The 57671-nt window shown below is 32.0% G+C and carries 36 protein-coding genes and 1 riboswitch (1 of these 37 running past the window's edge); of the genes, 28 read left to right on the forward strand and 8 right to left on the reverse strand.

Annotated elements, in window-relative coordinates; translation table 11 throughout:
* The first annotated feature begins 287 nt into the window (after positions 1-287).
* The 4 genes from EM932_RS16925 to EM932_RS16940 all read left to right on the forward strand — a co-directional run bounded on the left by EM932_RS16925 (position 288) and on the right by EM932_RS16940 (position 6165).
* The gene (locus EM932_RS16925) at positions 288-590 is read left to right on the forward strand and encodes a hypothetical protein (RefSeq protein ID WP_135878393.1); all 303 of its coding nucleotides are present in this window, start codon (positions 288-290) and stop codon (positions 588-590) included.
* A gap of 70 nt (positions 591-660) precedes the next feature.
* Positions 661-1938: a 6-bladed beta-propeller gene (locus EM932_RS16930; protein WP_135878394.1), complete on the forward strand. Its 1278-nt coding sequence runs from the start codon at positions 661-663 to the stop codon at positions 1936-1938.
* Between the two features lie 6 nt (positions 1939-1944).
* Positions 1945-2553, forward strand: a complete 609-nt coding sequence (locus tag EM932_RS16935) for a hypothetical protein (RefSeq protein WP_135878395.1) — start codon at positions 1945-1947, stop codon at positions 2551-2553.
* Between the two features lie 456 nt (positions 2554-3009).
* The gene (locus EM932_RS16940) at positions 3010-6165 is read left to right on the forward strand and encodes an efflux RND transporter permease subunit (protein ID WP_135878396.1); all 3156 of its coding nucleotides are present in this window, start codon (positions 3010-3012) and stop codon (positions 6163-6165) included.
* A 106-nt stretch (positions 6166-6271) separates the two neighbouring features.
* Here EM932_RS16940 and thiH read toward each other — a convergent pair whose 3' ends face one another.
* Genes thiH through thiS form a run of 7 tightly spaced genes read right to left on the reverse strand, consistent with a single transcriptional unit; the run spans position 6272 to position 12316 of the window.
* Complete coding sequence (thiH, locus tag EM932_RS16945) at positions 6272-7390, reverse strand: 2-iminoacetate synthase ThiH (RefSeq protein WP_135878397.1); 1119 nt, start codon at positions 7388-7390, stop codon at positions 6272-6274.
* Between the two features lie 8 nt (positions 7391-7398).
* Entirely contained in the window at positions 7399-8181 is a 783-nt protein-coding gene (locus EM932_RS16950; RefSeq protein WP_135878398.1) for a thiazole synthase, read from the reverse strand.
* A gap of 1 nt (position 8182) precedes the next feature.
* Positions 8183-8833, reverse strand: a complete 651-nt coding sequence (gene thiE, locus EM932_RS16955) for a thiamine phosphate synthase (protein ID WP_211344310.1) — start codon at positions 8831-8833, stop codon at positions 8183-8185.
* A gap of 4 nt (positions 8834-8837) precedes the next feature.
* Positions 8838-9623 (reverse strand): hydroxymethylpyrimidine/phosphomethylpyrimidine kinase, encoded by a 786-nt coding sequence (locus EM932_RS16960; protein ID WP_135878400.1) that lies wholly within the window; start codon positions 9621-9623, stop codon positions 8838-8840.
* 2 nt (positions 9624-9625) lie between these two features.
* A complete protein-coding gene (locus EM932_RS16965; RefSeq protein ID WP_135878401.1) occupies positions 9626-10219 on the reverse strand; it encodes a thiamine phosphate synthase in 594 nt (197 codons plus the stop codon).
* A 3-nt stretch (positions 10220-10222) separates the two neighbouring features.
* Positions 10223-12082: a phosphomethylpyrimidine synthase ThiC gene (gene thiC, locus EM932_RS16970; protein WP_135878402.1), complete on the reverse strand. Its 1860-nt coding sequence runs from the start codon at positions 12080-12082 to the stop codon at positions 10223-10225.
* Positions 12083-12112: 30 nt separating this feature from the next.
* A complete protein-coding gene (gene thiS / locus EM932_RS16975; RefSeq protein ID WP_135878403.1) occupies positions 12113-12316 on the reverse strand; it encodes a sulfur carrier protein ThiS in 204 nt (67 codons plus the stop codon).
* Positions 12317-12434: 118 nt separating this feature from the next.
* Positions 12435-12528: riboswitch (TPP riboswitch) on the reverse strand.
* Positions 12529-12795: 267 nt separating this feature from the next.
* Between thiS and EM932_RS16980 the strand changes: the two genes are divergently transcribed.
* The 24 genes from EM932_RS16980 to EM932_RS21105 all read left to right on the forward strand — a co-directional run bounded on the left by EM932_RS16980 (position 12796) and on the right by EM932_RS21105 (position 57373).
* Positions 12796-13521 (forward strand): LytR/AlgR family response regulator transcription factor, encoded by a 726-nt coding sequence (locus tag EM932_RS16980; RefSeq protein WP_170179832.1) that lies wholly within the window; start codon positions 12796-12798, stop codon positions 13519-13521.
* A 273-nt stretch (positions 13522-13794) separates the two neighbouring features.
* Positions 13795-14472: a response regulator gene (locus EM932_RS16985; protein WP_135878405.1), complete on the forward strand. Its 678-nt coding sequence runs from the start codon at positions 13795-13797 to the stop codon at positions 14470-14472.
* Positions 14473-14692: 220 nt separating this feature from the next.
* Positions 14693-15961, forward strand: a complete 1269-nt coding sequence (locus EM932_RS16990; protein WP_135878406.1) for a hypothetical protein — start codon at positions 14693-14695, stop codon at positions 15959-15961.
* Positions 15939-16289: a hypothetical protein gene (locus tag EM932_RS16995; RefSeq protein ID WP_145988302.1), complete on the forward strand. Its 351-nt coding sequence runs from the start codon at positions 15939-15941 to the stop codon at positions 16287-16289. Before EM932_RS16990 ends, EM932_RS16995 begins: the two co-directional genes overlap by 23 nt.
* Positions 16282-16794, forward strand: a complete 513-nt coding sequence (locus EM932_RS17000) for a hypothetical protein (RefSeq protein WP_135878408.1) — start codon at positions 16282-16284, stop codon at positions 16792-16794. The genes EM932_RS16995 and EM932_RS17000 overlap by 8 nt, the downstream gene beginning before the upstream one ends.
* 17 nt (positions 16795-16811) lie before the next feature.
* Positions 16812-17936: a type II secretion system F family protein gene (locus tag EM932_RS17005; protein ID WP_135878409.1), complete on the forward strand. Its 1125-nt coding sequence runs from the start codon at positions 16812-16814 to the stop codon at positions 17934-17936.
* Positions 17937-17964: 28 nt separating this feature from the next.
* Positions 17965-18393, forward strand: coding sequence for a type IV pilin protein (locus tag EM932_RS17010; RefSeq protein WP_135878410.1), 429 nt, complete (start codon positions 17965-17967; stop codon positions 18391-18393).
* A 1-nt stretch (position 18394) separates the two neighbouring features.
* The gene (locus tag EM932_RS17015) at positions 18395-18877 is read left to right on the forward strand and encodes a hypothetical protein (RefSeq protein WP_135878411.1); all 483 of its coding nucleotides are present in this window, start codon (positions 18395-18397) and stop codon (positions 18875-18877) included.
* Positions 18877-20283 (forward strand): GspE/PulE family protein, encoded by a 1407-nt coding sequence (locus tag EM932_RS17020; RefSeq protein WP_135878412.1) that lies wholly within the window; start codon positions 18877-18879, stop codon positions 20281-20283. Before EM932_RS17015 ends, EM932_RS17020 begins: the two co-directional genes overlap by 1 nt.
* 3 nt (positions 20284-20286) lie before the next feature.
* Complete coding sequence (locus tag EM932_RS17025; RefSeq protein WP_135878413.1) at positions 20287-22212, forward strand: type II secretion system protein GspD; 1926 nt, start codon at positions 20287-20289, stop codon at positions 22210-22212.
* Between the two features lies 1 nt (position 22213).
* A complete protein-coding gene (locus tag EM932_RS17030; protein ID WP_135878414.1) occupies positions 22214-23398 on the forward strand; it encodes a hypothetical protein in 1185 nt (394 codons plus the stop codon).
* Between the two features lie 68 nt (positions 23399-23466).
* A complete protein-coding gene (locus EM932_RS17035) occupies positions 23467-23928 on the forward strand; it encodes a hypothetical protein (protein ID WP_135878415.1) in 462 nt (153 codons plus the stop codon).
* Entirely contained in the window at positions 23912-24877 is a 966-nt protein-coding gene (locus EM932_RS17040) for a fibronectin type III domain-containing protein (protein WP_135878416.1), read from the forward strand. Before EM932_RS17035 ends, EM932_RS17040 begins: the two co-directional genes overlap by 17 nt.
* A gap of 11 nt (positions 24878-24888) precedes the next feature.
* Entirely contained in the window at positions 24889-25386 is a 498-nt protein-coding gene (locus EM932_RS17045; RefSeq protein WP_135878417.1) for a hypothetical protein, read from the forward strand.
* Complete coding sequence (locus EM932_RS17050; RefSeq protein ID WP_135878418.1) at positions 25379-25888, forward strand: OmpH family outer membrane protein; 510 nt, start codon at positions 25379-25381, stop codon at positions 25886-25888. Before EM932_RS17045 ends, EM932_RS17050 begins: the two co-directional genes overlap by 8 nt.
* 87 nt (positions 25889-25975) lie before the next feature.
* Positions 25976-26578, forward strand: coding sequence for a hypothetical protein (locus EM932_RS17055; RefSeq protein ID WP_135878419.1), 603 nt, complete (start codon positions 25976-25978; stop codon positions 26576-26578).
* A 4-nt stretch (positions 26579-26582) separates the two neighbouring features.
* Complete coding sequence (locus EM932_RS17060) at positions 26583-28592, forward strand: fibronectin type III domain-containing protein (RefSeq protein WP_135878420.1); 2010 nt, start codon at positions 26583-26585, stop codon at positions 28590-28592.
* 10 nt (positions 28593-28602) lie between these two features.
* Positions 28603-30918, forward strand: a complete 2316-nt coding sequence (locus EM932_RS21265; RefSeq protein ID WP_135878421.1) for a fibronectin type III domain-containing protein — start codon at positions 28603-28605, stop codon at positions 30916-30918.
* Between the two features lie 40 nt (positions 30919-30958).
* Complete coding sequence (locus tag EM932_RS17070; RefSeq protein WP_135878422.1) at positions 30959-37189, forward strand: thrombospondin type 3 repeat-containing protein; 6231 nt, start codon at positions 30959-30961, stop codon at positions 37187-37189.
* A 12-nt stretch (positions 37190-37201) separates the two neighbouring features.
* Positions 37202-45424: a leucine-rich repeat domain-containing protein gene (locus tag EM932_RS17075; RefSeq protein WP_135878423.1), complete on the forward strand. Its 8223-nt coding sequence runs from the start codon at positions 37202-37204 to the stop codon at positions 45422-45424.
* 9 nt (positions 45425-45433) lie between these two features.
* The gene (locus tag EM932_RS17080; protein WP_135878424.1) at positions 45434-46171 is read left to right on the forward strand and encodes a hypothetical protein; all 738 of its coding nucleotides are present in this window, start codon (positions 45434-45436) and stop codon (positions 46169-46171) included.
* 32 nt (positions 46172-46203) lie between these two features.
* Positions 46204-56412 (forward strand): 3-coathanger stack domain-containing protein, encoded by a 10209-nt coding sequence (locus tag EM932_RS17085; RefSeq protein ID WP_135878425.1) that lies wholly within the window; start codon positions 46204-46206, stop codon positions 56410-56412.
* A 3-nt stretch (positions 56413-56415) separates the two neighbouring features.
* The gene (locus tag EM932_RS17090) at positions 56416-57144 is read left to right on the forward strand and encodes a hypothetical protein (protein ID WP_135878426.1); all 729 of its coding nucleotides are present in this window, start codon (positions 56416-56418) and stop codon (positions 57142-57144) included.
* Between the two features lie 61 nt (positions 57145-57205).
* On the forward strand, positions 57206-57373 hold the full coding sequence (locus EM932_RS21105) for a hypothetical protein (protein ID WP_211344311.1): 168 nt from the start codon (positions 57206-57208) through the stop codon (positions 57371-57373).
* Between the two features lie 131 nt (positions 57374-57504).
* Here EM932_RS21105 and EM932_RS17095 read toward each other — a convergent pair whose 3' ends face one another.
* Positions 57505-57671, reverse strand: the 3' portion of a protein-coding gene (locus EM932_RS17095) for a helix-turn-helix domain-containing protein (RefSeq protein ID WP_135878427.1). Its footprint extends 160 nt past the window's final position; 167 of the gene's 327 nt are visible here — the last part of the coding sequence; its start codon lies off the right edge, out of view — the gene reads right to left on this strand; it ends in the stop codon at positions 57505-57507.

Below are 57671 nucleotides of genomic sequence, written 5' to 3' on the forward strand. Positions count from 1 at the left end.
ATATTTGGAACACCATCGAAGACCTGATGATGGTAATGGAGCAAATTTCATAATTGAGAAATAGCTATTCAGGTGACTTTAAGTCACCAGCCCAAACCTATGGACTTTAAGTCCATAGTGGTTTAGTTTTTTAATAGGGTTTTATATGAAAATATCACATTATAAAAATGGATTATTTTTTTTTATTAGTGGTCTAATTATTACAATTATATCTGTTTTCTTCTTGCTATATAAAATTTTAAAAAAGAAATGATTAATAATTTAATTTAAAATAAAATTTTAAAAAAATGAAAAATAAAATTTCAATCTATTTATTGGCTATATTCTGTTTTACTCTTTTTAGTATAAATATTTCTCAAACAAATAACGAAAATTCTAAAATAAGTTTTTCTTTAACTGAATTACAATATGCTTTTGCTGCTGATAGCGAAATTAGAGGAAAGCAATGTGGTAGCGATGAGTGTTCTGTAACTTATAGCATAGGTGTAGTTACAGTAACTGAACATGGACACTATTACCATTGCAAAACAATTGAAACACCAGGACTTTGTGATTCATCAGCCTGTGATGTTAAATGTGATGCTATTTAACCAAGACTTATTTTAACAGTTTAATGTGGTTCTCGATTTAGAATCGAGAACCACTAAATTTTTAATATTTATGAAATTAAAAATACTTTTAAGCCTAATTTGCTTGACCTTTGTTTCCTCTTGTACTCATGATAATAAAAAAAAAATATATATAGATGATAGGCAAAAAACAAAAATTTCAATTAAAAAAATTGATAATTGGAAAATAAGCAAATACTCAGAACTATTTGATAGTATTAAATTTGTGCAGTTAGAAACAACTGAAAAATCAATTATAGGTAGAATTGATAAATTAATAAATTGGGATAACAAATATTTCATATTAGATCAAGTTCAAAGGAAAGCAGTATTAGTTTTTGATGATAATGGTAAATATTTAAATGCTGTAGGGAGAAAAGGAAAAGGACCAGGGGAATATATTGAACCAAATGACATTAATATAAATTATTTTTCTAATGAAATTGCTATTTGGTGTAATACAACTAAAAAAATTATTTTTTATGATTTTAAAGGAAACTATAAACACGAATTAAAATTAAAATACTATTTGAAATCTTTTGCCTTTTTTGAAAAAAACAAAATAGCTCTTTATTTGGATATAGATTTCAACAAGTTTAAAAACAAAAGAAATCTAATTGTAATAAATATAAAAGGGAAAACATTATATGAAGCTTTTGACGAAGTAAATACACCTGGACCTAGCAGAGGAGGTTTTAACTTTTTGAGCAAATTCACGAAAAATAATGCTTCTCTACTGCCAGGATACTCAAATAAAATATACTCAATATATAGTGATAAAATAAAACAAGAATATGAAATAAATTTTGGAAATCATACAATTCCTGAAAACTTCTATTCGAAACCAAATATTAAATTCACGACTGAACTAAGAAATTCAGACTACGCATATTTGAATAATCATTTTGATTTCCCAAAATTATTGATATTTAATTTTATTTATAAAAATAAAATTTATAGTTGCTTTTACCAAAAACAGCAATCAAGGCTTTCATACAACAATATATGGATAAATGATCTTAAAGGAATGCTATCTGGTTCAGCTATTATGTACCCTAGTAGTACTAAAAATGAATTAATCAGTGTTTTTGAAACTTCTAACATAGGATATATAAAAAAAATTACAAATAATACTGATTATAACGATGAAATTAAAAAATCATTCTGTGATTATTTTGAGAAAATAATCACAGAAAAAAAATTACTTGATGGGTTAAAAAATGAAATTTATTCAACAAAATTCATTTTCACTAAACAAGATTTGAATTTTATCAATTCGATTAATTCAAATGATAATCCGATATTAATAATTAAAAGAATAAAAAAATAGATTTGTATGAAGAAAGTGGGTTTGTATGTGATATTATTCTTAGGATTTATTAATATATACTTATTGTATAATAACAAAAGCACAATTAAGAGGTTGAATGATATTAACAATAATGAAGTAATGAGATATGAGAATGATAAACATCTATATGAAGAAACTATAAAAGAACAATTTTTGAATAACTCAATATTAATTAATCCAAATTTAGAATTAATTGATTCCAATAATAAGAAAATACTCATTAAGAAGGTCATTGGAAAAAATAAAAAGCTTGTTATTCGTAGTTCAGAAAAAGGATGTGGAATGTGCATTGAAGGAGAGTTAAAAAGAATAAAAAAATATTCAGATAGTATAGGAATTTCAAATATTATAATAATAACAACACATAGTAGTGCTAGAAAATTAGAGGTTTTTAAAAAGATGAATGATATCAATTTTGATACCTATTTCTGTGAGGATTTAGGTTTTCCCATCGAAAATAAAAGTGAAAAAACATTTGTTTTTATATTAGGTAATGAATTAATTTCAAATAATTTTTTTCTTACAAATTTAGAATTCCCCGAACTATCTTATAATTATTATTCTTCAATTATTCATAAACTTCATGAAAGATAATTTATCTAATGAATTTAAGGTACTAGTAATAGATAATGCCGGGTTCCACTCTACCAAAAAGAGATACCCGAAAATATATACCTAAGAATACTACTTCCATATGCTCCAAAACTCAACCCTTGTGAACAGATATAGCACAATATGTCAAAATAGATACAAAAACCACAGATTCGATTCAATTCAATGAAAGAACTCAAAGACTGGCTCCATGATACAGTAAGGACAATGAACAAGGAAACTATAAAATAATTACCATAAATCACCATTATATCAGTTAATTTAAAGCGACATTTTTTGGTTTCCTACCAGAATTAAACATTTATAGGTAAAGTACAATGTATGTTATTTTCTAATTACCAAAATAGATTTAGGTGGAATCGGATATTTAAAAGTATAGATTAATTAAATTAGTGTAATAATAGCTTAACTAAATAATAACTTTATATAAATTCTTATATGAACTTTAAGTTTTCTTCATTTTCTATATGTATTGTGTTTGTATGTCTATCAATTATTGGAGCTAGCCTTATTCCTTTATTAAGTGTTCAATTAACCCCAACCAAAACCTTACCCTCTATAGGGATTAATTTTAGTTGGAAAGATGCTTCTGCTAAAGTGATGGAACAAGAAGTGACCTCAAAACTAGAAGGTGTTTTTAATACGGTTAAAGGTATTAAGAGTATTAGTTCAACATCAGATAAAGGAAGGGGAAATATCTCTATAAAATTTAAGAATCATGTTAATATGGATGCGGTTCGCTTTGAATTAGCTAACTTAATTCGTCAATCTTATTCCGAACTTCCAGATGGTGTTAGTTACCCCAATCTGTCGTTAAGTGCTGCCAATGAAAATAAATCACCTATTCTATCCTATAGTATTAATGCTAACGAAAGCCCTTATTATATTAAAAAATATGCAGAGAAGCACATCGTACCAAAATTAGCAACTATCACTGGGGTTAATAAAGTTAACGTTTACGGAGCAGCACCTTTTGAGTGGGTTATAGAATATAATACGAATAGCCTTTTACAGTTAAAATTATCTGCAAATGACATTCAGAAAGCTATTAATGATTATTTGAGTAAAAAGGAATTAGGGAACGGTGTTTTTAGAGTAGATGAGAGTGATTATGATCATGAAATGTCATTAAACCTGTCTTATAAACCAGAAACAGAAATTGATTGGAATAAAATTCCAATAAAAAAGATTGGAAATAGAATAGTTTATTTAGAAAACATAGCAAAAGTTAAATATAAAGAAGCAGATATAACAAGTTATTATAGGATAAACGGTTTGAATACCATTAATATGACTATTTATGCGGAACAGGATATTAATACTATTGATCTAGCAAATACGGTTAAAGAAAAAGTTCTTGATTTAAGTAATGAATTGGATAGCGGTTATAGCATAAAATTAACTCAAGATACTACAGAATATGTCATTGAAGAATTACAGAAAATACAAAAAAGAACCTTGTTCTCATTTTTAATTTTATTGATACTTATATTAATTATTAATAGAAGTTTTAAGTACTTAACTATTTTATTTTTCAGCATCATTACTAATTTACTAATAGCTGTTATTTTTTATTATGTATTTAAAGTAGAATTACAATTATATTCGTTTGCAGGTATTACCATTTCTTTTGGGATCATTATCGATAATAGTATTATCATGATAGACCACATAAGAAATAAAGGTAACAAAAACGCTTTTTTAGCCATTTTAGCAGCCACGCTTACCACTATTGGAGCTTTAATGATTATTTTTTTATTAAAAGAAGGTCAACGGGCAGATCTGCTAGATTTTGCTTTAGTTATTGCTATTAATATTGGTGTTTCTTTATTAGTGTCATTGTACTACGTACCTGCCTTATTAGATAAAATAAATTTGTCTAAAAAGCATATTAATTTTTCCAGAAAACGAAAACGAAAAACCCTACGTTTTACAAAATATTATACCCGTATTATTTTTTGGATGAAAAGACCTCGTTTTAAATGGTTATTTATTTTAATTTTTTTACTAGGTTTTGGCTTACCATTTCATTTACTACCCAAAAAAATGGAAGGAGAGGACTTCTTTACTAGCATATATAACAAAAGTATAGGGACAGAATGGTTTTCAAATGATATAAGACCGACCTTAGAAAAAATAATAGGTGGAACGTTAAGATTATTTACTGAAGATGTTTTTGAAAATTCTTTCTATTCCGAGCCAGAAAGAACAACATTGAGAGTTACTGGTAAGATGCCAGATGGTTGTACCATACAACAACTTAATGATGCTATAACTAAAATGGAAGCTTATATTGGTCAATTTGACGAAATTGAGCTTTTTGAAACGCGAGTATCTAGTTACAGAAATTCTAATATTTCGATTTATTTTAAAGAGAGCCATGAATTTGGAGGGTTTCCCCATACATTAAAAAACTTATTAGAATCTAAAGCCATTAGTTTAGGAGGCTTAGACTGGACCGTTAGTGGTGTTGGAAGAGGCTTTTCAAATGCTTTAGGTTCTAGTTCTAAAGGAAACCGAATTATATTAGAAGGATACAATTATGATAAACTATATAATTACGCAGAGCAATTACAGCAGCAACTTATTGACAGTTCTGGCTCCAGGGTAAAAGATGTAGAAATTACCAGCGGCGGATGGCGAGATAATGCCTTATATGAATATTATTTAGATTTTGATGCTAATAAGTTAGTCATGGCTGATGTCTCTCAACAGCAATTATATAATCATTTAAAAAATCAGGTACATTCTGGACAATTGGCTTCTATTATTCAGGATCACGAATTACAGAAAGTAAAACTAGTGTCAGATAAATATCAAAAATTTAATGTATGGGATTTAAAAAACACACCTATTTCAATTCGAAACAAGCAACATAAGCTAGATCAGTTAGCTTCTATTGAAAAAAAGAAAACAGGGAATACTATTAAAAAGAATAATCAACAATATAGATTAACGGTTGCTTATGATTTTCTTGGAACATCATTTTTAGCTCAAAGGATAAGAGAGAAAAATATAGAAAGTTTTGAATCTAAATTACCTTTAGGATATCAAGTTTTTGAGCAAAAATATAATAGATGGAACAAAAAAGATAAAACACAATATTATTATTTATTTATAGTCATTGGAATTATATTCTTCATTTGCGCGATTCTCTTAGAATCATTAAAGCAGCCCTTTGCTATAATTAGCATGATCCCCATTTCTTTTATTGGTGTTTTTTTAACGTTTTACTTATTCGATTTCAATTTTGACCAAGGTGGCTATGCTTCGTTTATTTTATTGAGTGGCATTAGTGTGAATTCAGCGCTATATATTATTAATGATTATAACAATTTGAAAAAGCAATATCCTAATAGGAACGTTCAATCATTGTATTTTAAAGCTTTTAATTATAAGATTATTCCTGTTATTTTAACCATTATATCAACCATTGTGGGTTTAATTCCTTTTGTTTGGAGTGGGCAAAATGAAGCCTTTTGGTTTTCATTTGCTGCTGGGTCTATAGGAGGGTTATCATTTTCATTAATAGGCATATTTTTTTATTTACCTCTGTTTAGTTTAAAAGGTAAAAACTATGATGTGAAAAAGTAGATGAATATTGCTGATAAGATATCAATAGTGTTTATCTATAAATAAAATATTTAAAGAAAACATATTAGATAAGGTCATGTCTGGATTCTTTTAAAAATTCTTGTTTTTAGTCGACAGCATCATAAGACTTAGACCAATCTTTCCACACAACGTCATAGCCTTGGGATTGGATCATATTCTTAATTTCTTCAGTAGTACGACCATCCGAAATTTCAAATTGCTCGAGTGATTTAGGTTCTACACTATAGCCTCCCGGATTTGTTTTAGATTCTGCACTCATAGACGTAATTCCTAAGTGGATACAGTGATTTCTAAAGATTTCACTTTCTCGAGTAGATAATGACAATTCAACGTCTTCATCCAGTAACCTGTAAGCACAAATTAATTGTACCAAATCGGTATTAGTCATTTCCACTTTTGGATCTAATCCCCCTTGATGGGGTCTAAGTCTAGGGAAAGAGATAGAATATTTTGTTTTCCAATATGTTTTTTGTAAATATTTTAAATGCAAAGCCGTATAAAAGCTATCAACTCGCCAATCTTCAAGTCCAAAAAGTGCTCCTAGGCCAATTTTATGAATTCCAGCTTTACCTAATCGATCGGGTGTATCCAATCGGTAATCAAAATTCGACTTTTTACCTTTCGGATGATGTATTTTATAAGTGGCTTTATGATACGTTTCCTGATACACTAAAACGGCATACAACCCAGATCTGATTAAAGTTTCGTATTCATCTTGGTCTAAAGGTTGTACTTCGATACTTATATTAGAAAATTGAGACCGAATCAGGTCTATAGCATGTTTTATGTAGGGTACTCCAACAGTTTTGTTTGCTTCTCCTGTTACCAAGAGAATATGATCATATCCTAATTTTTTAATATGGTCTACTTCCTTTAATATTTCGGCATCACTTAAAGTCTTTCTTCTAATGCCATTATCCATACTGAATCCGCAATACGTACATATATTTTGACATTCGTTAGATAGATACATGGGGATATACATTTGAAGGGTATTCCCAAAACGTTTTTTGGTAATAGCATTACTTCGTTGTGCCATCTGTTCTATATAAGGTTTGGCAGCTGGAGAAATTAGAGTTTTAAAATCTTCTAAGTCAATTTTCTCTTTGAGGAGTACTTTTTCAACTTCTTTGGCTGTTACTTTGTAAATCTCTTTTTCTAAAGTATCCCAATCGTGTTTTTCAAATGTATTTTTAAAAGACATGGTCTGTACTAATTTAAATCGTTTAGAAAAGCCGTGAGTGGGCTACTAGCTTCAGCTTGATTTTTAATAGGGGCTAGTTTGGCGTTATAAGCCATTCTACCAGCTTCAACAGCCATTTTAAAAGCAATTCCCATATCTACAGGGTTTTGAGACACCGCAATAGCTGTATTTATTAAAACAGCATCAGCCCCTAATTCCATAGCAAATGCAGCGTGAGACGGAGCTCCAATACCAGCATCAACAATTACGGGTACGTTGCTTTGTTCGATAATGATTTCTAAAAACTCAAGGGTTTTAATACCTTTATTACTTCCAATAGGAGCACCTAATGGCATCACGCATTGTACACCAACATCTTCCAAACGTTTACATAAAACAGGGTCGGCATGAATATAAGGCATGACCACAAATCCAAGTTTCACCAATTCTTCAGCGGCTTTTAAGGTTTCAATAGGATCGGGGAGCAGGTATTTAGGATCTGGATGTATTTCTAGTTTTACCCAGTTGGTTTGAAGTGCTTCTCTGGCTAATTCGGCAGCGAAAACAGCTTCTTTTGCGGTTCTTACACCAGATGTGTTGGGAAGCAAATTAATTTGATTATCACTTAAATGAACAAGCATATCGTCCGATTCATTTTCTAAATCCACACGTTTTAAGGCTACAGTAACTAGCTCACTTTCTGAGGCTATGATGGCTTCACGCATGTTGTTGGCACTACTAAATTTCCCTGTTCCTGTAAATAATCGTGACTTAAAAGTCTTATCTGCAATTTTTAGTATATCTGTTGTCATGTTATATTTTGTGATTTGGATTCCAAACTTGTTCTTGCTGAGAAGGGCTATTTAAAAGTTTATTGAATAGACTAATTTTATTAAAATCTTTGGTGATTTCACTCGAAGCAGCTATCCCATGAACGCCCGTTTTTAAAATGTCTGGAACATCTTGTGTAGTAATACCTCCAATGGCAATAATGGAGATATTAGTTTGTAATGTTTCAATAATCGTTAGGTAACCGTTTGTTCCTAAAACGGGACTCAAATTATCTTTAGTGGTTGTAAAACGAAAAGGTCCTAAGCCTATATAGTCTATTTTTTTTTCAACTAATATGTTACAATCTTCAAGTGTGTTGGCTGTGCCTCCAATAATTTGCCAGTTTTCTAAATGTTTCCTTGCAATAGTAGGACAGGTGTCATTTTTTCCTAAATGTACGCCATCTGCTTTTATTTTTTTTGCAATTTTATAGTGGTCATTGATAATTAAGCGTGTTTGATAATGTGCCGTAATTTTTCTGGCTTCCTCTGCCATTTTTAAAATCTTTTTTTCGGATAAGTTCTTTAAACGCAATTGTACCAATTCTGCTCCCGAAGTACATGCTTTTTTGATGTTTTCAAGATGTTCTTTTCCTGTATTTCCTTGTGATATATAATGTAATTTCGGAATCATAATTTTAATTATTAACTATTTGAGTTTGCCCAACAGTATTGTATTTGTGCTTTCCTAATAACCCTTTATCAGAATTCAAAAATTGTTCTGTATACAGTTTAGCATTTTTAGCGGCATCTTCTAATTCAATATTCAAAGCTAAATTACTTGCTAAAGAAGCGGATAGCACACAACCACTCCCATGTTTTTGAGAAATTTTATCTATATTAGGAGGTATATTTACCATAACGATACCACTGTGATACAATTCATCCCAACCTTTTTTTTCGGTTCGGTGTCCTCCTTTTAAATAAATTTTGGTGAAGGAAGATATATGTTCAATCGTATTTTCAATATTTAATTTTGGATATAAACTTTGAATTTCATCATAGTTAGGCGTGACAATATAGCATTGCCTCCATATCTTGTCCAGTAAACTTTGGTTTTCGGTTTCATGAAAATCAAAACCTGCACTTGCTTTAATGATGGGATCTAAAACAATTTTTATGTCAGAATTTAGTCTGTGTAATTTGTTTAAAATGAGATTCAATGTATCCCAGGATTCCATAATACCAATTTTTACAGTATTGATATCAAAGCGTTCAAAGAGTATTTCAATTTGAGTGATGATTACATCAATTTCTGTCCAAATACATTGTTTAAAATCAATATCATTCTGAATCGTAATGGCTGTACAAACAGACAAACCATGTAAACCATGTGCTTCAAACGTTTTGATGTCTGATGTTAATCCAGCTCCTCCTGAAGGATCATGGCCAGCAATGGTTAATATATATTTATTATCATTCATTTTTATCTCTCAAAGCGACTTTTCATCTTTTTAAAAACCTCTACGGGTTTGTTATTGTTCCAAATACTTCCTAAAACCCCCACGCCTTTAAACCCTAGTGCATTAAATTCATTAAGATTATCTGTCGTAACGCCACCCATTCCAATTATGCGTTTGTCAATATGATTTACATCAAAACCTCTGCCTTCATAATCTTCTTTTGAAATTGAAGAGAAAACTGGGCTTAGCAAATGATAGTCAAATTCAAACTCACAGTTATCTATATCTTCAGGCTCGTGAAACGAACTACTAATGGTTTTTCCGTACATGTTTAATCCTTTGAAATACTGTCCTGGATTATCTTCTATATGATTTCTTCTTTTTTGTTCTTGAAAATGAATGCCTTTTAAGTTGTATGTATTAATTAATTCATGAAAATAATGAACGACAATTCGATTGTGGTATTTAACATTAATTTGATTTAGGTAGTCACAATGTTCTTGATAGTTTTTTTCAGGTTTTCTTAAATGATAATACTCTAAACCAGCTTCGAAAAGCTGATTTAGAGTTAAAATTTCATCGAGAAGATCTGTTTCAGGAGCAATTAATACAATCATGGTTTATAAATATACTTCGCTTCCTTTTTCTTTAAATTCTTTAGACTTCTCTTCCATACCCTTTTGCACGACTTCATCATCTATAATATCATTTTCTGCTGCAAAGTTGCGTACTTCCTGAGAGATTTTCATGGAGCAAAACTTTGGGCCACACATAGAACAGAAATGAGCAATTTTTGCACCATCAGCAGGTAACGTTTCATCGTGGTATTCTCTCGCTAACTCTGGATCAAGCCCTAAATTGAACTGATCTTCCCAGCGGAATTCAAATCGTGCTTTGCTTAAAGCATTATCTCTGTGTTGCGATCCTGGATGTCCTTTTGCTAAATTGGCAGCATGCGCCGCTAATTTATAGGTAACAACTCCAGTTCTAACATCGTCTTTGTTTGGCAACCCCAGGTGTTCTTTTGGTGTTACATAGCAAAGCATGGCGCACCCGTACCATCCAATCATTGCGGCACCAATTCCAGAAGTAATATGATCATAACCAGGAGCAATATCTGTTGTTAATGGGCCTAATGTATAAAATGGTGCTTCATCACAGACTTCAATCTGTTTCTCCATATTTTCTTTAATCATGTGCATTGGCACGTGACCAGGACCTTCAATAAAGCATTGTACGTCTTGTTTACGCGCGATTTTGGTTAATTCACCTAATGTTTCCAATTCGGCAAATTGAGCATCGTCATTCGCATCTGCAACAGAGCCTGGACGTAACCCGTCTCCTAAAGAAAAAGCGACATCGTATTGTTTTAAAATGGCACAAATATCTTCAAAATGTGTGTAAAGGAAATTCTCTTTGTGATGTGCTAAGCACCATTTTGCCATAATAGAACCGCCTCGAGAAACGATTCCTGTAACACGTTTAGCAGTCATAGGGACATATCTCAACAATACACCTGCATGGATGGTGAAATAGTCGACACCTTGTTCTGCTTGTTCAATTAAAGTATCTCTGAAAATTTCCCATGTTAAATCTTCTGCAACACCATTTACCTTTTCTAAAGCTTGATAAATAGGAACAGTTCCAACAGGTACTGGAGAATTTCTAATAATCCATTCTCGGGTTTCATGAATGTTTTCACCTGTCGATAAATCCATGATATTATCCGCACCCCATCTACAAGCCCAAACTGCTTTTTCAACCTCTTCTTCAATGGAAGATGTAACGGCTGAATTACCTATATTGGCATTGATTTTTACTAGAAAATTTCTTCCCAAAATCATGGGTTCTGCTTCTGGGTGATTAATATTTGATGGAATAACTGCACGACCTCTTGCAACCTCAGAACGAACGAATTCAGCCGTGATCTTAGAAGGAATTGAAGCCCCAAAGTGTTCACCTTTATGCTGTTTACTAATCTCTGTTATTTTATCAATTCGCTGATTTTCACGAATGGCAATATATTCCATTTCTGGTGTTATAATACCTTGTTTTGCGTAATGTAACTGGGTTACATTTTTGCCTTCTTTTGCACGTAGAGGCTTTTTGAGTAAGGAAAAACGCATATGATCCAATGTTGGGTCATTTAAGCGTTCGTTGCTATAGGTAGAAGTAAATTGATTTAATTCTTCTACATCATTGCGATCTAAGATCCATTGTTTACGAATAGGATTGATACCTTTATGAATATCAATATCCTTATTTGGGTCTGTATAAGGTCCCGAAGTATCGTATACGGTAACGGATTCGTTTGGTGTTAATTTCCCGGTCATCGCATCTTTAGTATCGCTAAGAGCAATTTCCCTCATGGCTACTTGTATGTTTGGGTGGATATCACCTTGTACATAGATTTTTTTAGAATTAGGAAACGGATTTCTTGAAATTGTTCCTTCTTTTGGAGCTGTGTCTTTTGTTTTCATGTCATAAATACTTTTATTACTGGAATAGCATTAACCACCCTGAGTTGCTTGAATAATTAAAACTTGATCATTGGAATTGAAGCCATGTGAGTTCCATTGTTCTTTTCTTATAATGCTATTATTAATAGCAAAAGCAATGCCTTCTGAGGGTGACTTGATTTTAGCAAGTAGCTTAGAAATAGTAGTAGTTTCTTCAACCTCCATTGCCGTCTCATTTACCGATATTTTAATCATAAATAATATAATTTTAATAGTTTGTATAAACTATCAAAGGGTGAGACGAAATACTTTGAAAATAGCACAGCAGCTAAAATAGTGCGTACTTATATAAGAAGTATGTAAATGCATTATTCATGCATTTTTAACTTTTTCCTTCGTTGGTACTAACCATATCAGGTTCAAAGGGACTCTCTCAGTTCCAAATAGGAACACCCCTAAAGTTTACTATACAAACTTATTTAAAAATATGTATTCTGACTACATTTTTTGAATAAAGATTTGTTAATTAACAAAAGTGTTAAGTAAAAGTATTGATAACCATTTGGTTAGATGTGCTGTGTCGATTAAATGATATGGTTTTCTAAATATTATAAGTCTACCTGTTAATTGTTTTTAAATTATTTAAGTGAAAACCTTACATTAAGTATGGTAAAACCCTAACGGTATTAGTGAGAATATGAATATAATTGTTTTCACTTTTTAATTACAAAACTTTGAATAATTATCTTATCATTGATACAGAAGAAATTAATATAAACAGAATTAAAAAAGTTCTTGATGACTTTCCTGAATTTAATTGTGTTGATTGTGATTATGATTATTTTGAACCGATTGATGTTATTCTTAAAAATACTCCCGATTTAATTTTTTTAAATCTTGATACTATATTGGACAATCCTTTTAATCTAGTTAACGAAGTAGAGCAATATTTAAAAAAAGATTATGAGTTTATTGCCATTTCTTCTTCGAAAGAAAAAACTTATGAAGCTATAAAAACTGGTTTTTTTGATTATTTGTTAAACCCAATAACTGAACTAGATATAAGAAAAGCGGCTTTGAAGTTTAAAAAAAAACACCCAAATAAAATAAGTAAAACTATTTGTCTGAAATCTTATAAAGATTATCAGTATTTAAATGCGGACGAAATTTTGTTTTTAAAAGCTGATAACAATACAACTGATTTTTATATGAACAATGGGCACACTGTAAGCGCTTTTAAAACACTTAAAACTTTTGAGCTGATATTACCAAAAAATTTCTTGAGAATACATAAAAGTTATATTATTAATAAAAATTATGTAAATAGAGTTAATTACGGTACTTTAAATTGCACGCTAAAAAAATGTTTAAAAAAAATACCCTTTAGTAAGACATATATTAACAATGTCGAATTCATGATAAATACATTATCTCAAACTTCGGTATTGGGTTTAAGTTGATTTTCCCTTTCAAAAATTACCATTTCACTAATAGAAGCATCTGTTTCACTAATTAGAATTTAAAAGTGTAGCGTTTTTCATTTGCATATTTTATGTTTGTTAAAATACTATGAATGAAAGGAGTTTGATGTTATTATTAAACCTGAAATTAAAATTTTTATTAAAATGTATAAAAGAAGTGATTTAATACTTAGTTTTTTTGGATGATTGGGCTAAATTAAGGTAAATTGATTGTGATAAAAATAACTTTTTTTTAATTTAATATTCTCTAACATGAAAAGTCCCTGCAGAGTTCTAATAATTGACGACCATCCATTAATTACAGATGTTTACAAAGGAGCTTTACAAAAAACAACAAAATTAAATAAAACCTTTAAATTTAGTGTTGATGTGGCACATAGTTGTGACACAGCTGTGTTGAAAATTAATGAAGCAGCCAAAAAGAAACCTTTTGATATTGTTTTTTTGGATATTAGAATACCAGCTTCTAAAGACAATAAAATTTTGGGAGGTGAAGATTTAGGTATATTAATTAGGAAACGATTTAAAAACATAAAAATAATAGTGTCTACCAGTTATGATGATAGTTATATGATCTCCTGTATTCTTAAAAATATTAATCCAGAAGCTTATGTGACTAAGGGAGATTTAACTATAGATATATTAAATGAAACTATAAAAACGGTGATTTTAGATCCGCCTTATTATAGTAAAACCGTAATGAAAATTTTGCGTAAGCAATCAGCAAATGACTTTGTTATTGATAATATTGATAGGAAGATCCTGTATGAACTATCAAACGGTACTAAAATGAATGAATTACCAAACGTTTTGCCTCTTTCGATTGCTGCACTAGAAAGAAGAAAACGAATATTAAAAGATGTTTTCAATGTTGAAGGTAAAGGAGATAGAGATTTACTACAATTAGCCCATGAAAAGGGGTTTATTTAATTAATATCCTCATAACTTAAGAAATTAATCTTTAAAATTTGATTAAAAATTAGGCCTATTTATTAATAAGCCCTTACTGAATATGCCCTAAAATTAAAAGTAGTTAAAGTAAGGAAACACCTTTTTATTTTAAGGGATAACCCTAATTGTTTTAATAATGTGACCACTACTTTTAACTAGGTTCAATTAAAGTAAAAAAGGAAATATAATTATTAAATAATTGAAGAATAAATTAAGAAATAATAAGGATCCAAAGCATTTGTTAAAGGCGTCTTCTTTAATGAATGCTATTTTTGTTTGTGTTATTATTTCCGTTTTTAGTGGTTGTTTTATTTTAATATCCCATTATCAAAGTGTTTTGAATAACAGGCTTTATTTACAGGAAGACTTAATTAGTAAAAATGAATCGGCTTTCAATTATTTTTTGAATAATAATGAATGGGTTTCTTATGATGAAATTAAGGAGATTACTGTTTTTGATGATGATGACATTTCATCTTTTATTGAGAAAAAAAATTGGGGCTTTTACGATATTTTAATTTGCAAAACTGTTTTTAAAAATGACACTATTCACAAAACAGCTTTAGTCGGAAGTATTAAAAAAGAGGTGGATGATTTGGCATTATATGTTACAGATTATGATAAACCTTTAAAATTATCAGGTAAAACAAAAGTTTTAGGAGATATAAAAATTCCTAACGGTCGTTCTGAACAAGCCTATATTAACGGGCAAAAAGGAAATGCTTTAACCCTAAGGGGCAGGCAATTAAAATCTAAAGACAAGCTTCCAAAAATTGATAAAACTATCAAAATGGATGTTTTAGGCTTACCTCGCATATCATTTAACAATATTAATGAAGAAACGATATTAATTAATGGGTTTAATAACGTAACTAAAGTTTTAGACCTTAATGGTATAGCTTCGCTCAAGGATATTACATGTAAAGGTAATTTTATTTTGTATTCCATTAATGATTTAGAAATTGATAGTTCTGTAATATTAAATGATGTCGTTATAATAGCTCCTGTCGTTAAAATTATTTCAGGATTTAAAGGTAATGTTCAAATCATAGCAACCAAAGAAGTTATAGTTGAAGAAAATGTATCATTAATGTACCCTTCCAGTATTTATATTAAAAATGATACGGATATCGTTTCCGTAGAAATTAAAAAGAATAGCACATTAATAGGAGGTATTGTAATAGATGGTAATACTTATAGTAATTCTTTAGATCGCAAATTATTTATAAACGAGAATACTACTATAATTGGTAATGTGTATTGCTATGGAAGTACACAACTAAACGGTAATATTATAGGAAGTATTTATACAGATAGATTTTTTTTAAAAACTGAAGCTTCTAATTATGAAAATGTCATTTTAAACGCAAGTATAAACAAAGAGAAGCTTTCCGATAATTTTGTGGAACTTCCATTATTTAATAACTCATTAGATAAAAAAACATATGCAGTTATTAAAGAATTTTAGGATTTTGAAAGCCTCATCATTGGTAGAATCTGTAATAGCAATATCTATTATTTCTATTTGCGTTTTAGTTGTTTTCATGGTTTATCTGAATGTTATTAACCTAAACAAATCGGTTCATTATTATAAAGCTAAACATACTATTGAGTTTTTAACACAAGAAATTATAAAACAGCAAGATTATGAAGATAATATCTTTAAATATGAAGGTTATACCGTTACTAAAAAGGCAACCATCGATGATGAAGATCAAATGGTTTTGCTATCATTTTTAATACAAACAGGACATAACGAGTATCAAGTTAATAAACTAATTCCTTACAATGAATAAGCGTGTGTATTTGAAAGGGTTTACTATTCTAGAAGCATTAATAAGCTTGATTCTTATGGGGATTATTATTACCCTAAGTTATACTGTGTTCAATTTAGTTGAAAAACAAATGACGCTTTTTCAAAATGAAAACACAAGTGTTTTACAATACAACTTATTTAACATAGCTATTAAAAATGACATTTATAACGCGGAAAACTTTATTCAGAATGATAACCAATTATTATTAGAGTATTATAATGGGGCAAGTATAAATTATCAAGTGTCAAAGAATTTTATTTTAAGACATCATGATATTAAAACGGACACTTTTAAACTTAACGTTTTAAGTCATAAGTTTTCCCAAAGTGATATTACCAAACCTCTAAATAAGATACTCCATATTTCCATTGAAGTTTTAGGTGATTCTATCAATACAAATTATTATTTAAAAAAGGATACAGCCAATACTATCAATAGCTTTTATTTTAATGAAACCATAAACGAAAATTTAAACGTGTTATAAAATAATAAAATAAATAGTTGAAAATTGAAATAGGTACATATCATCCAAAAGAAAAGAAGAAAAACGTGTTTAATACGGATATTAATTTTTCTACCTCTGTTTTTAAACGATTTTCAGATAAGCAAAAAGAGGATTTTTATAGAGAATTTTCAACCCTTATAAAGTCTGGAGTAGATTTTAACCAAGCTTTAGAAATATTGACTGGTCAACAAAAATCTAAATTTATAAAATCTATTTATAAAACCATTAATGATGATGTGGTTAAGGGGAAATCACTTCATCAAGCCATACAAAATTATAAATACTTTTCGCCTTACGAATATTACAGTATTAAAATAGGTGAAGACACAAGGCGATTACCTGCCATTTTTGATCAACTCCAAAAATTCTTTTCACGAAAAATTAAAATGAAAAGGCAAGTTGTTTCTGTTTTAGCATACCCTGTGTTTGTATTACTTATAACATTTGGTGTGTTATATTTTATGCTAAACTTTGTGGTGCCTATGTTTGCATCAGTTTTTCAGCAATTTGGAAAAGAACTACCAGAGATTACACAATTTGTTGTTAATGTCTCAAACAATTTTAATGTTATAATTTCAGTGATACTAGGGGTTGTTTTACTAATGTTTGTAACTCATAAATTATTAAAACAGCATGATGTTTACAAAAGAACAACATCAAAGATACTGTTAAAAACCCCTTACTTTGGGAGCCTTATTAAAAAGATATACTTAGCACGATTTTGCCAATCTTTTGGGCTTTTATTATCTGCTAAAACACCATTAATTACATCTATAGAGTTAACAGAGAAGATGATTTCATTCTATCCATTAAAAAAGGCATTATCTCAAACTAAAAAAGACATTCTAAAAGGAGAAACTTTAGCCGATAGTTTAAAGAAACATACTTTTTTTACTCCCAAAATAATCTCATTAACGGCTATTGGAGAACAAATTAATGAGTTAGATACGATGTATGATGGATTGGCAAATCAATATAATGATGATGTAGATCATTCCACTAAAATGATAGGAACCATTTTAGAACCCATAATGATTGTTATTATAGGCGGTATTGTAGGTTTTATAATGATTGCGATGTACTCACCAATCTTTAATTTAAGCAAAGTCATTCAAAATTAGAAGATGTTAAATAATTTAAAATTAAAAAATGAAAAAGTTAATATTAAAGTTAAAGAAAAAAAAAGGGCATTTAAAGGCATATTCTATGTCGGAAATCCTGATTGTACTCTGTATTATAGGTATTTTAATTTATCTAGTTGTACCCAATCAAACATCAGTAGTTACAAGTGCTAAATCTATTGAAGCACAGAATATGTTGAGTATGATTCATGGTTTAGAAAAAAGCCATTTTTATCGTCACTCTAAATACACTGCAGATTTTAATGAATTAGGGTTTGAAGAAACTTTAACCATAGATAAAGGAGGGCAAGCGGTATATAAAATTGAAGTTATAGAAGCTTCATTAAATAGCTTTAAGGCAACAGCAACAGCATTGCAGGATTTTGATGGTGATGGGGTTTTCAATACTTGGGAAATAGATCAGGATCGTAAGTTAAAAGAAATTGTAAAAGACTAATATGATACTTAATTTGGAATATATTTTATTAGTAATAGCATTACTTTTCGTTTTGTATTTTGATACGAAAAAACGAACAATACATGTTATTTTACCAGTACTTATTTTTTGTTTCTCAGCATTAATTAATTACACTTCTAGTGATTTAAGATTAGCAGATATAATTTATAACATTGGTTTTTTACTTATTAATATATTCGGTCTGATACTTTATTTTTCACTAAAAGCAAAGAAATTTGTTAACCCAATAGATCATTTAATTGGCTTAGGAGACATCCTTTTTTTTATAGCAATAACACCTCTTTTCAAACTTGAAATATTTATTCCATTTTTTATAGTAGGCTTATTATTCTCATTGTTGTTATATGGAACGATCTTATTGCTTAAAAAAATAAAAACTATTCCGTTAGCAGGTTATTTAGCATTATATCTTGTCATTAATATAGTGATACAAAATGTATTTAATATTAACCTATTTGTTTAATGGATACAGCAAAAATAGACCAAATAACTTTATCTATTAACTTACAGCAAGCTATTGGTTCTGAAATGGCAAATCATTTTTTAATAGTTCCAAAATCTGTTTCAGAAACTGAATATGTATTCTATATCGATCAAACACAAGAATTAGAATTACCAAGTATTAAAGAAGAACTTAAGTTACTTTTTAATAAGCAGATAAGCTTAGAGATTGTTGATTCTTCTATCATTAAAAAAGCGCTTTCTATTTACTATAGAAAGAATGATTCTCAGCCAAAATTAGTTTCTTATGGGAACGATTTTTTAGAAGATTTAATTTTTGAAGCAAAACATATTAATGCGAGTGATATTCATATAGAAATATATGAAGAAGACGTAAGAGTTAGATTGCGAATAGATGGTCAATTAATCGAGAAAAATAATATAAAAAAAGAAAGCTATTTAGAGTTAATTAATCAAATTAAAATTAAATCTAATTTAGATATTACAGAAAAAAGACTACCTCAAGATGGCCGAATAGAGTATGATGATTTTGATATAAGAGTTTCTATTTTACCTACTCATCATGGAGAAAAAGTAGTTATGCGTATACTAGGGAGAGATGCCTCTCATTTAGATATCTATCAATTAGGGTTTGAAGATCATGATTTGCCACTTTATCTGGAAGCTGTAAAAAAAACGAATGGTATTATTTTAATTAGTGGCCCTACGGGTTCAGGAAAAACCACCACTTTATACGGAACTTTAAAACATCTTAATACTGTAAATACAAATATTGTAACGGTAGAAGATCCTATAGAATATACATTAAAAGGTATAAATCAAGTACAATTAAAAGAAAATATAGGACTAACTTTTACATCTGCATTACGATCTTTTTTAAGACAAGATCCAGACATTATTATGTTGGGGGAGATCAGAGATGCACAAACAGCTCAAATGGCTATTAGAGCTTCATTAACAGGGCATTTAGTACTGTCTACAATTCATACTAATTCAGCAATAGGAACCATTTCTAGATTAGTAGATATGGGGGTGCCATCTTTTTTAATAGCAGAAACTATTAACATATCTGTAGCTCAAAGATTAATAAGAACACTTTGTAAAACTTGCAAGAAAGAGCAAGAATTTAATAATGATGATTTACCAATATCATTTAATCCCATTCATAAACTAAACAAACACCATATAGCTGTAGGATGCGATGAATGCTACCATACAGGTTATAAAGGCAGGAGAGCTATTTATGAAATTTTGCCCATTACCAGTGATGTGATAGATGCTATAAAGAAAAATACATTAGAACAGTCTGACATTATGAAAAATAGAAAACTCTCTGATAAAGCTTTTGAGTTATTTTCAAAAGGAATCACATCGTTAGATGAAATATATCCAATACTTATCAATTAAACTATGTCATACAGAACGATAATTGTAATTATATCTTGTATTATTTTTAATGTAAGTTTTTCTCAAACTAATATTAAAACATTTACTGAAAAATTAGAAGAACTTTCAAAAACAAAGGAAGGGTTACAAGATAATATCAGAATTGATTTAAGTGGTCTGACGCTATATGATTTTATTAATGCTTTAGCAGAAGAACATCAATTAAATGTTAGTGTAGACTCAAATTTAAATCAACTTGTTACAAGTAATTTTTATGACGTCAATATAAAAGATGTCTTTTTATTTTTAATTAAAAAACATCAACTCGAAGTTGATGTTGCTAATAATATTTTGATATTTAAAAAAAGGCCAGAAGAAATTGTTGTTAAAAAGCCTAAACCATTAAAAAATATAGATGTTACTTATAACGAGCAAAATAAATTTTTATCGGTCAAACTAAAAAATGATTCATTACCAAGGGTCGCTCAAGCAATTACAGATGCTTCGAAAAAAAATGTTGTATTAGCGCCAGATATTAAAGATCAAAAAGTATCAGCATATATTTTAAACAGACCAATTGATGAAGTGTTGGAAATGATGGCAAAATCAAATAGTTTAGTTTTAACTAAGGATGAAAACGAAAACTACTATCTCGAAAAGGCTATTATAGCACCACAAACCCCAACAGCCACAACATCACGTTCTAGCAGAAGAAGCCGATCCACAAGTGGTAGTTCTACAAACCAAGTAAATTCTGGTGCTTTTGAAATTAAAACAAATACACAAGGGTTTCTGGAAATTAAAGCTTTTGAAGCCGATGCCGCAGAGATCATAAAAGAAGCAGCTGAAAACCTAAACATTAACTTCTTTATGTATAATACGCCCCAAGGTGTTATAACAACTTTAGTAGCCAATGGTATTACGTTTGATAACCTATTAGATCATCTTTTTAAAGGAGAAAACTATACTTATAAAAAATCAGATAATTTATATTTAATAGGTGAGCATGCTACTGAGGGGCTTAGAATGACAGAATTGGTACAATTAGAAAATAGAACTATTGAAACCGTTTTGGCCACATTACCTACCGCTGTAACCCAAACACTTGAAATTAAAGAATTTGTAGAACTTAATGGTTTTGTGGTTTCAGGATCAAAAAATCAGATCCAAGAGTTTAAAGATTACATATACGAAATTGACCGGGTAGTACCAGTTATTCAAATAGAGGTTATTATTGCACAATATCAGAAATCCTATGAAGTACAAACAGGATTGCAAGCTGGGATTAATAATGAACCAGGAGCTACGTCCGGAGTTCTTTTTCCAACAAGTGATGTAAGCCTTAATGCCACATCGGTTAATGGGCTAATCGATGCATTTAATGGCTTAGGGATTGTAAACCTTGGCAAGGTTTCCGAAAAATTCTATTTAAATTTAAAAGCCTTAGAGAATAACTCGCTTATTAAGTTATCATCTACCCCCAAGCTAGTAACGCTCAATGGACATGAAGCCACATCTTCTATAGGCGAAACTAATTATTACTTTGAACAAAATAACAGATTAATTAATTCTGGAGTAAATAATAATATTCTTCAATCTGGTACTTGGAAATCTACTGAAGCAAATTTGAGTATAAATATTAAACCTTTTGTGTCTAAAGATGAAAATGTAACACTGACCATTTCAGTTGAGAAAAGTTCATTTTTGGGAAGGGCTGGAGAGAATGCGCCACCAGGCAAATCTACTCAAAAATTTGAATCGATGATTAGTGTTAAAAATAATGAGATGATTCTTTTAGGGGGTCTGGATGAATTAGAAAACGAAAACTCAGGAACAGGCACACCACTACTATCAAGAGTTCCCATAATTAAATGGTTGTTTAGTGGGAGAAAGAAAAGAAAAGAAAAATCGAAGCTTCATATTTTTATTAAACCTACTGTTACTTACTAAAATGTTGCTAAAAAAACTAACAAACATATTTAATGATAATAAATACTATGCGTTAAGTATATCTAATGTTAATGGAGTATCTGAGTATTATTTAATTACGCTACTATTTAAAGACAATGAATTAAAGGTTGAAGATCGATATAAATCTAAAAATATTGATGATGCCTTTAAGGCACATTTAAATAAAAACTACCCGGTTCTTTTGCATATTGAAGGAGATAATATTATAAATAAAAGCGTTGAGAATAAAGCAGGATACAGGAAAAATTTGATATTTAAGTCGAATCTTGATGACTTTTACTTCTATGAATATAAACAAGAAGAAACAGTATTTGTATCAGTAGCAAGAAAAGAACTTATTAACGCCTTTATAAAAGAAATAAACACATTAGACGTTTTTGTAATTGATTTGTCCTTCGGGCCTTTTGTAATGGTGAATTTGCTCCCGGTTATAAAAAAACATTCGAGTATTTCATCTACTATTTATACTATCGAAATAAATGAAAATAGGCTTCTTTCTTTTAAAAATGAGGGTAATTATGAAAACCAATACATAATCAATGGAGATACTTTCAACACTAATGAAGTACCATTAATAGGCGCTTTTTTAGGTTACAAATTTCCTAATAATATTATTGAGTTTGATACTGATTTTTTGAGTAATAATGCAAGCGAATTTAAATTTAAAAAATGGTTTAAAACAGCGTATATTTTCTCGATTTTCTTTTTTTTAATATCACTTTTTACAAGTCATTTATTGCACAACGTTTATGTAAACGCTTTAGTTGAAAAAGAATCAGTTTATGCCTTGTCTCAAGAAACCACTACAGAGATTAATAAACTTAAAGAAGAAAAGAAACTAAAAGAGAAAATACTGGAAACTACTAATATTAGTAACAAAAGTTTTATCACGAAATATGTAGTGGATATAGGAAATTCAACACTTCCAGAAATTACATTGAAAAAAGTTCACGTAATGCCTAAATTAAAAAAAATAGAGCATGATAAGAAGATAGACTTCCACTTTAATATTATAAGTATAACAGGAAAAGTTACAGATGATGAGACTTTTAACCGTTGGATTAAAAAAATTAAGAAGCTTAAATGGATTGAGAAATTAGACATTGTTGCATACTCACAAGAAAATAAAATAACGAATGAATTTATTCTAAAAATAGAAATTTAAAAGTGTTTAATAATCTAACATATAAACGAAAATTTTTCTTAGCCATTATTGGCTTTATTTTACTTTTTATGGCATCGTATAAAAAAACGTTCAAGCATACATTAGCAGCTAAGAAAGAACTCAACCAAGTAAAACAAAAACTGGCAAGCACTGATAATTCATTTAATAACCTATATGCTTTAAAAAATGACATTAAGGCTTTAGATAAATTGATAGGCGGACGTTCTTTAAGTCCAATACACGTGCAACAAAAAATTCTAGATTTTATTTCCAAAAAAGATATTACACTAAATATAGTGTCAATTGAGGACGTACATATATACAGAGATGAGGAATTTTTAATTTATTCTAACCAAATTGAACTTGAGGGATCTTATGAAGCACTTATAAAATTACTTTATGAAATAGAAAAGAATTTTAAAGATTCTCGTGTAGTAAGCTCAGAATTTTACTCAAAAAAAAATTACAGGACAAACAAACAAACTCTTTTTTTAAAAATAATATTACAGAATTATGAAAAAGCTAAATAATGTAACCCTATTACTAATCTTACTTTTTATATCATTCGGTTGTGATGATATTTTAGAAGAAGATATTACTGATGATATCGTGCAGATTATATCTCCAAGAGAGGGAGCAACGATAGAAGGTAATACAGCTCAATTTTTATGGCAAAGCATTGAAGGTGCCGATGGTTATAGAGTCCAAATAATAGGAAGTAACCAGAGGCAAGAAGTAGATTCTTTAGTAACGGTGCTAAACTTTACGTATAATTTAGATCCCGGAGATTATCAATGGCGTATTAAAGCTGAAAACTTTGCTTATGAAACGGATTATACTTTTCCTATAAATTTTGAGATGCGTCCTTCAGATGATTTGTCTAATCAAAGTGTAGTACTTCAAACACCCACAGAAAATTTATATACTAATAACAAAAATATCATTTTTACCTGGGAAAGTTTAAGTAATGCTGATACATATACATATGTATTAGCTAAAAAGACAGGTGGGGAACAAACCATTTTTGAGCAACCAGATATAATTAAAACAAGTTTTAATATTGACCCTGATAAAATTGATGAAGATGCCGAATATATATGGAAGGTAAAAGCTTTTAATACAACATCTAATACATCTACGCCCTTTTCAGAGCATATTCTTTTTATAGATACAGTAATCCCTAATCAACCAACATTATCTGAACCATTAGATGAAGCCAAAGTAGTTCCATCTTCTATTACTTTTAATTGGACAAATGGAGCAGATTCAGGAATTATTAAGTCGGCAATAACGAATACTTTAGAAATTTCTACAGACTCTAATTTTAATACTGTGATTCATTCAGCTAAAACGACAAACAATTCGGCAATATATGAATTCACTACGTCTAATACCTATTATTGGCGAGTAAAGGCTATTGATGCAGCTACTAATGAAAGTGATTATAGTATTGTTAGATCTATTATTGTTGAAAACTAAATAGGCATCATTTGAAAAAAAAATATTTAAATAGTGTTTTAATAGTGTTTCTCATAATCATTTGGGGAGCTGTGATATATAAATATTTTGGTAAGTCAGATACTTCGAATAAAAATATAGGAAATAATGTGGCAAACATAAATAATCAACCCAAATACAACATAACTAAAGATACTTTTTTGCTGAAAATAATAAATAAATTTCCCTTTAAAGCTTCAAAAAGAATTAGAAAGCCAGTACAAGCAACTAAAGTTAAAGCTTCACCCCAAAAGACTGTTCCTAAACACATAAAAAAAATAAATACAGTTTGGCCAGATATAAGTTATCACGGTTTTGTTAAAGGAAATCATAAAACGACACGACTAGTTTTATTAAAAATAGACAAAAAACTTTACAGAAAACGAGAAAATGAAACTGTGGTTGATCTAACCTTAGTAAAAGCATATAACGATTCTTTAATAGTATCATTCAATAATATAAAAAAAACAATAACAAAAATCCATGACTAATCTTAATCGCCTTACTCTGTCAAATACTATATTAATAGTAATTATCATTATAGTAATTTTAATTAATTATTTACAATTCAATAATCAAAAAGATATTGTTTATATAGACAACATTAAACTCTTTAATGGATTCAATATGACCAAAGATATTAAAGTCGTTGAAGAAGCGAAAATTCGTAAAAAAGGAAAAGAGTTAGATAGTTTATATGCTATTTTTCAGACTATAAAAGATAAAGAGAATAATAACTTTAAAAGTTTACAGCAACAAATCGCCTATAAAAGTAAAGCCTTTCAGGAATTACAAGATAATTACTCACATAATTTAAGTGAAAATATTTGGAATAGACTCAATAATTACATAAAAGAATACGCACAGACTAATAACTTAAAAATTATTTTGGGAACCAGTGGTAATGGTAATGTGATGTTTGCTCAAGAATCTATAGATCTTACAGATCAAATTTTAGAATTTTCCAATAGAAAATACGAAGGTAATAATTAAGGTTTTTCCTTAAACATAATACGGCGTATCCCTTGTAAGCTTTTTTGTGCTTTTTTTAGTTTTAAGGAAACTTTAACAAGTCATTTTATGAAGCTTTTTAAAAGGTGTATTTCCTCAATATCTTTTATACTATTACTCGCATTTAGCACCTCTGTTTCATGTAATAAACACTCTGGCTCTAATAAACTTCCAGATTATAAATTCTTTAATTTAAATCAACAAGGTTGGAAATCTAAACGTGTTACACAATTTGTTAATGATATAAATTATACGGCTACAGAAGTTCCTATACAATACTATCTTTTAAAAAATAATCAAAGTAATTATGCTAAGGTAGATTCTCTTTACCAAAAAAATATAAGGGAGCGGATTATAGAAATAGAATTTCTGCATGCAAACCAATCAGATTTATTACTAAAAGATTATACCAAGAGGTCTTATGAAAATGCTGTAAAGTACATGGCATTTACCATCGAAAAAGATTTTACAGTGGTAACCTCTTCAAACGATACCATACCATGTTCCGGGGTTAATTTTGAACGTAATTTTAAAGTAGCACCATTTAAACGAGTGTTGCTATACTTCAATGATATCAATCCTAATGATAACATAAAACTCATATATCAAGACCAGTTGTTTGGAAATGGGATTATAAAATTCAATTTAACAGATTCACCTTTAAAAGTTTAAAATTATGAAATCAATTATAAAGTTGATTATCCTACTTATTTGTAGTATTTCATTTGCCCAAACAAATCTTTTAGATACGTCTAATTGGACAATAGGCACGGGTTCTGTAGCAGGTTTTAATAGAACTGGAACAGATGCAGAAAATATTAGAGAAATGGGTGTAGGTCCTCATGGAACCTCAGTGCTTTTATGGAAAACAATTCCTGAAGCTACTGGAAATTCTGGTGCAGGGGGATGGAATACAGATCTTATAAATATAGATCCAACTAAAACATATCGCTTTACAGTTTGGTTAAAAAAAACGAACTCATTTGATGGAAATACCCCTTTTCGAGCAAGAGCAGAAGATAACTCAGGAAATATAGTAGTTAATAATCTTGATGGAACTTCTAATGGTAATCCTTATTTTGGGGGTGCAAATGTTCCTGTTCTCGATCAGTGGTACTTGCTGGTAGGGTTTATGCATCATGATTCTTACACAAATACTGTTAGTATTGGTGGTCTTTATAATGGAACAACTGGAAATAAAGACCAAGATGCAACTGATTATAAGTTTCAATCTACGGCTACTAAAATATATCAGTCAATTTGGCTTTCTAGTAATACTAATATTAATGATTCTCAATTTTATTATGCCCCAACTATGTACGAAGTCAATGGGCAAGAGCCAACAATACAAGAGTTAATTGATGGCCCTGATACGCAAACTCCAACAGCCTCAACACTATCTAGTACAGGACAAACAGCTACCACAGTGGATTTAAGTTGGGAAGCCTCAACAGATAATATAGCCGTTACAGGATACAAAGTATACAAAGATGGTATATTGGAAGCTACTTTAGGTAATATATTAACCTATCAGATAACTGGACTTGCTGCTTCGACCGCTTATAATTTTACAGTAACCGCTTTAGATGCTGCTGGTAATGAAAGTATATTAAGTAATCCAATAAATATCACAACAAATAGTGGGCCTTCTGTTTCAATAAATCTTTTAAATACGTCTGGTTGGACTTTGGGGACTGGTTCTGCACCAGGGTTTAGTCACAGAGGTTCTGAGCAAGAAAATGTTAGAGAAATGGGAATAGATCCCCATGGTATCTCTGAGTTATTATGGAAAGTAGTACCAAATGGTGATAATGGTGATTCAGGAGGATGGGATACAGGTCGCATACCCATTAATAATACAAAGACATATCGATATACTGTTTGGATCAAAAAAACTAATTCTCAGGATGGAAGAACTTTTTTTGGTGCAAATTCATACGATGCATCTGGGAGTTATTCAAGTTTGGATTTTAATGGAAACTTTTATTTTGATGTGTCTGATCCTCCAACTTTAGATGACTGGTATTTGTTTGTAGGGTACATTTATCAAAGTGATATTACAAACGGAGACAACCTTGGTGGTTTTTATGATGGAGTTACAGGGTATAGAATTTCAACTGCAAGCGACTTAAAATTTAAGAATGACAATACAGAACTTATTATTACTACACATTTTTATGATGATACAAATACACTAGATAATCAATTTTATTATGGACCAACATTATATGAAGTGAATGGGCAGGAGCCAACTATTCAAGATCTTATAAGTGCACAACCTGGTAACAACCCATCAACAAATGCAGGTTACTGGAGTCTTAATAATCAAGATATATATTACAATACAGGTAATGTAGGTATAGGTACAACAATTCCAGATTCTAAATTTACAGTAAAAGGAAGCATTCACAGTGAAGAAGTAAAAGTAGATTTATCAGTTCCTGCGCCTGACTATGTTTTTGAAACAGATTATAATTTACAACCATTGGAAAAACTTCAAAACTATATTAAAATTAATAAACATTTACCAAATATACCAACAGCTAAAAACATGGAAGCTAATGGAGTTGAGTTAGGTATTATGAACATGAAACTTCTGGAAAAAATAGAAGAGTTAACGCTTTACATTTTGCAGCAGGAAAATCGTATAAAAAAAATAGAAAAATTATTAAATAAAAATAAATAACCAATTATTTATGAAATCAATTATAAAATTAATCTTCTTATTTATTTGTAGTATTTCATTTGCTCAAACCAATCTTTTGGATTCTTCTACATGGACAGAAGGAACAGGTTCCGTACTCGGGTTTAACAGAACTGGGGTTGATGAAGAAAACATAAGAGAAATAGGGATTGGGCCTCATGGTACATCAGTGCTTTTATGGAAAACAATTCCTCAAGCTACTGGAAATTCTAATGCTGGGGGGTGGGATACAGACCTTATGAATATAGATCCAACTAAAACGTATCGTTTTACAGTTTGGTTAAAAAAGACGAACTCAGATAGTGGAGCTACTTATTTTCGAGCAAGAGCAGAAGACATTTCAGGTAATTTAGTAGTTAATAATCTCGATGGAACTCCTCATGTTAACCCTTACTTTTGGGATGGAGACCCTCCTGTCCTTGATCAGTGGTACTTGTTGGTGGGGTTTATGCATCATGATTCTTATGCAAATACTGTTAGCATTGGTGGTCTTTATAATGGAATAACTGGAAATAAAGACCAAAATGCAACTGATTATAAGTTTCAATCTACAGCTACTAAGATATATCATTCGATTTGGCTTTCTAACAATACTAATATTAACGATTCTCAATTTTATTATGCTCCAACTATGTACGAAGTCAATGGGCAAGAGCCAACTATACAAGAGCTTATAGATGGTCCCGATACCCAAGCCCCAACAGCCCCAATGCTTTCCAGTACCTCTCAAACAGATACCACAGTGGATTTAAGTTGGACAGCAGCTACAGATAATGTAGCCGTTACTGGCTATAAAGTATATAAAGATGCTGTTTTAGAAGCTACTTTGGGAAATGTATTAACCTATCAAGTAACAGGGCTTACAGTATCAACATCTTATAATTTTACAGTCACCGCTTTAGATGCTGCTGGTAATGAAAGTGTAGTTAGTAATATAATAGCTACCACCACTAATAGTGCAATAACAGGGAACCTTTTAGATACTTCAACTTGGACAGCGGGAACAGGTTCTGTAGCTGGTTTTATTAAATATGGACCTGATGAAGAAAATATTCGTGAAATGGGAATTGGACCGCATAATACTTCGGTGCTCTTATGGAAAACTATTCCAGATGGGTTAGACTCAAATGCTGGAGGATGGAAAACAGATTTTAAAGTGATAGATCCAACTAAGACATACCGCTTTACAGTTTGGATGAAAAAAACAAATTCAAACGATGGAACTAGTTATTTTGGTTTGTTTGCTGAAAATTCATTAGGTGATAGAGCTACTAACCTTTTAAATGGGACTGCTAACAGCAATCCTTATTTTCAAATTACAGACCTCCCAACACTCGATAATTGGTACTTACTAGTTGGTTATATACACCAAAGTACTTATGCAAATACAAATAGTATTGGAGGTACTTACGACCCAGTCTCTGGAAATAAAGTACTTAATGGCACAGATTTTAAATTTCAGTCGGATGCTAGTACAATTGCTCATAGAGTATTATTGGCCTCTGGAAATACATCAGACAATCAGTTTTATTATGCCCCTACTATATATGAAGTCAATGGACAAGAACCGACGATTCAAGAACTTATTGATGGATCGTCAGATACTCAAGCACCAACAGCAGTTCCAACATTATCAAATGCAGCGCCAACCGATACGACAGTGGATTTAAGTTGGACAGCAGCTACAGATAATGTAGCCGTTATTGGCTATAAAGTATATAAAGATGCTGTTTTAGAAGCTACTTTAGGTAATGTATTAACCTATCAGGTAGCAGGGCTTTCAGCATCAACATCTTATAATTTTACAGTTACGGCTTTAGATGCAGCAGGTAATGAAAGTGTGGTTAGTAATACAGTGGTTATTACTACAAATAATAGCTCAGAAGGCGGTTCAGGAAATTGGACTTTAAGCAATCAGGATGTGTATTACAATACAGGTAATGTAGGTATAGGAACTTCAACACCAGATGAAAAACTAGCAGTAAATGGAAATATCCACACCAAAGAAGTACGCGTAGATTTAAATGGTTGGAGTGATTTTGTTTTCGAAAAAGATTACAAGTTACCTACGTTAAAAGAGGTTGAGAAACATATCAAAGAAAAAGGACATTTAAAAGACATTCCATCTGCTAAAAACGTAGAAGAACATGGCATACTATTAGGGGATATGAATGCGAAACTCCTTCAGAAAATTGAAGAATTGACACTATATATTTTGCAACAACAAAAAACATTAAATGAGCAAGTTCAAAAGAATAAAACACAGGAAGAGCGATTAACAGAATTAGAGAAATTGACAAAGAAGTAATTATTCTTTTTAGTAATAATAAAAAATATAATAAGCCACTATGATTCATTCCATTAAAACCAGTAAGTTTTCAAAAGTCATGGCCAGTTATTTGGCTATACAATTGCTTATCACAACGGTACAGCCTTCAAACTTGTTTGCTTTAACCAGTGGACCTTCACAACCAGAGTTTAATTCGTTTACGCCTATTGGCACGTCAGATATGGTGAACTTAGCTTCAGGAAATTTTAACTATAACATTCCTATTATGGATATAGGCGGCTATCCATTAAACTTAGCTTACGATTCTGGTGTTACTATGGATCAAGAAGCCTCATGGACAGGCTTAGGTTGGAACCTTAATGTAGGACAAATAAACAGAAATGTTCGTGGTATTCCAGATGATTTTAAGGGGGATGAAATGGTGTATGAAAATAACATGAAAGATAATGTTACAGTTGGAGTTCACGCTGGATTAGATGTCCAAATTATGGGGTTTGAAACAGGTGATGCTGTCAAAGCTTCAGCTTCAATAGGGGTAGATTTAAAATATAATAACTATAGTGGCATGTCTTTCACGCCATCTTATGGATTGTCTTTTGATTTAGCCAATGCTGTTACTGTGGGTATGGAAGTCGAAACTTCTGCAACAGAAGGAGCAACAATTTCCCCCAGCGTAAGTGGAAAAGTTAAACTTGGTGATTTAGGAGACGGAGCTATTAATGGTTCTTTAAATGCTGGAATTTCTTATAATTCTAATCGCGGCTTGTCTAGTTTTACTTTGTCAAGCAGTATATCACAATCTTTTAAAATTGGAGAAAGAGATACAGGAAATGGGACAAAAGAAAATCTTTATTCATCTAGTGGTATGGCAGGTGGTTTTGGTTCTGTTTCTTTTCAAAATACCACCCTTACACCTAGAAAAAGAGCTGCTTTTAAAGATATTGCAGGAACAGTAGCACTATCGGTAGGTACATCTGTATGGGGTTTTGATATTGAAGGAGAGATTTCAGCTATGGGAGCCGTTCAAAAAATTAAAGATCCAATAAAAACAGAAAAGGCATATGGTTATGAATTTACTGGACATGCCACACCAGATGACATTTTGGATTATAATAGGGAAAAAGATGGTTTAATAAGTAAAAGTACCTTAGCATTACCTACTACAAATTATACTTATGATTTGTATTCTGTAAATGGACAAGGCATTGCTGGGATGTTTCGGCCATTTAGGAGCCAAATAGGTCAGATAAATGATGAATTAGTAGAGGATGAAAGTGATAGTTTTCAATTAGGTCTAGAGGTAGAAGCAGCTTCTTCTTTCCATGTAGGAGTAAATTTTACAGATGCACCTTCTAACAGTAGAACAGGGATATGGAATACAAAAGCTTTAAATAATTTTAAACAAAAAAGAGAAGATACCAAAAGTACTGACGATTCTTTAGATTATGAGCCTGTATATTTTAAATATATAGGTGAGCCCAGAGTAGATAAAGACCAACAATTATTTGAAGATTTAGGAGGCTATGCACCTGTAGCATTGGAAATTGGAGGCAGTAAAAAAAGTTTTAATAAACAAGCGGAGAATCAATTTAGAATAAAAAAATACGATAATAATGGGTTTCCATATTATCCAGAAACAGTAAGTAATGGAGCACTTCCTCCAATTACAGGTAAGTATAAACGTAAAAAGCGTGAGGTTCGTAACCAAACCGTTCAAAAATTCAGTGTTTCAGAATTAAGATCATTATACCCTAATACAGATTATTATAATAATAGAATTAATGATAGTGCTAAATCGCACCATACAGCAGAAATACGCGTATTAAAAGGAGATGGATCTACCTATGTTTTTGGAGAAACAGCATACAATACCAATAAACAAGAAGTTACATTCACTACGGATAGTAATGACTTTAATTGTGCAACAGGTATTGTAAAATATAATGCAGGACCATCAGGAGAAGATTCTGAAAATAATAAAAGTGGCATAGATCATTTTTATAACAATGTAATAACTCCAGCTTACGCACATACTTATTTGCTGTCTACAGTATTATCTTCAGATTATGAAGATTTAGAAGGCGATGGACCTTCAGATGATGATTTAGGATCCTATACCAATTTTGAGTATTATATCCCAGAGGAAACAAAGGGCTACAATTGGCGAGTTCCTTATAAATCTGATGAGGCATCATACAATCCAGGGCTTAATACACATCCTAACGACCAAAAAGGCAGTTATGTTTATGGCGAAAAAGAAATCAAATACATACGTAAAATTGAAACTAAAACACACGTAGCACTTTTTGATTTATCTCCAAGAAAGGATGCAAAAGGGGCAAAAAAAAGACATAGTACCGGAACTGAAGATGAGGCTTCTATGTATAAAATTGAGAAGATTCGTTTGTATTCTAAGCCAGAAGCTATTGCTGCTAAAATTCTAGACGATGATTCTGAAAACGATTTACCAATAACAGCTATTAAAACGGCTCATTTTGTGTATGACTATTCACAATGTATAGGCGTAGAGAATAATTTTGGTGAAACATCAGAATTACCTCATGAGTTAAGTAACGAAGGGGGAAAACTAACTTTAAAAAAAGTATTTTTTACATACAGGGGCTCACAGATGGGGAAATATACCCCGTATATTTTTAATTATGAGGGTTTTAATCCTGATTATAATTTAAAATCTTATGATGTTTGGGGGAACTACAAGCCCAATACAGATGGAGGATGTAACACTGGAGATGAAATTACAACACCCGAATTTCCTTTTGTTCAACAAGAAGATAGAGCAACTCAAGATTTATATGCTTCTGCGTGGTCGCTTACCTCAGTAAATTTACCTTCTGGAGGACGTATAGAACTCACCTATGAAAGTGATGATTACCAATATGTACAGAATAGGAACACCATGCAAATGTTTAAAGTTGTTGGAGCTGGTAGCGCTAATGGTAACAATGGAAGTGTACCAAACCCAGAAGCAGAAGGAAATAACAAGTTGTATAAGTTTAGCGGGAATAATGATGCAAAATATTTGTACGTAAAATTACCTGATGAGTCAAGTGTCAATATTGATTTTAAGGCAAAATATTTAAAAGGTATAGAAGATAAGCCCATGTACTTTAGGTTTTTAATGAATATGACCAAAGATGGTGCACAATCTGCGTCTAGTAAAGATTTCGATTATGTAACAGGTTATTTTGAAATGGACGAAGAAGTAAATGTTTTTCAACCGAATGGAACGGGGCCAATTTATGCAGCCATACCTATGAAAACTACCGATGTTGAAGGTGGTGCTTTTGGGGACAATAAACAAGTAAACCCCATATCTAAGGCAGGTTGGTATTTTGGCAGAAAACATTTAAATGGTTGGGTATATGGTTTAACACCAGATGCTGAAACTCAGAATATTCAAGATATCGCACAAAATATTATAAGCAGCTTTGGAGCCATTAAAGATATTTTTTCAGGACCTAATAAAAAATTGAGAAGTAATGAATATTTATGTGCGCAACGTTTTATTCCTGAAAAATCATGGATTCGCTTGTCAACACCTAAAAAATATAAATTGGGTGGTGGTACTAGAATCAAAAAATTGGTTATGAAAGACCAATGGGACAAAATGGTAGGTGTTCCTCAAGATGGACGTTATGATAAAGAATATGGTCAGACTTATGATTATACTTTGGCCGATGGTAGTTCTAGTGGTGTAGCCACTTATGAACCCAATATGAGTAAAGAAAATCCTTTTGTAGAGCCTTTTTATAATATAGGAGAACGTCTTATAGCTCCTAAGGAAGTAAGCTATGTCGAGAAACCTTTTGGCGAGCAGTTTTTTCCATCTGCTGTTGTAACCTATAGTAGGGTAACAGTAAGTAATTTGCAAAGAAATGACATCAGCAAGCATGCAACAGGTAAAGTTGTGACTGAACACTTTACCTCTAAAGATTTTCCAACTATAGTAGATTATACAGATATAGATAGCCCTGGTAATTTTGCAACGAACGAAGGTCAGTTTTTACAAAATATAGTTAAAGGCTTATTAGGAGCTCCAGTTGAAGTTAAAAATGAGTTTACGTTATCGCAAGGCTTTGTAGTACATACCAATGATATGAATGGCAAAATGCGAATGCAAAAGGTGTTTGCAGAAAATACGGATAAACCCATATCTATGGTAGAGTATAAGTATGCTACCAGTGCAGATAATGAGGGTGTTTTAGATAACAAAGTAATTACTATAAATAGAGATGGGAGCATTAATACTGATAGACAGATTGGGGTAGATTATGATGTAGTAACAGATTTTAGAGAAAGTTATTCGGAATCTAAAACAACAGGATATAAGGGGAATGTAGTTTTAATGTTTATTGGTGTCTTTCCTGTTATTATACCTTTAGCCCCACCATCTCGTACTAAAATAGAAAATATAGCACATTCTACGATTACAACTAAAGTAATACATACTACAGCGCAATTAAAAGAGAAGGTCGCTACAGATTTAGGTTCCAGAGTATCTACTATAAATGAAGCTTGGGACGCCGAAACCGGACAAGTATTACTTACCAGAACTATTAACGAATATAACGATGAGTATTACAATTTCAATTTCCCAGCATATTGGTCTTATGAAGGTATGGGACAGGCCTCTAAAAATATTGGTATTACAGGTAAATTAACCAAAACAGGAACTGTTTTTAAAATTGAAGGCACAACCAAACAAGATTATCTATACCCGGGAGATGAGCTTTTAGTACAGTCTGATAATAGTTATAAAAAACTCTGGGTTGTAGAAGTAAGTTCTGCGGGTATTAAACTTATGGATGCTAAGAGTAATATGGGCAATGACTTAGATTTACAAGGCACTATAGATTTTAAAGTGATACGTTCTGGGTATCGAAACCAGCAAATGGCAAATATGGCTTCTATAACTTTAATGAAGAACCCTATTAAAGATAGTACCGGCAATTATTTAACAAGATTAAGTAATAGTTCATTTGAGCAATCGGCAACAGGTCCTACAGCTACTAATTTACGTATTGTAAATGCAAGTGCTGTTAAATATGATGATTTCTGGAATTGTCAATGTGAGAACGGATTGCCTTTTTTACCTAGAAGTGTGAATTCTTCCGAAGATTTAGCAGGCACACCTATAGAAAATTATGATTTTAACCCTTTTCTCTATAATGCTAAAGGAGAATGGCGTGCAAAAAAATCGTATGCATACCTAACAGAACGCACAGAGGTTGTTAACGGAAGTACTCCAAAAGTAAATACGCGAAAAGAAGGCTATTTTAAGGATTTTATACCTTATTACAATTTAGTAGAAGATTCACCCGATGTATTTAGATGGGAACAAACTGTAGATGCTCAATTAGATACAAATAAATGGACATTTGCCAGCGAAGTAACACAATACAGCCCTTATGGAGCAGAATTAGAAAATATGGATGCCTTAAATCGGTATTCAGCAGCACAATACGGGTATAATTATACCTTGCCTACCGCTGTAGCTTCTAATAGTAAATACCAAGATATGGGCGTAGATAATTTTGAGGATTATGAGTTTGTAAATGCTCTTAATGGTCACTTCAATTTTAAAGAAACCATAGATAATAATGCGCTTGACGATGCTATTATTTCTAGTGATCGTGCACATACAGGTCAAAATAGTTTAGTACTACGAAAGGGGGATGAAGTATATATTGAGCGACAATTATTAGGAGAATTCCCTCCAGATTTAGATGCAGATAATGATAACATACCAGATATAAGAGACAATTGTAAATACACACCAAATCCAGCCCAATTCGATTACGATGAAGATGGCGTAGGAGATGTGTGCGATGATGATGCGGTACCTAAAATTGTAAACGTAGTAGTAACAAAACAACTTAGAGCATGGAGAAAACAAGCAAGGTTTACCATACAAGGAAAACCAAATGATGTTGTTAGAGCGAAAATTGTAAATGTTAATTCGGGACGGATTGGTTGGAGAGCATCGTTTAATGGGGGTGATATCTTCGAGACTCAAACAAAAGAGTATTCTATTCAATTAGATGCCTCTGGGAGAGCAAATATTACCTTAGAAATGGGGGTGAGATGGGTTAAAAAGAAGCATAGATCTGCGGGCAATAATACCATAATAGATTTTGCTTTATTTCATAAAAAGACAAACAGATCTATTTTTTCTAGCCCAAAAGTAAGAATTCATGTTGTTGGGTATAAAACACCAGGTTCGGGTACTGAGCCAGGAGCAACCCCATTATTTGAAGGAAAATTTTAAAATACAAATATTATGAAGATTAAATTCTATAAAACATATTTTTTAGTACTATTTCTAATAGGTGTACTTAAAAGTTTCGGACAATGTCCTGTTCCAGTTCCTACAAGTGAAAGAGATGCTTTAGTAGCCTTGTATAATGCTACCGATGGTGCTAATTGGACTAATAATACAAATTGGAATACTACAGTCGATGTTTGCGATTGGTATGGGGTTACGGTTACTAATGGGCATGTTACTGGTTTAAACCTTAGTAATAATCAATTATCAGGGGCTATCCTTATAGATATTAGCACATTATCTGGTTTGCTTACTTTAAATCTAGGTAGTAATCAATTAACAGGGACTATACCTCCAGAACTAGGTAGTTTATCTAATCTAACATTTTTAAATTTAAGTAATAATCAATTATCAGGTTCAATACCACCACCACAATTAGGTAATTCATCTAACCTTTCATATTTAAATTTAAGCAATAATCAATTAACGGGATTAATACCAATTGAAATTGGTAGTTTAACCAGTCTTACTTATTTATATTTATCAAATAATCAATTATCCGGAAATATTCCTATTGAATTAGGGAATTTAGCAAATCTTCAACAACTATATTTAGATAGAAATCAATTATCAGGTAGTATCCCTGTTGAACTTGGGAATCTAACAAATCTTAAAGGTTTATTCTTGAATAGTAATCAATTATCAGGAAGCATTCCTGTAGAACTTGGAAATCTAACAAATCTTATAAGTTTATATTTAATCTCAAATCAATTATCAGGAAGTATTCCTGTTGAATTGGAGAATCTAACAAATCTTCAACAGCTATTTTTTAATTCAAATCAATTATCTGGTAATATTCCTTCAGGTATTAGTAATATAACAACTTTAACAGGCCTTCAATTTTTTTCTAACAAATTTACCTTTAGCAATTTCGAAAACGAACACAATACTTATACTGCTAACTTAACAACATATATCTACAACCCCCAAGCCAAAGTAGATCAAGTTGAAACACCTACAGCCATATTAGGCACAAGCTACACATTTACAACTAGTCTAAGTAGTGCAAACAACAGCTACCAGTGGTATAAAGACGGTGTGGCTATAACTGGAGCCACCAGTAAAGATTATACAATAAACTCAGTAGCTCAAACCGATGCTGGTGTATATCATGTATTAGCGACTAATAGTATTGTTACGGGACTTACTTTAGAGCGAAATACCATTACCCTTGCTGTAACTGCGGACACTTGTGGGGTTTCAGAAGCAGAAAAACAAGTGTTGTTAGATTTGTATGCTAGTACCAATGGCTCAAATTGGGTCAATACTCTGGCTAATAATAAACCCTGGGATATTAATACCCTTGTTTGTGACTGGTTTGGAGTTACGGTTATAGATGGTAAAGTAACCGCTTTAAACTTGCCCACTAATAATCTTATAGGAACTATACCAGACAATATTGGTGGTTTGTCAAATCTTAAAACTTTAGACTTAGGCGGTAATAATATAACCGGTATAATCCCTCCTTCTTTAGGAACTCTTTTAGAGTTAGAAACTTTATTGTTACCAAACAATCAATTAACAGGCGAGTTACCTCCAACTTTAGGGAGTTTATCTAACCTTGTTAAAATGGATCTAAGTAACAATAATTTAGACAGCCAAATACCAATTTCATTTTGTAACCTGACAAAGGTCACTGAGTTGAACTTATCTAACAATCAATTGATTGGAGCTATACCAAGTCAGTTAGAATTAATGCAGAGTTTGGTCCGTTTAGACTTAAGAAATAACCAGTTAGAAGGCCAAATCCCTTATGAAATAGCACGCTTATATAATTTAGAATTTTTAGGATTGAGCAACAATAACTTTTCTGGTACAATACCTATTAACGTATCAACTGGTTCTAATTTAGAAGCATTTGTTTTTGAAAACAACAAATTCATTTTTTCAAACTTTGAGTCCAGACATCCTTCTTATGTAGCAAATTTAAATGTAGAGTATACATTTATCCCTCAAGCAAAAACAGATACAGAAGAAACAAAAACAGTAACGACTAATAATCCTATTACGCTAACCACACAATTATCTAGTCTTAATAATAACTACCAATGGTTTAAAGATGGGATAGCGATAGATGGTGCAACCGAAAGAGAATATACTATAAATAATGCAGCGGAAACTGATTCTGGAGTATATCATTTTACAGCAACAAATAGTGTTATAACAGGTTTAACTTTAGAGCGTAATCCAATAACACTCAATGTAGAACAAACCTGTACCGTCGCAGCAACAGAGCGACAAGCATTAATAGATTTATACAACACATTAGGCGGTGCAAATTGGACTAATACTTTGGGAGGAAACCAACCATGGTTGGTAAATGATGCGAATGCTTTGGTATGTGATTGGTACGGCGTAGTCGTAGAAAATAATGAGGTTGTAGAAATTAACCTTGCAGCAAATGCTTTAATAGGAACACTACCAGATGTTTTTGCTAATCTCCCAGCTTTACGAACTCTTAAAATAAATAATAATAGTCTGCAAGGAAATGTACCAGCGTCCATAGCTGCTATTGTTGGTTTGGAGGGGTTTGCTATTGAGAATAATAGTTTTGTTTTTAGCGATATTGAGTCTGAATTTTCAACCTACTATGCGAAAATGGGCACCAGTTTTACCTACAACTTACAGGCAAAAACGGACACGGAAATTACCCAGACAGTAGCAGAAACAGGGAGTATTACATTAACAACTACAGCATTAACAAGCGCAAATAATAGCTACCAATGGTATAAAAGCGGATTACCAATTGCAGGAGCAACTACTAAAGATTTAACGCTTACAAATGTAACGAGTGCAGATGCCGGCGCTTATTATTTTGAGGCTACAAATAGCGTCATTACTGGGCTAACGCTTGTTCGCCATTTTATAAAACTAGAAGTATTGCCTGCAGGTGATACTTGTGGGGTATCTGTCGCTGAGCGTGACGCTTTAATGGCACTTTATAATGCTACAGATGGTGCAAATTGGACTAATACTTTAGCCAATGACAAACCTTGGGATATTAATGTGCCTGTTTGTGATTGGTATGGGGTGACTGTAACTGATGGGAAGGTTACTGAATTAAAACTTCAAAACAACCAGTTGGTAGGGGCGATTAACTTAGAGCTTGGTAATTTATCATCATTAGTTACTTTGTATCTACATAACAATCAATTAACAGGAAACCTTCCAACTACTTTAGGCGACTTGATAAATTTAAATGTTTTATATCTATATAAAAATGAATTGACAGGGGCTATTCCACCAGAGCTTGGTAACTTATCATCTTTAGTTGCTTTATCATTACATGAAAATCAATTAACAGGATCAATCCCACCAGAGCTTGGTAATTTATCATCATTGGTTACTTTATTTTTATACAAAAATCAATTAACAGGATCGATTCCGCCAGAACTCGGTAATTTATCATCGTTGGTTACTTTATATCTATTTGAAAATCAATTAACAGGGTTGATTCCATCTGAAATAGGCAATTTATCTAACCTTCAACAATTGAATTTATCTAGTAATCAATTAACAGGAATTATACCTCTTGAACTTGGAGAATTATCCAATTTTACAGTATTAGATTTAGCTTTTAATCAGTTATCAGGATTTATACCTCCTGAACTAGGAAGTTTATCTAACCTTAGACGGTTATATTTATTTAATAATCAATTATCAGGATCTATACCTCCTGAACTAGGAAATTTATCTAATCTTCAGCAATTGGCTTTAGAGAATAATCAACTTGAAGCTAATATTCCTACGTCATTAAGTAACATTAGTTCTTTAATTTATTTTAGATTTAATACAAATGCCTTTGTATTTAGTGATTTCGAAAACGAACACAATACTTACACAACAAACTTAACAACATATATTTATAGTCCCCAAGCCAAAGTAGACCAAATAGAAACACCAACAGTTTTAGAAGGTGATAGTTATACATTCACTACCAGTTTAAGTAGCCCTAATAATAGCTACCAATGGTATAAAGATGGCGTAGCAATTACTGGTGCTACTAGTAAAGAGTATACCATAAACACATTAGCGTTAACAGATGCTGGTGTATATCATGTCGTAGCAACTAATAGTATCGTTACAGGATTAACATTAACCCGTAATGATATTACTTTAAATGTAGGTGTCCCAGGATCTTGCGACGTTTCAGCAGCAGACCGTCAAACGTTGATAGATTTTTATAATGCCACTAATGGAGATAGTTGGACCAATACCATAAATGCAAACCAACCATGGTTGGTAAACGATCCTGCCTCTTCTGTCTGTGATTGGTATGGCGTAACCGTAGATGCGGCGTCTAAAGTAGTAGGGATTCAATTGCCAAATAATAATGTAAGAGGGGAGATTCCAACCTTTATAGAAAACTTAATAGACTTAAAAACGTTAGATTTAAGTGAAAACAATATTATTGGAGAGGTTCCCACCATTCTAGGTAATCTAGTAAATCTTGAAACGTTAAATTTAAGTAATAATGTCTTAGTAGGAGAAATACCAGCAAGTTTAGGAAACCTTGTTGCATTACAAACCTTAAATCTTGGAGCCAATAGATTTACAGAATCCATTCCAAGTACTATAGGAAGTCTACAGGAATTAATATCTCTGGATTTAAATGGTAATAAATTAACAGGTAGTATACCAGCACCATTGTATTCACTTCTAAAATTAGAAGCTGTAAAATTACAAGACAATAAACTTTCTGGAACCATAAATAGTGCCATAGGTAATTTAACGCTATTGCAAGAATTTTGGCTATCTAATAATAATTTTTCAGGAAGCATTCCTACTACTATTACTGGTATTCCAGTATTACGTAGTGTACGATTAGATAATAATAGCTTTGGTGGAGATATTCCTTTATTAATACCGAATTTTTCGGTACCGAATACAGAAGTTAAAATTGAAAATAATCGTTTTGTATTTAGTGATTTCGAAGCAGAATATCCAGATTACAGCACACAATTAGATGTGTTTACATATGATCCACAAGCTAAGGTAGATACAGTAGAAACCATTTATGTATTAGCAGGAGATCCGGTTACATTAGGAACAACAGCGTTGTCCAGTCCTAATAATAGTTATGTGTGGTATAAAGATAATGTTGCCATACCTGGTGCCACATCTAGTAGTTATACTATACCAAGCTTTGACCCTTTAGTACATGTTGGCTCCTATTATTTTATAGCAACCAATAGTACTATTGCGAATTTGGAATTGACACGTCATACCATATATTTAAGAGAGCTTGTACCGATACAAGATCTTTCTGCGATAGGTGAATGTTCAATAAACCCTGCTATCAACAGACAGTGGCAAATAACGAATCCTAATGCTGTAGAAATAGAGGTTAGTTGGGAAATCCTTGGCACGTCTCAAACAGGTACATATACGGCATATCCTGGTAATAATCTATTAGCTACAAACACGGAATCTGGTGCTAATACTTTGGTGGTAAAATGGCAAAACGAAATAAATGTAGAGCAAAGTATAAACATTCTTTCTAACGATACGCCCTGTTTTCCACCAGCCAATTGCATTGACGTTTTAGGAACTATGGGCAGTTTTGAAGGAGCAACCACAGCAATTAACAATGGGAGAAACGGAAATTTAGATGATACGGGTTGGTTGATAGCTACAGGAACACCAGATGCTTTTATACTACCATATAGTAACGATGAAGACCCTTATTTAACGAGTATTGAGAGTGAGTCTCCAAATGGGGGGATATGCGTTGGAGCATTACGGGATAATGATCTAGCAGAGTCTTTTACTACAACGGTATCAGGTTTAATAAATGAAACCACTTATATTGTTGATTTTTACCAATCTAACGCTACAGATTTACTAGATATAGAGTTTTTGGAAGAAGCACAGACATTCTGGGAAGTTACTTTTGGAGGGACAACAAAGAATAGTAAGTCTATGTATCCAAATTTAGGTGTTACGACTTGGGAAAGGCAAAAAATAGAATTTACGGCCGCGGCTACCTCCGAACAATTGACATTTACAGTAGGATCGTCTTCATCAGCCCCAACAAATATATATGAAGTATATGCTTTAATAGACGGTATTCGTATATATCCAAAACCAGCAAACCCATTTACAACTGAGTGTGCCGATATTAATACACAGACTTTTTGCAGTACAGATGAAGCTAATGAGCCAACCATTGCAGATTTGGTAGCTCCAGAAGGAGGAAGTGTTACTTGGTATAGCAAACGAATTGGAGGAGATCGCTATTTTGACAATGAAAAATTAACAGAAATAGAAATTTTTGCAGGGGAGTCGTCCTCATATCTTATTTGGGCAGATAACGGTTCAGGAAATAGAGTTCCTGTAGAAGTAATCTTTAATTTAGGAGCGCCAGAAGGACTACAAACTCAATCTTTTGAGCTTAACTCCAATCCAACCATTGCAGATTTACAAGTACAAGGAACAGATATTATTTGGTATCCTTCATATACAAGTATAACACCACTACTTAGTACAACTCCTTTGGTAAATAATACAAAATACTTTGCTGCGCAAGGAAAAAATTTATGCCGTTTAGAAGTGAGTGTATCCATAGGTATTCCTAGCCCTATAGGAGATGTGTTTCAAGAGTTTTGTAGCTCAGATAACCCTACTGTAAATGATTTAGTAATAAATGTTACAGATACAGATTATACAGTAGACTGGTACTCTTCGGAAACAGGAGGAACACTTTACAATACAACAGATGCTTTGGTGAACGGAACAACATATTATGCCGTTCAAACCAATGGAACTAGCTATGGAGAAGAACGTTTACCAGTTAAGGTATCTGTTATAAATGTGGGTATAGAAGCCACAATTCATGAACGAGATATAACACTCCCTGAAAATTCTACACTAGACGTTTTAACAACATTTTTTGGTTTAGACAGTGGTATTCTATGGTTTGATACCCCTCAAGGTGGGACTGCTTACTATAATTATGAGGCACAACCAGGAGAAACATATTATACTAGAATAGGTGAGGGCTTATGTCCAGCACTAGAAGTATTGGCAGTAACAGTAAGTATTGGAGACGTGGAAGAGCCCGAACTAATAACCTGTATAAAATTTGTACCCCAGCCAGGAGCAGAATATGTGATTAGTGGTTGGGTAAGAGAAGAAGAATTGGTAGCCGAACCAGCTGGGACAAAAGATTTTAATACTGATACCGATGCTAAAGAAGCATTTACCAGAATATTACAAAAAATGTCAGATGAAATTTTAAAAAAGAAAGAAATACCAGAAACTTTTGTGGTGGAATCTTTTTTCGAAGAAGATTTAAATTCTGATGTGTTATTACCATATATTAAAAATTTTACAGGCAATAAGGTAACGGTTTATAATTTCAAATTTGAAAAACAAGATTTTCAAGGTATTCTTAAAACTATTGGGTTCTCATTTTCTTTAGACCCAGATAAGACTTTCAAATTCGAATACAATACCCCTTATATTCAGTATAGAAGGCGTGGACGTATGCGTAATTCAATTTATAAATACCCACTATTTAATTACAATTTTTTAACACTAACATTTAAAGATGTGAAGGTAGAAAATGGCATGTTTCAGATCTTTTCAGATTTTGAAATTAGTGGTAAAGGCAATGAAGAATTGTTTACAGAAGTGTCTAGTAATACCCGTTTAAGGTTTTCTGGAACTAATTTATTAAGTGATGCGGTTAATACATCGGGAATTGAGGGAACCATTCAATTATTCGATTATTCTGAAAATCCAGATTATGAAGTCATGGAATATGTAAATGGCGTTATCGAGTTATCCTATAAAGATATTGATGGAAACGATATGACAATAGGCACTCCTGAATTTATACCTAAAGGAGCCATAATTGATGGTTGGCAGCGTATCTCAACAAGCTTTACAATACCAAATGATGCCGCTTACATGAAAGTAACGCTTAAAAACAAGGGAGATGGTCTCAATGCCTATTTTGATGATGTTCGTATGCATCCGTTTAACAGTAATATAAAATCGTTTGTATATGATCCTGTAACGCAAAGACTTCAAGCAGAATTAGACGAAAACAACTATGCAACCTTCTATGAATACGATACAGAAGGCGGTTTAGTAAGAGTAAAGAAAGAAACAGAACGCGGAGTGTATACCATACAAGAAACACGCTCAGGAAACTCCAAATTAAATCAATAGCAGATGATAATGAAAAAAGTAGCTATATATCTGTTACAAAGTATCCTTTTATTGGGACTTGTACAAAATACAGAAGCCCAAAAACCAAGTGTAAAAGAGTTATTAAATAAAGTCTCGAATTTTTACATAAAAAAGAATCAATATCATGTAGATATGACTTTTACCATGTACAGAGGAATTACAGGAAATAAAGTAACAGAATCTTATACAGGTACCATGGAAAAGAATGGTAAGTATAATAAAAATAGCATTTTAGGAACATTAGTATACCGTTTTCCACAAGCACAATTAATAGTAGATAACAATCAAAAAAGAGTTATTTATAACGATTTAGATACCAGTGAAATGCAAAACTATCCTGTTGATCTTAGTGCCTACATGAAGTATTATGATAAATCACAAATATTAGAAGAAGGTAATCAATGGGTATGCGAACTAGTAGTATCACAAAATACGTTTTCAGAACTCCCTTATGGTAAAGTACTATTGTATATAAATAAGAACGATTACAGTATTACTAAACAAGTCCTGTTTTTCTCAAACCTCATTCCATTTCAAGGAAAAGAATCGTCAGATATAGAGCAGGATTACGGAAGACTTCATATTGATTTATCATATAATTTCAATAAGGAAATAGAAAAAAAGGAATTGGCATATTTCATTACAAAAACAGCCAGTAGTAAAATACAATTACAAAAAGATTTTGCTAGCTATCAATTGATAGATCAAACGGAATACAATAAATAATCAGGTAAATATTAAAGCGAATGGTTACTATTATGAAACATAAAATCACAAAAATATTGTTTTTTCTTTTGCTAATGCAAGCGTATTTTTTAAATGCTCAAGAGAAAGTAAACTATAATTCTACCGAAATTGAAGCTGTATTGGGAACCACGACACCCTTACAATATGTAACCGCCAATTTGGATAATACAGGCGTATTAAAAAATATAGATCCTATGGGGTATATAAGCCTGTATGTTAAAGAAAATGAACCTCCAAACAATTGGTTTTCCTATGCATTACGGTTAAATGTCACTCCGGCGTCGCTTTCTGGAGCATTTGATGGTACTCCTAAAGAAATAATACTAAAGGTAGAACACAATACATCGGGAGGAGCAACAGGAAACTCAATAGATATAAGTAAACATATAGCAGTAGGAGCCTATGGCGTAAAGGTAGAGCTAATAGAAGCTATTTATACAGACCTATCTACTAGTGCTACACCAGTCTCTAATGGCCCTGTACCTGCAAATATTGGTTTAGAACTAGGGTTTAATGCGACAACATTTAAAGCCTTATCACCCACAATACCATCGGTTACAGTGACTCCACCCGTACCTAATAGCAATGAAGTAAAACTAAGTTGGAATGCTATTGATGGCGCCATGTCTTATGATGTAGAATGGACATGGGTTGATGGATATGATGAAAATGAAAACATTCCATTGCGACCTCTAAATTCAATTCCTTTCACGAAACGCGATTTCGAACTAAATAACACGCGAGTACAAACCTCAAAAATAGAGTATAATATACCATTAATTTATGCCAAAGGCTATTTAATTTATAGAGTAAGAGCTGTAGGAAGATTTCTAGAAAACACCAATGTTTATAGATATGGCAAATGGAGCGAAGCAGAAAGTAATACTCCAAATTTTCTGTCAGATTGGAATGCTGTATATACTATAAATGATGATCATCAAGTCGATAAAAACTGGCAATTTCAAGCCTCTTATGCAGAAGAAGGTAAAAAGAAAGAAGTGGTTAGCTATTTTGATGGGACGCTACGTAACCGCCAGACCGTAACAAAAATTAACTCCGACGATAATATTATTGTTGGCGAAGTTATTTACGATGCGCAAGGGAGGCCAGCAGTAGAAGTTTTACCAGTGCCTACTAATGGTCTGGCAATAGATTATAAAGATAATTTTAATCTAAATTCAACAGGACAAGTTTATAGTTATCAGGATTTTGATACGGACGACCGAAATATTTTAGATCAGGAAACTGTATTAAAAGCTATGGATACTCTAAGTGGAGCTAGTAAATATTATTCTCCAGAAAATGATCTAACAAGCCCGTTTAAAAATAGGATTCCTGATGCAAAAAGCCATCCTTTTTCTCAAATAGAATATATGCCAGACAACACAGGAAGAATTCTTAGAAAAGGAGGCGTAGGTACAAAGCATCAATTAGGGAGTACCCATGAAATGGAATATCATTATGGGACTCCAGAACAAAAAGAATTAAACCGCTTGTTCGGGTATAGTGTGGGGCACTTTTCGCATTACAAAAAGAATACAGTAATAGACCCTAACAGACAAGCCAGTGTTAGTTACATAGATCCACAGGGAAGAACTATAGCAACAGCACTTGCCGGTATTTCCCCAAGCAATTTAGATGGTTTAGATGATGAAATAGATGCTGGTGGAACGTTACATAAACGTGTGACCACAGATTTATTAGGCAAACTAAGCCCTTTAGCTAAAGATACAATAACAGATAATAATATAAGGCAGTCAACTCAAGCCTTTGGAGCCCAAGAAGATGCCTTAGTTTATTCGGCAACTAAACTTGCCATAGAACCGTCTCAACTAAACTTTAAATATACACTAGGACAAACAGATTTTGAATATACGTGTATAAGTGGATTGGTGAATTATCCTGTCGTTTATGATTTGTTTGTAGACGTATTAGATATAAAAGGTAACAGTCTTGTGTTAAATCGTGAAGATCCAACCTTTGACCTTTCAGATTTTACGCTAGATGTGCCAAGAGGTTCCTATAGTATTATTAAAAACTTAGTAGTAAATAAAGATACATTAGAAACCTATGCAGATCAATTTATAAAAAAATTAAGTACACCAGGAGATGCATGTTATATAGATCCAACAGTAGTAGTACCCATTCCAACAGAAATTATAGATGGCTGTTTTGTAAGTTGTGAAGACTGTGAGAGTTCATTAATCACTGAATATGGTGATAAAAATGGATATAGAGATGCCAAGATGGCTGACTATGATTTCACAGATTTAGAAGAAGCCTTAACCACAGCAGAATTAGATGAAGAAAAAGCAAGATTAACTTTAGCTTTTGAAAACCAATGGGAACAACTCATTCTAGCCTGCAATGCACCTTGCGAAGATGGTACCGATTTAGTAAACCTTTCCCCAGAAAATAGAGTAGCTAATTCCATGTCTTGTAGCATCGCACGTACAGCCTTGTTAGACGATATGAAACCTAGCGGACAATACGGGCAATATCCAAGCGCTTTGATACAAGATGGAAATGGAGAAAAAGCAGAAGCTGTTATTCAAGCCGAACTGAATATTTTTAATGATGGTAATCGCCTTGTAAGTACACAAACAGACGATATCCAGATTCACAATAGCTGGCGTAACCCAAGACACCCAGACCATGATCCAGCTCCTAACGGAAATGGATTGTACACTGAAGGTCATTATTACAATACAGACGGTACCATAAGCTATATCAAAGTAAAACAGACTACAGATGAAGAAGGAAACAATACCTATGCACCAGATATTCAATTAGGTGTCGAATTAATACCAGTAACAAAAAACACGAATAACGATGAATATCTGGTAGAACCTCAATATTTAACCAATGTAGAAGATTTTATTGCTTCTGGTGTTTGGCAAAACCAATGGGCAGAATCACTTATCGTTTACCATCCGGAATACTGCTATTTACAATATGCAGAAGCTGTTTGTGGTATTACTAAAAATGTTACAACTGTCGCAGGAAGTCCTTTAATGAATTCAGACGGCTACGATTTGCATTTACGTCTATTAGATACCTATACTAAAGCAGGAGCTTTTGTAACTGGCACTTCCATTATGTTACAAGATCCATTCTTTTATGGAAGCGTTCCCCCAACTTTAAATAATGGTATAAATTTTAATTTACGTACCAATATCATGAACGAAGTTCTTACTAAAAATTATAATAACACAGGACTTAGTTTAGAAAAATATGCCCTAGCTATTGTAACATGTAATAGCGTTACAAATTGTAATGTTAGTGGTGTTACTGTAGGGTCATTAACAACGGCACAAAAAGATGAATATTGGAGTATCTACAAATCCAGTTACAGTAGTGCAAAAGAAATGATTCAAACCTTTTTTGGAAATATTTATGCAGAAAAAAATAACTGCTACAATGGCTGTATAGGAGAAGAAGAGGCACCAATAAATTTATTAGCAGTCTTAAAAGATATCAAAGATATAAATAAAGGGACCCTAGATGGTATTATTAAAGCTGGAGAAAATAGAATTTGCGATAGTGATGTGGCTAGTTTCTATGCCACAAAAGAAAAACGCTTTAAGCCATCAGATAATTTATACGATTCTGGACAAGATGCAGCAGATCTCGTAGAAGAATTTGCAGGATATACAGGCTATGAGTATTATATACAAACAGGTGTATGTCCGTTAGCAAGAGATTTACAAACCTTTTTAGAGTTTTCATTTAAAGATTTTGCAACCTTATCTCCTGGGATTTCCGGAGAGCGCACGTTTGGAGGAAAATACTTAAGTAGGGATTTGTATCAGGATTTAGGTGGAAACCTGGAAGAATTAGTACAACCAGGAGATGTTAAGTTAACAAGTACACCCAATGGTGTTGAATTAACATTGCGCTTTAGCGAACAAGCAGCATTAGTGGGAGACATTCCAATAACAATAACAATACCTGCTACCCGATCTTGGAATAATTATGCTGATACTGGTGTTAATGGTTGGGTAATTACTAAAGTAAGCCATATTAAATCAAGCTATGACACTGCAGGAGAGATCTTTACTTTTAAAGCAGTAGCACAGGTACGTAGTAGCTTTGAAGCTACAGATTATGAGGAAATTATTATTAGCGGTAGCACTCAGGCTCGTATCTCAGATTGCAGTATTGTCCCTGATTCAGCTAGTGTTGGACAATATTTAGGTAACGGAGAAACCTCTGGGCCATTAGGAGATTGTAATAAAAAACAGCGTTTTTCACGGGCATTTATAACACTTTTAAATCACTTGTACAAAACCAATACTATAAATGCTACAGTTCCATTAAATAGTATAACAGCCTATAGCAACAGCTATTTAAGTACCTTTTTTGGAGGTGGTACAGCCACATGGAGTAATACAGGTAGCACATATTTTATAGAAGTTGATGGCGTACAACGTTTTATATTAGAGTTAGACGAAAATGAAACCTTACCAACCACAGGTGTAGCAGATTTTACGGGTATGGGCTTAAATTATGAATACAATAGTGAAGGGTTAATTACCCATCAAAACGTTCAAATTACATATTTAACATCAGCGTCCAATAAAATTCAGGCAAGTAAAGCTGGAACACTATCTCAAGGGATAGAAGGCAAACCACTAATTAACTTTTTATGTTGTGGTGATATTAATGATATTGCAGGAAAGCCTGATCCTACAAATTGTACCCCTCATTTTGGATTTGTTTTTGCAGTGCCAAATCGAGCCCCTTTAGTATCGACAAGTCCTTTAGCAAATCCACCTGTAGTAGGCAATGATGGTAGATTAAATATCGGAAAAGGTATTGTGAATTTTATAAATACAAAGTTAACAGATACGTTATATATAACTACTATTGATGATCATTCTGGGGGTAATGCTAGAGTAAGAAGTTTTGAGACAGATTATAATTCAGCAGTAATAGAGCCAGTAGTTAATAGTAATAATGAAGTTACTTCGTCTGGTATATTACAAATACAAGATTTTCCGTATTCCAACACAGTAAATACAATATTTACAGCAATTAATAATAGTTCATTTAGTAACAATACCACAGGAATCACAATCCCAATGGATATTACATTTGTTATTATAACTGGAGACAATGTTAGTAATATAGAAAGTACCAAAACACAGTATAATGATTTGTTAGCTAATAATAAATCCAAGAAAGTCTTTTTCATCATTTTAGATGATAACACTGTAAGTGGCATAGGAAGCCCATATGATTATGTAAGTGCAATAATTAATAAAGTTCCTGTTGATTATTCGTCCACATTAAATGTATTAGATTCCGATTTTATAATGTATTCTACTGCAGATCTTATTGATTCAAACTTTGAAAATACATTGAGAGACTTTTTATTAGATGCTTATAATGATGTTTGTCAAGCACCTGAAGAACCAAAAGTTACTTCTTGTCTCAGTTATATTGAAGAAGAAAACAGAGTAGAGGAACATTTATTAAATATTCTTAAAGACATTTTTTCATCTTATCCAACAGATCCTGTTACTAGGGCACCTTTTAATTCTTCAAATACAGACGCTTTTCTTAATGATTCTTTCTTAAGTATTGAAAAAAGGGCTAATATCAAGCATACATTTTTCGACAGAAATGTTCAAAGAGGAATCGCCGATTATTCTATTTACAGTCACAATCCGTTAACGATGGATATTGATATTGGAAGAAATACAATAACAATACCAAGTACATATTTCAGTTTCAGATTAACTAACTCAACTTTCCCATTAGACCCTAGAATTGAGACAATAGACTTTACAAAAGTAAAAGAAGTCATTGCATTCGATATGATCGAAGAAATATCTAATGGCACTCTAATAAAACTAACTTATTTAAATGATCAAGATGTTATCGAGGAAAAAATAAGTTTCTTGAATTTTCATGTTAGAAGAACAAATAGTTTAAACTCAGGTACGAGTAGTAGTGGAAATTTTTGTGGTTATTGGGCTCTTGACCCCAATCTTAGTCAATTGGCTAATAGTCAAAGCACATTTTTAGCTTCCAAATCCTCAAAATCCACAATTCAACAAAGAGAAGCATGCGGTTCGGATATTTGTATCCCACCAATACCAGAACCAGTAAGCTGTACAGACAAATACCCAATATATACAGCGTTAATGAATACCATTAGCGATAAAGAAGAAGACCTAGGGGTACCATTAGCGGATGATGAAGGAGATATAGTAAGCGAAGATGAATTCTGCGCTAATTCATTCCAATATTTAGTAGACGATTACCAGTATTACATCACAACGTTTGGCATTACCAGTGTTTTAGATTTAGACTATATGTCCATAGCCCGTTTTGGTGCTACAGAATTTAATTATGGTTATTCAGCTATTAGAAGTATTATAGACCTTTATAGCACGCATGTAACAACAACAAGAGCTGATGCAAACCAATATACCATGAATTGGGCTGCATTTACATCAGACTATTTAAACCAACCAGAAAATCAAAGCACTTGTGTGCCAGCACCATTCCTTGTAGATTTTGGCTCAGTATCTATAGATATACCAGAAGAAACACCTTGCGAACAATTTTATGCAAGTGTCACCGAAGCCTATTCTAGAGATGTTTACGCTAATCTTTTAACTACTAAACGAGAAGAATTTATAAACGCCTATTTAGAGCACGCATTAAGTATGCCTGTAGAAACATTTAATATGGAGTATCCAGACAAAGAATACCAATATACGTTGTACTACTATGATCAGGCAGGGAACTTATTGCAGACTGTACCACCAGAGGGTGTAGATCGTTTTACAGAAGAAGAATTAGAAGCAGGAGGTATAAATAGTGCCATAAATTTATATAGAAACAATAACAATACAAACGAAGACACAACACTATTACCAGATCATGACTTAATAACAACATACCGTTACAATTCTCTAAACCAATTGGTGTGGCAATTTACACCGGATGGTGGTGAAACACGTTTTGCCTATGATGAATTAGGTAGAATAGTAGCCTCGCAAAACGCCAAACAGTTAGTAAACAATCGTTTTAGCTATACCAATTACGATGAACTCGGGCGTATAACAGAAGCAGGAGAATTTGCCCCTAAAATAGCCATTGCTATAGAAGAAACTACAGGGAAGTTAGTCTATACAGCAGATAATGCCCATGTAGAAACGTCGGAAATTATAAATAAAGTAAATGTTTATCCAAGAAATATTTCAGATATCCAATACGAAGTAACCACTACTGGGTATGATAAATTAAAAGGCGTAAGCCCTGTAGAAATTTTTGACACCGTAACTGATGATAACAATACAACAGATAATACCCGTAATCGTGTGGCAGCCGTTTATTATTACGATCTTAGAGATTATGCTAATAATATAGGAACAAACTTAGCAAACTATAACAATGCCCTTTTCTATAATTATGACATACATGGTAACGTAAAAGAGTTGGTGCAACATAACAAACTTATGGTTATAAATCCTAATAATTTCCAATCTGGAATAAAAAGGGTCTTGTATGAGTACGATTTAATTAGCGGAAACGTAAATAAAGTAAGCTACCAAAACGGCAAGGCAGATATGTTTGCGCATCGCTATACCTATGATGCAGATAACCGTATCACAATGGTTGAAACGTCCAGTGATGGTATGATTTGGGAAAAAGATGCAACCTATCAATACTATGCACATGGTCCATTAGCACGTACCGTATTAGGAGAGAAAGAAGTGCAAGGAATGGATTATGCCTATACATTACAAGGCTGGTTAAAAGGGGTGAATTCTGAAACTATGGTGCCAACAAACGATATGGGAACAGATGGTACAGCAACCTCACTAGTAGCACAAGATGCGATGGGATATTCATTAAATTATTTTGATGATGATTACCAACCTATAGGAGCATTAGGAGAATTAGGAGGATTAGGAGGATTAAATACATTTAGTTACAGCAACTCAAATAAAGTTACAGACCCAACAGCAACTGCAGGTAGAAACTTGTATAATGGTAATATTAAGCAAATGGTCACCAGTCTTTTAAAAGACGAAAACTTGTTAACCCCTCAATTAAATAACTATGGCTATGACCAACTAAATAGAATTAAAACCTATAAAGGAAACAATATAGGTGGAGGAGGCGAACTAACAGAAAGTTATTCTGCAAATTATACCTACGATCGTAACGGAAACTTAAAAACACTTAATCGCTCAACGCTTAACGGTAGTAATGATGTTGTGGCAATGGATCAGTTAACGTATGATTATAAAACCAAGCTAAACCCAGCAACAGGGCTGCAAGAACGTACCAATCAATTGGACGATGTACAAGATGCCTTAGGGGATACTGGATTTAATGATTTAGAAACACAACCCGATGGAAATTATACCTATGATGAAATTGGACAATTAATTAAAGATACAGCAGAAAACTTAGATACAATAATATGGCGTGTAGACGGTAAAGTAAAATCCATCGAAAAAACGAATGGAGATATTATTCATTTTCAATATGATGGACTAGGAAACCGAATATCTAAAACAGATATTGCCAGTAATAAAATGACCTTATATACACGCGATGCACAAGGTAATGTATTGGCAGTATATAATAGTGATGCTAATATACCAGCTCCAGAATACCCGTTTGATATTACACATAATAATTTACAAGTAACAGATTCACAAAATTTTACAGCTGTAAATACTATTGCCACTACCAATACGACAACAGAAAATACGGTAGAACCTACAGGGAATTTAAGCTATACAGCAGGAGAAAGTATAACGCTTTCACCTAATTTCCATGCGAAAGCGGGTAGTACATTTACTGCTAAAATAGAAGATGTAACCAATATAGGTGGAAACGATGGTATGTTCTTAACGGAACATCATATATTTGGAAGTTCGCGATTAGGATTAGAGCAAAAGAATTTGAAAATCACCGAAGAATCGATTACTTTTGTAGATACGATCTTTGAAAATGTAGTAGGTGACAAACGCTACGAGCTTAGTAATCATTTAGGCAATGTATTAAGTGTTGTAACAGACCGGAAATTAATATCCCGTGGACTCTTAAAACCAGATGTAGTTGCGTATAATGATTACTATCCCTTTGGTCAACTCTTACCAAATAGACATGGAAGCTCGGACTCTTATAGATACGGCTTCCAGGGGCAGGAGAAGGATGATGAGATTAAAGGGGAAGGGAATAGCTTGAATTACAAGTTTAGAATGCACGACCCAAGAGTGGGAAGGTTCTTTGCGGTTGACCCTTTATCTCCTAAATACCCTTCAATTTCTCCTTATTCATTTAGTGAAAATAATGTAATGATGTCTGTTGAGCTAGAAGGTTTAGAAAAAAGAGTTGTTATTGATAACACATTGGGTAATCCTAAATCTACAGATATTCACGATGTTGATATGGGAACATCTAAAGCCTACGATGTTATAAATTCTGATTTTGGTGCTGTAATTAAACAGCTTAAAGGAATGGATTTAATTAATTCTCAATCAACAGTTAGCTTTACACATACTGGTGTTAGAACTGAAATTATAACTACTGAATTACCTTGGTACTTTGGCGGTACTTCAAAGGATGAACATATTTTTGTTAAATATGATGTGTCATTTGAGATACAAGGAGCTGATTTTTCAGTACCAGTAGAAATGACTACAGGACTAAGTACTCACTTTGAAGGGAGTAATCCTATTGATTATGCATTAGTTATGGTTGGTGGGAAATTCATTCATAAATCATTGTTTCAAAAAGCAATACAGAAAAGTGTTTATGCTCAAGCTGCAGAACAAATGTTTAAAAACTTTTATGGAACAACAAGAGGTAAATTATTAGAAAGACTTGCGGCAACTACAAAATATAGTTCGTGGAAGTGGTTAGATGATGTTGCATCTAACTTTCCGACATTCGATTTTGTCAAAGGAGGAATGTATAGTTCTTTCAAAACATTTAAAGGAGAAGTTTTTCCTCTATCAAAATTTAAAAGTTATGTTAATGCAATCAAAGGAAAAATTGATAATGGATTTAAGTTTAAGAGCATTACTTACAAACCTACTGATGGAACTTTAGATATTTTAGTTCCTAAATCTCAATTAAAAGAGTTTATAAAAGAAGGAGGAAAACATTATAATAAAGCACAACAGCTTATTAAACACGGAAAGGATAATGGTGTAAAAGTAATTATCAAATCGAATTTATAAAAAATGACATTTAGTAATAAAAATTATGATTTAGAAACACGATTTACAGTTTATAGCTACAGTAGGATTGTTTTTTATGATTTCATAAAAAGAATTAAAAATGTAGGAATAAATATAACTTCCATTATTGGAGATGATGTAGAATATTATTCTGATTTTGAATATGTTATAAATAAAGATTTTTCCAATGGATTAATAATTATGTTGAATAATGACTATTCAATCCATTTTAATACAAATAAACATAAAGATAGCATCATTAATAGTTTTTCTTTTTACTTTGAATTTGAAGAAATATTATACAAGGATATTAATAGTTTTATAGAAAAATCTAAAGATATTTATTATTCATACATTACGAATTACTATGATGTAAAATGGCAAGATGAGGAATCGATATCTTCTTATAAGATTAATAAAAAATCCCTTAAAGGATTAAGCTATGGTATTGATTTATGGGATGAAAAATGTATAGACACATCTAAAAATTATGGTAGAAGTATTTATCGTGATGGGATTTTATATATAGCTAGTTATTGCACTTGGTTTGGAGATATAATTAATGAAAGTATAATTGATGAAATAGATTTTACTTATTCTAAACGCAAGCTTCAAAATGGTTTAATTGAAGTGAAATTGTTCAAAGATATTTTAGGAGATTACTCCAAATACAGAAAAAAGCAAAAGGAATTTTTAAACAAGATAGGTTTAACTGAGGATGCTACTGTTTAAGAAATACACAAAAGAATTAATAATAATCTCGGTTATAATTTTGTTAATCATTATCGATATAATGTATCTAACTTTTTTAGATAGTGAACTAAATCCTTTTTTACCTCAATATATTAAAGACGAATTACTACAACGTGCAGTATTGCAAAAAGCAGTTTTGATAGCTAGTAATGCAGTTGTTATTATCTTTTTGATTTTCTTTAAAAGAAATCGTTTTTTAGAAAAGTAATTTTTTATGAGTAAGCCCCGCTGTTCCCTAGTATGGCTACCGCTAGTATTTACTAGTGGCGTACAGAGTAAGTTTTAAGAGTAATAAAATAAATAAATTAAGAAGCTACTTTAGAGATAGAGTAGCTTTTTTTAAGCAATAGCCTTAATCTTTACAGATTTAATAAGGGCATCAAGCGTATAAAGAATATGGTCTTTATCTTCAGTATTCATTTGTTGAATATCAATAATACGTTTTAAAAGCTCGCTATCCACTTCAACAGCAACCTTGCCCACTAAAAAGTCCAAAGACACATTTA

Source organism: Flavivirga rizhaonensis, assembly GCF_004791695.1.
GTDB lineage: Bacteria > Bacteroidota > Bacteroidia > Flavobacteriales > Flavobacteriaceae > Flavivirga > Flavivirga rizhaonensis.

Bases quoted from the DNA above. Each gene is read 5' to 3' on its own strand.
- EM932_RS16925 (WP_135878393.1), top strand. From the start codon at position 288: ATGAAAAATAAAATTTCAATCTATTTATTGGCTATATTCTGTTTTACT.
- EM932_RS16930 (WP_135878394.1), top strand. From the start codon at position 661: ATGAAATTAAAAATACTTTTAAGCCTAATTTGCTTGACCTTTGTTTCC.
- EM932_RS16935 (WP_135878395.1), top strand. From the start codon at position 1,945: ATGAAGAAAGTGGGTTTGTATGTGATATTATTCTTAGGATTTATTAAT.
- EM932_RS16940 (WP_135878396.1), top strand. From the start codon at position 3,010: ATGAACTTTAAGTTTTCTTCATTTTCTATATGTATTGTGTTTGTATGT.
- thiH (WP_135878397.1), bottom strand. From the start codon at position 7,390: ATGTCTTTTAAAAATACATTTGAAAAACACGATTGGGATACTTTAGAA.
- EM932_RS16950 (WP_135878398.1), bottom strand. From the start codon at position 8,181: ATGACAACAGATATACTAAAAATTGCAGATAAGACTTTTAAGTCACGA.
- thiE (WP_211344310.1), bottom strand. From the start codon at position 8,833: ATGATTCCGAAATTACATTATATATCACAAGGAAATACAGGAAAAGAA.
- EM932_RS16960 (WP_135878400.1), bottom strand. From the start codon at position 9,623: ATGAATGATAATAAATATATATTAACCATTGCTGGCCATGATCCTTCA.
- EM932_RS16965 (WP_135878401.1), bottom strand. From the start codon at position 10,219: ATGATTGTATTAATTGCTCCTGAAACAGATCTTCTCGATGAAATTTTA.
- thiC (WP_135878402.1), bottom strand. From the start codon at position 12,082: ATGAAAACAAAAGACACAGCTCCAAAAGAAGGAACAATTTCAAGAAAT.
- thiS (WP_135878403.1), bottom strand. From the start codon at position 12,316: ATGATTAAAATATCGGTAAATGAGACGGCAATGGAGGTTGAAGAAACT.
- EM932_RS16985 (WP_135878405.1), top strand. From the start codon at position 13,795: ATGAAAAGTCCCTGCAGAGTTCTAATAATTGACGACCATCCATTAATT.
- EM932_RS16995 (WP_145988302.1), top strand. From the start codon at position 15,939: ATGCAGTTATTAAAGAATTTTAGGATTTTGAAAGCCTCATCATTGGTA.
- EM932_RS17000 (WP_135878408.1), top strand. From the start codon at position 16,282: ATGAATAAGCGTGTGTATTTGAAAGGGTTTACTATTCTAGAAGCATTA.
- EM932_RS17010 (WP_135878410.1), top strand. From the start codon at position 17,965: ATGAAAAAGTTAATATTAAAGTTAAAGAAAAAAAAAGGGCATTTAAAG.
- EM932_RS17015 (WP_135878411.1), top strand. From the start codon at position 18,395: ATGATACTTAATTTGGAATATATTTTATTAGTAATAGCATTACTTTTC.
- EM932_RS17020 (WP_135878412.1), top strand. From the start codon at position 18,877: ATGGATACAGCAAAAATAGACCAAATAACTTTATCTATTAACTTACAG.
- EM932_RS17025 (WP_135878413.1), top strand. From the start codon at position 20,287: ATGTCATACAGAACGATAATTGTAATTATATCTTGTATTATTTTTAAT.
- EM932_RS17030 (WP_135878414.1), top strand. From the start codon at position 22,214: ATGTTGCTAAAAAAACTAACAAACATATTTAATGATAATAAATACTAT.
- EM932_RS17035 (WP_135878415.1), top strand. From the start codon at position 23,467: ATGGCATCGTATAAAAAAACGTTCAAGCATACATTAGCAGCTAAGAAA.
- EM932_RS17040 (WP_135878416.1), top strand. From the start codon at position 23,912: ATGAAAAAGCTAAATAATGTAACCCTATTACTAATCTTACTTTTTATA.
- EM932_RS17050 (WP_135878418.1), top strand. From the start codon at position 25,379: ATGACTAATCTTAATCGCCTTACTCTGTCAAATACTATATTAATAGTA.
- EM932_RS17055 (WP_135878419.1), top strand. From the start codon at position 25,976: ATGAAGCTTTTTAAAAGGTGTATTTCCTCAATATCTTTTATACTATTA.
- EM932_RS17060 (WP_135878420.1), top strand. From the start codon at position 26,583: ATGAAATCAATTATAAAGTTGATTATCCTACTTATTTGTAGTATTTCA.
- EM932_RS21265 (WP_135878421.1), top strand. From the start codon at position 28,603: ATGAAATCAATTATAAAATTAATCTTCTTATTTATTTGTAGTATTTCA.
- EM932_RS17070 (WP_135878422.1), top strand. From the start codon at position 30,959: ATGATTCATTCCATTAAAACCAGTAAGTTTTCAAAAGTCATGGCCAGT.
- EM932_RS17075 (WP_135878423.1), top strand. From the start codon at position 37,202: ATGAAGATTAAATTCTATAAAACATATTTTTTAGTACTATTTCTAATA.
- EM932_RS17080 (WP_135878424.1), top strand. From the start codon at position 45,434: ATGAAAAAAGTAGCTATATATCTGTTACAAAGTATCCTTTTATTGGGA.
- EM932_RS17085 (WP_135878425.1), top strand. From the start codon at position 46,204: ATGAAACATAAAATCACAAAAATATTGTTTTTTCTTTTGCTAATGCAA.
- EM932_RS17090 (WP_135878426.1), top strand. From the start codon at position 56,416: ATGACATTTAGTAATAAAAATTATGATTTAGAAACACGATTTACAGTT.
- EM932_RS21105 (WP_211344311.1), top strand. From the start codon at position 57,206: ATGTATCTAACTTTTTTAGATAGTGAACTAAATCCTTTTTTACCTCAA.